This is a genomic window from Micromonospora halophytica, from assembly GCF_900090245.1.
In the GTDB taxonomy this organism is placed as follows: Bacteria; Actinomycetota; Actinomycetes; order Mycobacteriales; family Micromonosporaceae; genus Micromonospora; species Micromonospora halophytica.
Map to the genome: position 1 here is coordinate 1 of NZ_FMDN01000009.1, position 57,671 is coordinate 57,671.

General features: G+C 73.7%; 50 protein-coding genes (1 of these 50 running past the window's edge). 20 read left to right on the forward strand and 30 right to left on the reverse strand.

The window, feature by feature from the left end:
* From GA0070560_RS14345 to GA0070560_RS14350, 3 genes are all read left to right on the forward strand, one after another.
* Positions 1–305 (forward strand): transposase (locus GA0070560_RS14345; RefSeq protein WP_139131495.1); only part of this gene is annotated, 305 nt, incomplete at its 5' end.
* A 382-nt stretch (positions 306–687) separates the two neighbouring features.
* On the forward strand, positions 688–1,080 hold the full coding sequence (locus GA0070560_RS28715) for a hypothetical protein (protein WP_170839408.1): 393 nt from the start codon (positions 688–690) through the stop codon (positions 1,078–1,080).
* 74 nt (positions 1,081–1,154) lie between these two features.
* Positions 1,155–3,209, forward strand: a complete 2,055-nt coding sequence (locus GA0070560_RS14350) for an NACHT domain-containing protein (RefSeq protein ID WP_170839409.1) — start codon at positions 1,155–1,157, stop codon at positions 3,207–3,209.
* Between the two features lie 29 nt (positions 3,210–3,238).
* Here GA0070560_RS14350 and GA0070560_RS14355 read toward each other — a convergent pair whose 3' ends face one another.
* From GA0070560_RS14355 to GA0070560_RS14365, 3 genes are all read right to left on the reverse strand, one after another.
* Positions 3,239–3,604, reverse strand: coding sequence for a DnaJ family domain-containing protein (locus tag GA0070560_RS14355; RefSeq protein ID WP_091297059.1), 366 nt, complete (start codon positions 3,602–3,604; stop codon positions 3,239–3,241).
* Between the two features lie 99 nt (positions 3,605–3,703).
* Positions 3,704–4,528 carry a GNAT family N-acetyltransferase gene (locus GA0070560_RS14360; RefSeq protein ID WP_342670423.1) on the reverse strand — a complete coding sequence of 275 codons (825 nt, stop codon included), beginning with the start codon at positions 4,526–4,528 and terminating at the stop codon, positions 3,704–3,706.
* A gap of 217 nt (positions 4,529–4,745) precedes the next feature.
* Positions 4,746–5,297, reverse strand: a complete 552-nt coding sequence (locus GA0070560_RS14365) for a GNAT family N-acetyltransferase (protein WP_091296565.1) — start codon at positions 5,295–5,297, stop codon at positions 4,746–4,748.
* Positions 5,298–5,410: 113 nt separating this feature from the next.
* Here GA0070560_RS14365 and GA0070560_RS14370 point away from each other — a divergent pair, with 113 nt between their 5' ends.
* Complete coding sequence (locus GA0070560_RS14370) at positions 5,411–6,061, forward strand: LysE family translocator (protein ID WP_091297062.1); 651 nt, start codon at positions 5,411–5,413, stop codon at positions 6,059–6,061.
* Between the two features lie 58 nt (positions 6,062–6,119).
* Here the strand turns inward: GA0070560_RS14370 and GA0070560_RS14375 are convergent, their stop codons facing one another.
* Positions 6,120–8,120, reverse strand: a complete 2,001-nt coding sequence (locus GA0070560_RS14375; protein ID WP_091297065.1) for a beta-galactosidase — start codon at positions 8,118–8,120, stop codon at positions 6,120–6,122.
* Between the two features lie 170 nt (positions 8,121–8,290).
* On the opposite strand from GA0070560_RS14375, the gene GA0070560_RS14380 reads away from it, so the two are divergent.
* The gene (locus GA0070560_RS14380; RefSeq protein ID WP_091296568.1) at positions 8,291–10,624 is read left to right on the forward strand and encodes a TIM-barrel domain-containing protein; all 2,334 of its coding nucleotides are present in this window, start codon (positions 8,291–8,293) and stop codon (positions 10,622–10,624) included.
* Positions 10,625–10,668: 44 nt separating this feature from the next.
* Here GA0070560_RS14380 and GA0070560_RS14385 read toward each other — a convergent pair whose 3' ends face one another.
* From GA0070560_RS14385 to GA0070560_RS14395, 3 genes are read right to left on the reverse strand one after another with little or no spacing between them, the layout of a single operon-like run.
* Entirely contained in the window at positions 10,669–11,634 is a 966-nt protein-coding gene (locus GA0070560_RS14385; protein WP_245675517.1) for a carbohydrate ABC transporter permease, read from the reverse strand.
* Positions 11,631–12,665 carry an ABC transporter permease gene (locus tag GA0070560_RS14390; protein WP_091296571.1) on the reverse strand — a complete coding sequence of 345 codons (1,035 nt, stop codon included), beginning with the start codon at positions 12,663–12,665 and terminating at the stop codon, positions 11,631–11,633. The genes GA0070560_RS14385 and GA0070560_RS14390 overlap by 4 nt, the downstream gene beginning before the upstream one ends.
* Positions 12,662–14,323: an extracellular solute-binding protein gene (locus GA0070560_RS14395; protein WP_170839410.1), complete on the reverse strand. Its 1,662-nt coding sequence runs from the start codon at positions 14,321–14,323 to the stop codon at positions 12,662–12,664. The genes GA0070560_RS14390 and GA0070560_RS14395 overlap by 4 nt, the downstream gene beginning before the upstream one ends.
* Positions 14,324–14,545: 222 nt before the next feature.
* Between GA0070560_RS14395 and GA0070560_RS14400 the strand changes: the two genes are divergently transcribed.
* From GA0070560_RS14400 to GA0070560_RS14415, 4 genes are all read left to right on the forward strand, one after another.
* Positions 14,546–15,766, forward strand: coding sequence for an ROK family transcriptional regulator (locus GA0070560_RS14400; protein ID WP_245675518.1), 1,221 nt, complete (start codon positions 14,546–14,548; stop codon positions 15,764–15,766).
* Positions 15,767–16,055: 289 nt separating this feature from the next.
* Positions 16,056–18,512 (forward strand): glycoside hydrolase family 3 C-terminal domain-containing protein, encoded by a 2,457-nt coding sequence (locus GA0070560_RS14405; RefSeq protein ID WP_091296576.1) that lies wholly within the window; start codon positions 16,056–16,058, stop codon positions 18,510–18,512.
* Positions 18,509–19,570, forward strand: coding sequence for a LacI family DNA-binding transcriptional regulator (locus GA0070560_RS14410; RefSeq protein WP_091296579.1), 1,062 nt, complete (start codon positions 18,509–18,511; stop codon positions 19,568–19,570). Before GA0070560_RS14405 ends, GA0070560_RS14410 begins: the two co-directional genes overlap by 4 nt.
* A 20-nt stretch (positions 19,571–19,590) precedes the next feature.
* Positions 19,591–21,813 (forward strand): glycosyl hydrolase family 95 catalytic domain-containing protein, encoded by a 2,223-nt coding sequence (locus tag GA0070560_RS14415; RefSeq protein ID WP_091296582.1) that lies wholly within the window; start codon positions 19,591–19,593, stop codon positions 21,811–21,813.
* A gap of 5 nt (positions 21,814–21,818) precedes the next feature.
* On the opposite strand, the gene GA0070560_RS14420 is transcribed toward GA0070560_RS14415, so the two are convergent.
* The 3 genes from GA0070560_RS14420 to GA0070560_RS14430 form a co-directional block, all read right to left on the reverse strand.
* Positions 21,819–22,643, reverse strand: coding sequence for an SDR family NAD(P)-dependent oxidoreductase (locus GA0070560_RS14420; RefSeq protein WP_091296585.1), 825 nt, complete (start codon positions 22,641–22,643; stop codon positions 21,819–21,821).
* Positions 22,640–23,980, reverse strand: a complete 1,341-nt coding sequence (locus GA0070560_RS14425) for a flavin-containing monooxygenase (protein WP_091296589.1) — start codon at positions 23,978–23,980, stop codon at positions 22,640–22,642. Before GA0070560_RS14425 ends, GA0070560_RS14420 begins: the two co-directional genes overlap by 4 nt.
* 61 nt (positions 23,981–24,041) lie before the next feature.
* Positions 24,042–24,686: a TetR/AcrR family transcriptional regulator gene (locus tag GA0070560_RS14430; RefSeq protein WP_091297074.1), complete on the reverse strand. Its 645-nt coding sequence runs from the start codon at positions 24,684–24,686 to the stop codon at positions 24,042–24,044.
* A 78-nt stretch (positions 24,687–24,764) separates the two neighbouring features.
* Between GA0070560_RS14430 and GA0070560_RS14435 the strand changes: the two genes are divergently transcribed.
* A complete protein-coding gene (locus GA0070560_RS14435; RefSeq protein ID WP_091296592.1) occupies positions 24,765–26,117 on the forward strand; it encodes an MFS transporter in 1,353 nt (450 codons plus the stop codon).
* A 12-nt stretch (positions 26,118–26,129) separates the two neighbouring features.
* The gene (locus GA0070560_RS14440; protein ID WP_091296595.1) at positions 26,130–27,248 is read left to right on the forward strand and encodes a hypothetical protein; all 1,119 of its coding nucleotides are present in this window, start codon (positions 26,130–26,132) and stop codon (positions 27,246–27,248) included.
* On the opposite strand, the gene GA0070560_RS14445 is transcribed toward GA0070560_RS14440, so the two are convergent.
* On the reverse strand, positions 27,236–29,305 hold the full coding sequence (locus GA0070560_RS14445) for a molybdopterin-containing oxidoreductase family protein (RefSeq protein WP_091296598.1): 2,070 nt from the start codon (positions 29,303–29,305) through the stop codon (positions 27,236–27,238). The two genes, GA0070560_RS14440 and GA0070560_RS14445, sit on opposite strands and share 13 nt — an antisense overlap.
* Positions 29,306–29,359: 54 nt before the next feature.
* Positions 29,360–30,841: a peptide MFS transporter gene (locus GA0070560_RS14450; RefSeq protein ID WP_091297077.1), complete on the reverse strand. Its 1,482-nt coding sequence runs from the start codon at positions 30,839–30,841 to the stop codon at positions 29,360–29,362.
* Between the two features lie 222 nt (positions 30,842–31,063).
* On the opposite strand from GA0070560_RS14450, the gene GA0070560_RS14455 reads away from it, so the two are divergent.
* Positions 31,064–31,405: an RNA polymerase-binding protein RbpA gene (locus GA0070560_RS14455; RefSeq protein WP_007070998.1), complete on the forward strand. Its 342-nt coding sequence runs from the start codon at positions 31,064–31,066 to the stop codon at positions 31,403–31,405.
* 58 nt (positions 31,406–31,463) lie between these two features.
* Here the strand turns inward: GA0070560_RS14455 and GA0070560_RS14460 are convergent, their stop codons facing one another.
* The 4 genes from GA0070560_RS14460 to GA0070560_RS14475 all read right to left on the reverse strand — a co-directional run bounded on the left by GA0070560_RS14460 (position 31,464) and on the right by GA0070560_RS14475 (position 35,167).
* A complete protein-coding gene (locus GA0070560_RS14460; protein ID WP_091296600.1) occupies positions 31,464–31,982 on the reverse strand; it encodes an FxsA family protein in 519 nt (172 codons plus the stop codon).
* A gap of 81 nt (positions 31,983–32,063) precedes the next feature.
* A complete protein-coding gene (locus GA0070560_RS14465; protein ID WP_091296604.1) occupies positions 32,064–32,828 on the reverse strand; it encodes a polyprenol monophosphomannose synthase in 765 nt (254 codons plus the stop codon).
* 29 nt (positions 32,829–32,857) lie between these two features.
* Complete coding sequence (lnt, locus tag GA0070560_RS14470; RefSeq protein ID WP_170839419.1) at positions 32,858–34,393, reverse strand: apolipoprotein N-acyltransferase; 1,536 nt, start codon at positions 34,391–34,393, stop codon at positions 32,858–32,860.
* A gap of 99 nt (positions 34,394–34,492) precedes the next feature.
* Positions 34,493–35,167, reverse strand: a complete 675-nt coding sequence (locus GA0070560_RS14475) for a winged helix-turn-helix transcriptional regulator (protein WP_091296610.1) — start codon at positions 35,165–35,167, stop codon at positions 34,493–34,495.
* A 77-nt stretch (positions 35,168–35,244) separates the two neighbouring features.
* Between GA0070560_RS14475 and GA0070560_RS14480 the strand changes: the two genes are divergently transcribed.
* Both GA0070560_RS14480 and GA0070560_RS14485 read left to right on the forward strand, forming a co-directional pair.
* Positions 35,245–35,751, forward strand: a complete 507-nt coding sequence (locus tag GA0070560_RS14480) for a pyridoxamine 5'-phosphate oxidase family protein (RefSeq protein WP_091296613.1) — start codon at positions 35,245–35,247, stop codon at positions 35,749–35,751.
* A 5-nt stretch (positions 35,752–35,756) separates the two neighbouring features.
* Entirely contained in the window at positions 35,757–36,500 is a 744-nt protein-coding gene (locus GA0070560_RS14485) for an alpha/beta fold hydrolase (RefSeq protein ID WP_245675519.1), read from the forward strand.
* 339 nt (positions 36,501–36,839) lie between these two features.
* Here the strand turns inward: GA0070560_RS14485 and GA0070560_RS14490 are convergent, their stop codons facing one another.
* The 6 genes from GA0070560_RS14490 to kdd all read right to left on the reverse strand — a co-directional run bounded on the left by GA0070560_RS14490 (position 36,840) and on the right by kdd (position 43,586).
* Positions 36,840–38,174, reverse strand: a complete 1,335-nt coding sequence (locus GA0070560_RS14490; protein ID WP_091296619.1) for a glutamate mutase L — start codon at positions 38,172–38,174, stop codon at positions 36,840–36,842.
* Entirely contained in the window at positions 38,171–38,563 is a 393-nt protein-coding gene (gene kal, locus GA0070560_RS14495) for a 3-aminobutyryl-CoA ammonia lyase (protein ID WP_091296623.1), read from the reverse strand. Before kal ends, GA0070560_RS14490 begins: the two co-directional genes overlap by 4 nt.
* Positions 38,560–39,321 carry a lysine 5,6-aminomutase subunit beta gene (kamE, locus tag GA0070560_RS14500; protein ID WP_091296626.1) on the reverse strand — a complete coding sequence of 254 codons (762 nt, stop codon included), beginning with the start codon at positions 39,319–39,321 and terminating at the stop codon, positions 38,560–38,562. Before kamE ends, kal begins: the two co-directional genes overlap by 4 nt.
* Positions 39,318–40,880 (reverse strand): lysine 5,6-aminomutase subunit alpha, encoded by a 1,563-nt coding sequence (gene kamD, locus GA0070560_RS14505; RefSeq protein ID WP_091297083.1) that lies wholly within the window; start codon positions 40,878–40,880, stop codon positions 39,318–39,320. Before kamD ends, kamE begins: the two co-directional genes overlap by 4 nt.
* A 67-nt stretch (positions 40,881–40,947) precedes the next feature.
* Positions 40,948–42,519, reverse strand: coding sequence for an amidohydrolase (locus GA0070560_RS14510; RefSeq protein WP_091296629.1), 1,572 nt, complete (start codon positions 42,517–42,519; stop codon positions 40,948–40,950).
* Between the two features lie 5 nt (positions 42,520–42,524).
* Entirely contained in the window at positions 42,525–43,586 is a 1,062-nt protein-coding gene (kdd, locus tag GA0070560_RS14515; protein ID WP_091296633.1) for an L-erythro-3,5-diaminohexanoate dehydrogenase, read from the reverse strand.
* A 143-nt stretch (positions 43,587–43,729) separates the two neighbouring features.
* Between kdd and GA0070560_RS14520 the strand changes: the two genes are divergently transcribed.
* A complete protein-coding gene (locus GA0070560_RS14520) occupies positions 43,730–45,136 on the forward strand; it encodes a KamA family radical SAM protein (RefSeq protein ID WP_091296637.1) in 1,407 nt (468 codons plus the stop codon).
* Positions 45,137–45,199: 63 nt separating this feature from the next.
* On the opposite strand, the gene GA0070560_RS14525 is transcribed toward GA0070560_RS14520, so the two are convergent.
* Positions 45,200–45,391, reverse strand: coding sequence for a CsbD family protein (locus GA0070560_RS14525; protein WP_091296640.1), 192 nt, complete (start codon positions 45,389–45,391; stop codon positions 45,200–45,202).
* A gap of 506 nt (positions 45,392–45,897) precedes the next feature.
* On the opposite strand from GA0070560_RS14525, the gene GA0070560_RS14530 reads away from it, so the two are divergent.
* A complete protein-coding gene (locus GA0070560_RS14530) occupies positions 45,898–46,464 on the forward strand; it encodes a histidine phosphatase family protein (protein ID WP_091297087.1) in 567 nt (188 codons plus the stop codon).
* 5 nt (positions 46,465–46,469) lie between these two features.
* Here GA0070560_RS14530 and GA0070560_RS14535 read toward each other — a convergent pair whose 3' ends face one another.
* The 5 genes from GA0070560_RS14535 to GA0070560_RS14555 form a co-directional block, all read right to left on the reverse strand.
* Positions 46,470–46,949 (reverse strand): Lrp/AsnC family transcriptional regulator, encoded by a 480-nt coding sequence (locus tag GA0070560_RS14535; RefSeq protein WP_091296644.1) that lies wholly within the window; start codon positions 46,947–46,949, stop codon positions 46,470–46,472.
* A gap of 53 nt (positions 46,950–47,002) precedes the next feature.
* A complete protein-coding gene (locus GA0070560_RS14540) occupies positions 47,003–47,224 on the reverse strand; it encodes a DUF433 domain-containing protein (protein ID WP_091296648.1) in 222 nt (73 codons plus the stop codon).
* A gap of 9 nt (positions 47,225–47,233) precedes the next feature.
* Positions 47,234–48,376 carry an acyl-CoA dehydrogenase family protein gene (locus tag GA0070560_RS14545; protein WP_091296651.1) on the reverse strand — a complete coding sequence of 381 codons (1,143 nt, stop codon included), beginning with the start codon at positions 48,374–48,376 and terminating at the stop codon, positions 47,234–47,236.
* Positions 48,373–48,576, reverse strand: coding sequence for a hypothetical protein (locus tag GA0070560_RS14550; protein ID WP_091296654.1), 204 nt, complete (start codon positions 48,574–48,576; stop codon positions 48,373–48,375). The genes GA0070560_RS14545 and GA0070560_RS14550 overlap by 4 nt, the downstream gene beginning before the upstream one ends.
* Positions 48,577–48,647: 71 nt before the next feature.
* Complete coding sequence (locus GA0070560_RS14555; RefSeq protein WP_091297090.1) at positions 48,648–50,114, reverse strand: hypothetical protein; 1,467 nt, start codon at positions 50,112–50,114, stop codon at positions 48,648–48,650.
* A 200-nt stretch (positions 50,115–50,314) separates the two neighbouring features.
* Between GA0070560_RS14555 and GA0070560_RS14560 the strand changes: the two genes are divergently transcribed.
* A complete protein-coding gene (locus GA0070560_RS14560) occupies positions 50,315–51,142 on the forward strand; it encodes a DUF72 domain-containing protein (RefSeq protein ID WP_211565861.1) in 828 nt (275 codons plus the stop codon).
* 187 nt (positions 51,143–51,329) lie between these two features.
* Here GA0070560_RS14560 and GA0070560_RS14565 read toward each other — a convergent pair whose 3' ends face one another.
* Positions 51,330–52,430, reverse strand: a complete 1,101-nt coding sequence (locus GA0070560_RS14565) for a DUF4037 domain-containing protein (RefSeq protein ID WP_091296657.1) — start codon at positions 52,428–52,430, stop codon at positions 51,330–51,332.
* 214 nt (positions 52,431–52,644) lie between these two features.
* Between GA0070560_RS14565 and GA0070560_RS14570 the strand changes: the two genes are divergently transcribed.
* The 3 genes from GA0070560_RS14570 (at position 52,645) to GA0070560_RS14580 (ending at position 54,640) form a co-directional block, all read left to right on the forward strand.
* Positions 52,645–52,863 (forward strand): hypothetical protein, encoded by a 219-nt coding sequence (locus tag GA0070560_RS14570; protein WP_091296660.1) that lies wholly within the window; start codon positions 52,645–52,647, stop codon positions 52,861–52,863.
* A 61-nt stretch (positions 52,864–52,924) separates the two neighbouring features.
* Entirely contained in the window at positions 52,925–53,845 is a 921-nt protein-coding gene (locus tag GA0070560_RS14575) for a 5'-3' exonuclease (RefSeq protein ID WP_091296663.1), read from the forward strand.
* An 81-nt stretch (positions 53,846–53,926) separates the two neighbouring features.
* A complete protein-coding gene (locus tag GA0070560_RS14580) occupies positions 53,927–54,640 on the forward strand; it encodes an SAM-dependent methyltransferase (protein WP_245675520.1) in 714 nt (237 codons plus the stop codon).
* A gap of 171 nt (positions 54,641–54,811) precedes the next feature.
* Here GA0070560_RS14580 and GA0070560_RS14585 read toward each other — a convergent pair whose 3' ends face one another.
* Positions 54,812–57,671, reverse strand: the 3' portion of a protein-coding gene (locus tag GA0070560_RS14585) for a DEAD/DEAH box helicase (RefSeq protein WP_091296665.1). The gene runs 2 nt beyond the window's last position; 2,860 of the gene's 2,862 nt are visible here — the last part of the coding sequence; the start codon is cut by the window's right edge — 1 of its three bases falls inside, at position 57,671; its stop codon occupies positions 54,812–54,814.

Sequence of the window (57,671 nt, forward strand, 5' to 3'; positions counted from 1 at the left end):
TCGCCACCGCCCGCACCCAGCCCGACCGGGAACAGATCCACCGGCTGCTGCACCGCTTCTACGCCCGCTGCGCCGCCACTGACCTGCCCGAACTACACCGGCTCGCCACCACCATCGAGACCTGGTGGCCACAGATCCAGGCGTTCCTGACCACCGGCATCACCAACGCCGGCTCAGAAGGCACCAACCGAGTCATCAAAACCGTCGCCCGCGACGCCTACGGCTTCCGCAACCCCGAGAACCAGCGCCTACGCACCCGCACCGCCACCACCCGACGCCACCGCGGACAACTCAACCCCGCTTAACTTCGATGAGCCGAGAAAGACCAGCGCGGCGGCCCCGCCGAGTGCCACGATCCGGGACAGGCTCCTCATGTGATTCCCCTTGTCAGTGGGAGTGACGGTGAAACCACGGTAGTGCCGCCTGTCTATAGTGGTCGTAGATCAGATTCGATGGCTTGAGGATGGCGGAGTGGAACCACCGCGCTGACTGCGGCCGGCTCAGGCATCGCTTGCGCGGGGCGGTTTCTGGCCCAGCGGCAATGCGCGCCGTACGATTGAGAAGATAGACGATGGTCGAATACTTGTGCCTGCAGGAGTTGCGGCGCCGGAGCCAACGGCTAAAGGACGACAAGCGGCGGTTTGCCACCATGGACGAAACTTCGGACGGTGTGGAAAGGACGGTCCGGTGACAGGGGTGGAGTTGATCGCGGCGGCATTGGCCGCCGCCACAACGGCGGGGATCACCAGTGGTGTGCAGGACGCGTACGCCGGATTGAAGGCTCTGCTCGTCAAACGACTGGCCGGGCGTACCGCGGCGCTGGAGGCGCTGGAGGCGGGGGAAGCCGAGCCGGGAGTGTGGCAGACGCGCCTCGGTGAGGACTTGGCCGCCTGCGGCGCCGCGTCCGACGCGCAGATCCTCGACGCAGCCCGGGCGGTGCTGGCCCGGTCCGGCCCGACCGGGACCTACACGACCTACACCGTGGAGAACAACCACGGTGGGGCGGTCGGGCAGTTCAACGGCCCGGTGACGTTCGTGCACGCACCGCCGGCCCCCCCAGCTACGCCGGGGACGGTCTAGGGTCATCCGTCCCCGGCACCGCCAGCACCGACCCCCAGGTAACGGCCAGCAATATCCAGAACAACTACTTCAGTGTGCACTTTCCCGACCCGGTGGAGACCGCCGCGCAGAAGCTGGGGAGGGTGGTGCTGGCGCAGTGGAGGCACGAGGCCGCTGTACGCGGTCTGCAGGACCCGGTGCCGATCCCCGTTCGGTGGCGCACGGCACCCAGCGAGAAGCTCGGTGACCATCTTCACCTGACGGGGGATCCAGTCGACGGAAGCGCCGCGGATCTCGGTTCCTTCGCCAGCGCATTCCTGCGACTGCGGCAGCGGCGACTGGTCATACTCGGTGGAGCGGGCAGCGGCAAGACGACCCTGGCTGTGTTGCTGGTGATCGAGTTGCTGCAACGGATGCGGGTAGGGCACCCGGTCCCGGTCCTGCTGTCGCTCGCCTCCTGGCGGCCCCGGGTCGAGCACCTCATCACCTGGTTGGAGCGGCAGCTGCTGCGCGAGTATCCCTACCTGTGCGTCGAGACGGTCCGCGTCCTCATCCAGGATCGGCGCGTTCTGCCGGTCCTCGATGGCCTGGACGAACTGCCCGCCGCCGAGCGGCCGGCAGCGATGCGGGCGCTCAATTCCGTCCTCGCGGCCGGTGGCCCGCTGGTGCTGACGTGCCGGACCGATGACTACGCCGAGGCGATCAATTCCGCTTCCGTGCTGCGCTCGGCCGCCGTGGTCCAGGCCGAGCCTCTGGCCGCCGAGGCGGTCTCGGAGTATCTGCTCGAGTGCGCAACGCCGCTCCACCAGGACCGCTGGCAACCGCTCACAGACGCCCTGACCCGGGATCCGTCCAGCCCTGTGGCCAAGGTCCTGTCGGTTCCGCTGCTGCTGTGGCTGTGCCGCGTCGTCTACGAACGCGCGACCCCGGACAGGCTTCCCGGTGAGCTCGCCGATCCGCGCAGCTTCCCGACGGCCGAGATGATCGAACGTCACCTACTGCAGGCGCTGGTCCCGTCGGTCTATCCAGGCGGTCCGCAGCCACCTGCCCAACCCGATCGAAACGCGCCGCGCGGGTGGTCCAGCCTGGACGGGGACCGGGGCCACGAACGGGTTTCCCGCTGGTTCGGCTACCTCGCCCAGCACCTCGGGCAGCGTCGCAAGCCTGACCTCGCGTGGTGGGAACTGGGCACCGCCATGCGCCCACTGCCGCGCATGATCGTGGTCGGACTTGCCTCCGGGGCGTGCCTCGGGCTCACGGTCTGGCTCGTGGACTTCCTCCTCTACATGCTCACCTACGCCGACCCCTCGCGTGGACTCATGCCCAGGCTCACCGGAGGACTCGTCTTCGGATTCGTGGACGGGCTGGTCAACGGCATCCCGGCCGCGCTGGCTTTCATGCTCATCCACGGGTGGGCGATCAGGGGCACGGCGCTTGAGCCGTCACGCGTACGGATCCGCATCCGGGGCAGGACGGGACAGTCGGATGTCAGGTCCCTCTCTGAGATCCTCGCGCGGGCCAGGATAGGGCTCATGGCCGGATTCGCGGCCGGGGCCGGGATCGGGTTCCTGTTCGGGCTGGGCAACGCGCTGCAGTTCAGAAATGCCGTCGGGCTCGTGGCCGGGCTGACGACCTCGGTCGTGTTCGGGGTCGCGTTCGCGCTCGGAGGCGGGCTCGCCGGAGGGCTCATGGCCTGGACTGAAGCTCCTGTCGACATCGAGGCCGCCTCCGACCCCCGAGGTCTGCTGGACCTCAACCGTAGGACGGTGTTCTTTCAGTGGCTCACGATCGGGCCCTTGTTCGGGCTCGTGACGGGACTCGGGGTCGGGGTGATCGTCAAGCTCCTGAACGGATCCCTGTGGGGCGTCACGCTCGTGTGGACTTTCCCAGGAGGGCTCAGGTTCGGGTTTCTCACCGCGCTCGGAGGCGGGCTCGGAGCCGTGCTCAGCCTGACAGCCTGGGGGCAGTGGGTGGTCCTCGCGCGCATCTGGCTACCACTGACCCGGCGGCTGCCCTGGCGGGTGATGACCTTTCTCGAGGACGCCCACCAGCAGCGCGGCGTACTGCGCCAGGCCGGCGCGTTCTACCAGTTCCGCCACAGCCGACTCCAAGATCACTTCGCCCGTCCGCCGGAACATCGCGACCAGTAGCCAGTCCGGCGAGTGGGCCTTGCGATCGATCACGCCACCCGCTCAACCCGGCGCAAGATCATCCTCGATGCCTGCATGCTACCTCTCGGGTGCCGACGTCGATGGGCACTCCTCACGGCTGGCGCCAGAACAACCACCGGCTGCGTCGGCGTCCAGCGGGCGCGGTGGGCGCCGGGGATCTGTTCGACCTTGCGGCGCAGTTGCAGCGGCGTGGGCAGGAGCAGATCGGTGGGGAGCGCCTCGCGCTCCAGGAAGCTCATGATCCACCACGACTCGTCGTAGGGCAGGCCCCGGCCGGGGATCGGCTTGCCCGCCCCGGGCAGGTTGTCGAACTCGCCGCGCTGCTGCGCGGAGCGAATCTGCGCCTCTACCGCCGCTTCCCATCTGTCGACCATGCCCCACACCTCCCCCATCCACCGTAGCCGCCACGCTTCGGCGCCGTGGACGACGCGGCCGTTCCCGGTGGGCCCGAGCGCCGCGACGTACACCGGACCTCAGGAGGCGTTGCGGTACAGGTCCCGTCGCTCGGGTAACTGCTCGAGGCCGGCCGACCGGTAGGTGGCGACGGCGCCGACGTTGGAGCTCGGGGTGCACACGACGACGCTGGACGAACCCAGCTGCTGCAGTGCCCGCGCCGCGGCGAACGTGACCGCCCGGCCGTAACCGTGACCGCGGTGTGCCCGGTGCACCCCCATCGGCTCGATCAGCCCCAGTCTGCCCTCACCCGCCGACCACACCGTCACCGCCGCCACCGCCTCGCCCCGCTCGTTGCGAACGACCAGACACCGCGCGTCGACATACGGCGCACCTGCCGCCATCGCGCGCCAGCGCTCGTCGGTGAACGTCGACCCGTCGAACGACGCCCGCAGGACCGCGGCCCATTCGTGCGCCTGTTCCGGCCCGATCACCTCGACCCGAACACCCGGGTCCGACACCGGCCCGCCGAGGTCACACCGAAGTGGCGTCCACGGCTCGCCACTTGCCCAGCCGTCCTTGAGCAACAGGTCCTGAACCAGCGCACCCGTCGGCGCCTCGACATACGCCCTGCCCTCGAACAGCACACCACGCTCAGGCGCCGACACGTCCTCGACCACCTGCCGCGCCAACTCCTCGTCCCGCAACGCCTGCGGCGCGAACGCCAGCCGTAGCAACTCCGCGCCATCCAGCAGCCCGACGGCCAGAACCTTCCCTGCCCGACTCCAGGTCCGTGTAGCCGCCGCCGTCCGCTGCGCACCGAACCGCCAGAACCACCCCACATCCCCCGGATGCAACTGCACGGGCCCTGCGTCGTACTGCCACTGCCGCAACACCCGCACCACGTCACCGAGTCCGTCGACGCCCGGGGCACCCATCTCAATCGGCATCCTCCGAGCACACACCACCCCGCCGATCCTCCGCACCCGGGTTTCCCACCGGCAGTCGTCGCCGGCCTCGTCGTGATCGTGTGCGCACTGTGGCAACGGCCTACCCGAACACGCTCGCGCACGGATGGTGCGTGTTTCCTGACGGCACCCCGCGCCGTCGCGGTGAGGGCGGTCAGTAGGCACGCCGGCGTACGTGCCGGTGCCCGTCGAGCGGGAACGGCGGCCGGGCCGGCAGCACCTCGACGAAGTCGTACCCGGTCTTCTCCGCCACCCGGCAGGAGGCCGGGTTGTCGATCTGGTGCAGCAGTTCCAGGCAGGTCAGCCCGGCCGCGGCGAACCGGGTGAAGGCCCACCTGGTGACCGTCTCCAGCGCGCGCGGCGCCACGCCACGTCCCCGGGCGTCGGCGGCCGTCCAGTAGCCCACCTCCGCCGCCGGCCGGCCGGGGACGACCTCCTTGAGCAGGACGGTGCCGACCAGCCGCTCCGTGTCGTCGGCGGCCTCGCACACGGCGAAGCTGAACCGGCGATCGGCGGCCCAGCCCTGCCGGCTGCGGGCCACCCACCGGCGGGCCTGCGCCGGTGTGGTCAGCGGCTGGCGGGTACGCGCCCGCAGCGTCGGATCCCGGTGCGCCAGCAGCAGCGCGTCGACGTCGTCGTCGCGCCACGGGCGTAGGACGAGTGCGGGGGCGCTCGCGGTGGCCGGCGCGCGCAGCGTCATGGACATGTGTGCAGTGTGGCCCGTCACGGTCCATGCCGGCAGCCCCGAATTGGCCGCTGCGCCCCGGTCGCGACGGCCGTAGGGTCGAGTGCCGGGAGCGACGGATGCGGGGGGCGTCGATGGTCACGGTGGGCGCGGTGGTGGGGATCGGGCTGGTGGCGTTGGGGCTGGTGCTCACGCCCGGGCCGAACATGGTCTACCTGGTGTCCCGGTCGGTGACCCAGGGGCGGCGCGCCGGTCTGGTGTCCCTGCTCGGGGTCGCCGCCGGGTTCCTGGTCTACCTGGCCGCCGCCGTGGCCGGCATCGCCACCGTGTTCGTGCTGGTCCCGCCGCTGTACACGGCGGTGAAGCTGGCCGGCGCGGCGTACCTGGGGTGGCTGGCCTGGCGGACTCTGCGCCCGGGTGGGCGATCGGCGTTCGCCCCGGCGCCGCTGCCGCCGGACCGGCCCCGGCGGCTGTTCACCATGGGCCTGGTGACCAACCTGCTCAACCCCAAGATCGCCATCCTGTACGTGTCGCTGCTGCCGCAGTTCGTCGACCCGGCGCGCGGGCACGTGGCCGCGCAGAGCCTGCTGCTCGGCCTGACCCAGATCACGATCGCCCTGACGGTCAACGCGCTGATCGTGCTCACCGCCGGGTCGGTGTCGACGTTCCTCATCCGCCGGCCGGGATGGGCGCGGGCGCAGCGCTACGTCATGGGCACCGTGCTGGCCGCACTGGCGGTGCGGATCGCCGCCGACCGCTCCCGCGCCGCCGTCGCTACGCCCTGAGCCCGGTCGGCGGGGTGCCGCCGGGCCGCTCGTGACGTGCCGGCAGGGCTGCGAGTGGTCAGTCGGGAGTCTCGCGGATCACGGCGACGCCGCCGGCCGGCACCACCACCTCGCCGTCGACCGGCGTGTCGGTGAGCAGGTCCATCCCGTCGGCCGGGATCCGCTGCGGCCGGTCGGTGTGGTTGACCAGAAACAGCCAGCTCGCCTCGCCGGCGCGTCGGCGTACCGCCTCCACCCCGGGCGGCGCGGCCGGGCAGACCGGTCCGACGCCGGCCGCGTGCGCCGCCTCGACCATCAACCGGCGGTACGTCTCGTCGTCCGGGCGGGTGGAGACGTACCAGGCGGCGCCGGCGCCGTAGCGGTGCCGGGTCACCGCCGGCAGCCCGTCCAGCACCCCGCCGACGTACGCGGTGACCGTCTCCGCGCCGGCCGGGCGCACCGTCTCGGACCACACCCGCCCGGTGCCACCGCGCGACAGCAGCACCTGCTCCCCCTCGGCGAGGGGATGGAACTCCTCCACCCGCAGGCCGAGCAGGTCGCGCAGGGCACCCGGGTAGCCGCCGAGCCGGACCCGGGCGTGTTCGTCGGCGACGCCGCTGAGCCAGGTGACCAGCGCGTGCCCGCCGCGGCGCACGTGCTCGCGTACCCAGTCGGCGGTGGCGTCGCAGGTGAGGTAGAGCGCCGGGAGCACCAGCAGCCGGTACGCCTCGACCGGGTCGCCGGGGACGACGACGTCGCAGGCGTACCCGGATCGCCAGAGCGCCCGGTGCGCGGCGGACACCTCGGCGTGGTGGTCGAGTGACGCCGATGGCAGGCCGGGGTGCTGCAACGCCCAGCCGCTGGCGGCGTCCCACGCGATCGCGACGGAAGCCTCGACCGCGCCGGCGTCGGTCTCGGCGATCCGGTCGAGGATCGCGCCGAGTCGTACCGCCTCGCGGTACACCCGGCTGTCCGGGCCGGCGTGCGGGACGAGGGCGGAGTGGAAGCGTTCGGCCCCGCCGGCCGGGGCGCGCCACTGGAAGAACATCGCCCCGCGTGAGCCGCGGGCGATGTGCGACAGGCTGTGCCGGGCCATCCGCCCGGGCTCCTTGGTGTGCATCCGACCGGGGGTGTAGATGTGGTTCGGGGCGCTCTCCATCAGCAGCCAGGCCGGTGTCGTGCCGTCGCCGGCGCCGTGCCGGGCCCAGCCCCGGGCGAGGTCGGCGGCGAACGCGCTCTGTTCCTCCGCGCCGCCGTCGACGGCCGACGGGTAGTGGTCGATGGCGACGAGGTCCACCTCCCGGGCCCAGCGGGCGTGGTCGACCGGCACCCAGTCGCCCAGCACGTAGTTGGTGGTGACCGGCACCCGGGGGTTGGCCGCGCGCAGCAGGTCGCGCTGTTCGACGTACGCGGCGAGCAGGGTGTCGGACCAGAACCGACGGAAGTCGAGCAGCTGGCCGGGGTTGGCCAGGTACTGGGTGGCGCGCGGGGTGCTGATCTGTGCCCAGTCGGAGTAGTGCTGGCTCCAGAAGCTGGTCACCCAGGCGGTGTTGAGCGCGCCGAGGTCGCCGTGGCGTTGCGCCAGCCAGGTGCGGAAGGCCGCTGCGGTGTGTTCGCAGTGGCAGGTGGTGCCGTACTCGTTGTGCACGTGCCACATGGCCAGCGCGGGGTGCGTGGCGTACCGGTCGGCCAGCACCTCGGTGATGCGGCGGGCGGCGGTGCGGTACGCGGGCGCGGCGGCGCAGTAGGTGTCCCGGCTGCCGTGGTGCAGCCGTACCCCGTCGGCGGTGACCGGCAGCGCGCCGGGGTGGGCCAGGGAGAACCAGGGCGGGGGCGACGCGGTGGGGGTGGCCAGCGCGACCCGGATGCCACCGTCGTGCAACAGGTCGAGGACCTGGTCCAGCCAGTCGAAGGTGTACCGGCCGGGGGCCGGTTCCAGCCGGGACCAGGCGAACACGCCGACGGTGACCAGGTTGACCCGGGCCTGGCGCATCAGCGCGACGTCCTCGCGCCACACCTGTGGCGACCACTGCTCCGGGTTCCAGTCGCCGCCGTAGCAGAGCCGGCCGTCACCCCACATGACCCACACCCCGTCCACTTTGTTGAGTAGGCGTCCAAATTATGAACAACGTTTGCCCATGTCAATGGCGAGCGAGGTGGCAGCCGTCGCCGGAGGTCGTTGACAGTTTGTTGGGAAGCCAAAGAAACTGGCGGGACCGCCGGACGCACCTCCCCCGTAGAGGAGACCCCATGCCCTACCGCCCGCCACTGGTCCCGTACGAGACCTTCGTGGCCGACCCGCCCGACCTGCCCGTGCGGGCCCCCGGCGAGCACGGGACGGCCGTCGTCACCCGGGCCGAGGTCGGCGGGACCGACCCGCACGGCGTCACCCTCACCGCCGTCACCTCCGCCGGGGACACGCTGGTCGCACGGGTGGAGGCCGCCGGCGACGGGGTGATCCGGGTACGCCTCGCCGACGACCTCGCCGCCCGCAGCCGCTCCGCCCGGGCCCTGCCGCTGGTCCACCCGGCCGCCCATCCCGCCGAGGTGACCGTCACCGGGGGCCTGGTGAGCGTCGACGCGGGCGCCGTGGTCGCCGAGATCCGCCTCGACCCGTGGCGGCTGCGCTTTCGCACCGCCGACGGTCGGCTCCTCGTCGAACAGGACCCGGGCACCCAGGACATCAGCGGCCGGCGGCGGACCCTGCCGTTCGGCCGCTCCAGCGCCGACGGCGCTCCCGTCGCCTGGCACGAGAGCTTCGTCGCGCCCGGCGACGAACGCTTCGTCGGCTTCGGCGAGAAGTTCACCCCGTTGGACAAGCGCGGCCAGCGGGCCCTGATGTGGAACTTCGACGCCTTCGGCGGCGAGTCCGACCGCTCGCACAAGAACGTGCCGCTCTACCTCTCCGACCGCGGCTACGGCGTGCTGGTCGACAGCGGCCTGCCGGTGCAGTTCGACGTCTGCCAGTCCACCCACAGCAGCGTGCAGATCCTCGTCCCCGACGACCTGCTCGACTACTACGTGCTCGCCGGCCCCACCCCGGCCGAGGTGCTGGACCGCTTCGACGCCCTGACCAGCCGGCCGTACCTGCCGCCGAAGTGGGCGTTCGGCGCGTGGATCTCCTCGGGCTTCTTCCCGGACAGCCAGCAGCGGGTGCTGGAGCGGGCCCGGCTGATCCGCGAGCGTGGCATCCCCTGCGACGTGCTGCACCTGGACTGCTACTGGCAGGTCGCCGGCCGCTGGTCGGAGCTGCGCTGGAACGACGAGGCGTTCCCCGACCCGACCGGGATGCTCAAGACCCTCGCCGACCAGGGCTTCCGGGTGTGCCTGTGGATGAACCCGTACCTGATGACCGGCAGCCCGCTGTACGCCGAGGCGGCCGAGGCCGGCTACTTCCTGCGCCGCGCCGACGGTTCCACCTACGTCGCCGACGTCTGGCACGGCAGCTACCCGGCCTGCGCCATCGTGGACCTCACCAACCCGGCGGCGGTGCGCTGGTTCAGCGGGCTGCTGCGGCCGTTGCTCGAACAGGGCGCGGCGGTGTTCAAGACCGACTTCGCCGAGGGGGTGCCCGCCGACGCCGTCGCCCACAACGGGATGACCGGGGTCGAGCTGCACAACGTGTACGCGCTGATGTTCAACGACGTGGTCGCCGACGTCACCGAGGAAGTCACCGGACACCGTACGGTCTGGGCCCGCTCGTCGTACCTGGGTGGGCAGCGGCACAGCGCCCAGTGGAGCGGGGACGTCAACGCCACCTGGCCCGCGCTGGCCAGCACCCTGCGCGGCGGGCTGTCGCACGGGCTGTCCGGGGTGCCGTTCTGGAGCCACGACACCGGCGGCTTCCACGGCACCCCGGAGCCGGAGCTCTACGTCCGCTGGACCCAGTTCGGGGCGCTCTCGCCGCTGGTCCGGCTGCACGGCACCACCAGCCGGCTGCCCTGGGACTTCCCCGCCGAGACCGAGCGGGACGCGGTGGCCGCGCTGCGGCTGCGCTACCGGCTGCTGCCGTACCTCTACTCGGCGGCGGTGCACGCGGCCCGCACCGGCGCGCCGATGATGCGGGCGCTGCTGGTCGACACCCCGGACGACCCGACCGCGTGGACCAGCGACCTGCAGTACCGCCTCGGCGCCGATCTGCTCGTCGCCCCGGTCACCGACCCGTCCGGGCAGCGCCGCCTCTACCTGCCGACCGGCGACGACTGGGTGGACGCGGCCACCGGCGAGCGGCACCCCGGCGGGCGGCACCTGCGGGTCACCGTGCCGCTGCGCCGGCTGCCACTGTACGTCCGACACGGCGCGCTGATCCCCGTGGTCGCGCCGGCCGACCGGACCTGGGACGGGCCGTTCCACGACGTGACCCTGCTCAGCTGGGGCGGGGTGGACGCCCGAACGGTGATCCACGACGTCGACGGCGACACCGTGGTCGAGGCCGTGCGCGACGGCGACACCCTGCACGTGCGTACCGACGGGCCGCTGCGGGTCGGGCGGGTGAGCGTGGTCGGCGACGACGCTGTGCGCCGGGTGCTGCTCGACGGCGAGGCGGTGATACCGGCGGTGTTCGAGGCGTGGTTCGCGGCGTGAGCGACGACGGCGCCCGACCCGGTGACCGGGTCGGGCGCCGTACCTCAGCCCTTCACCGCTCCGGTGATCACACCCTTGGTGAAGTGCCGCTGCACGAACGGGTAGACGATCAGCGCCGGGACGACGGTCACCACCACCACGGCCATCTTCACGGCCAGCGTCGGCGGGTACGCGGTGACCCCGGGCAGGCTGACCGCGGCCCCCGAGACGTTCGGCGACTGCCCGGCCAGGATGTAGCTCTGCAGCACCCGCTGGATCGGGAACTTGTCGTTGTCGTCGATGTAGAGCACCGAGTTGAAGTAGGCGTTCCAGTAGCCGACCGCGTAGAACAGGCCGACCACCGCGATCACCGCCTTCGACAGCGGCAGCATGATCCGGGTCAGGATGCGGAACTCGCCGGCCCCGTCGATGCGGGCGCTGTCGAGCAGCTCACCGGGGACGTTCATGAAGAACGCCCGGATGACCACGAGGTTGAACACGCTGATCGCGCTGGGCAGGATCAGCGACCAGATGCTGTCCTTGAGCCCCAGCCCGGTCACCACCAGGTAGCTGGGCACCAGGCCGGGGAAGATCAGGAACGTCAGCAGGAAGAAGAAGAGCAGGCCGCGGTGGCCCACCGACCCCGGCCGGGACAGCCCGTACGCGGCCAGCACGGTGAGCGCCAGGCTCACCGTGGTGCCGAGCACCGTGACCAGGGTGCTGATCCAGACCGCCCGGGTGATCTGCCCGCCGTTGAAGATGGTGAGGTACGCCGACGGGTCGATCTCGCGGGGCACCATCACCATTCCGCCGGCCGCGTCGATGGTCTCCCGCGAGGCGAGGCTGGTCACCAGCACCGCCCACAGGGGCACGAGCACGGCCGCCACGAGCAGCACGAGCACGACGCCCTTGCCGAACAGCCCGAGCGGCGTGGGCGGCTCCTCCCACGGGGGCCGCCGGTTGCGCGACCGTCGCGGTGGTACGCCGCCGGTCGCCGACGCCACGGTGGCGTCCTTGAGCTTCACGGTCATGACCGGGAGTACACCCCCTGCTCGCCGAGTCGGTGTGCCACCTTGTTGGCGGCGACGATGAGGATCAGGCCCACCACCGCCTTGAACAGGCCGGCCGCCGCGCCCAGGCCCCACTGCTGGGTGGCGATGGCCTGGTAGTAGACGAAGGTGTCGAGCACCTCGGCCGCGTCCCGGCCGACCGCCTCCCGTTGCAGGATGAACTGCTCGAAGCCGACCGACAGCGCGTCACCCAACCGCATGATCAACAGCAGGACGATCACCGGCCGCAGTCCGGGCAGCGTGATGTGCCACAGTCGCCGCCACCGTCCGGCGCCGTCGGCGGCCGCCGCCTCGTACAGGTTCGGATCGATCGCGGCCAGCGCGGCCAGGAAGACGATCGCGCCCCAGCCGAGGTCCTTCCACACCGCCTCGGCCGTGACCAGCACGATGAAGGTGTCCGGGTTGGTCATCACGTTCCACGGCTGCAGGCCGGCCTCGCGCATCTCCTGGGCCAGCAGGCCGGCTCCGCCGAGCATCTGGACGAAGAAGGTGACCACCAGCACCCAGCTGAAGAAGTGCGGCAGGTAGACCACGCTCTGCACGAAGCCGCGCACCCGCCCGGAGACCAGGCTGTTGAGCAGGATCGCCAGCATGATCGGCAGCGGGAAGAAGAAGACCAGCTGGAACGCGGTGATGGTGAGGGTGTTGCGCACCGCGTCCCAGAACAGCGGGTCGGAGAAGAGGACCTCGAAGTTGCCGAAGCCGATCCACTCGCTGTAGAGGAACGCCTCGATCGGGTCGTCGCCGACGAACGGGTTGTAGTCCTGGAAGGCGATGACGTTGCCGAGGGTCGGCAGGTAGTGGAAGACCAGCAGCAGCGCGGCGGCCGGCGCGGTCATCGCCAGCAGCGGCCAGTCCCGACGCAGCCGCGCACGCAGGCTCTGCCTCCTGGGCCGGCGGCGCCCGGGCGGGCGGAGGTCCCGCCCGGGCGGGGGCGCCTGGCCGGCCGCTTCCGGCGCGTCCACCGTGCCGGGGGCGCCCGGGCCGCTCATCGGCCGTTGTCGGCGAGCGCCTTTGCGAAGAACGCGCGCCCCTCCTCGCCGCCGGTGGCGAGGAACTCCTTCGTCACCTGGTCGAGGTCGCTGATCGGGCGGCGGCCCCGCAGGATGTCGCGGATCTTGTCGTCGGTCGGTTGCAGGACCTTCGACCAGTTGGCCGGCAGCTCCAGCTTGATCCCGGCGAAGAGGTCCTTCTCCATCAGGGTGATGTTCTTCCGGTAGTAGCCCAGGTAGTCCTGGACGTAGTTCGGGGTGTCGCCGCTGGTGACCTTCACCGCGGGGCGGCAGAAGTTGTACTGGCCGCCCAGTTCCTTGCGGCCCAGGTCACTGGGGACCGGGCTGCCGTCACCGCCGCGGGTGAAGTGCCGGCCCTCCGCGCCGTACTCGCGCAGCTCGAACTCGCGGCTGCCGAACGGGGCGGCGCACCAGTTGAGCACCCGCAGCAGCTCGTCGACCCGGTCCGTGCCGGCGCCCTTCTTGAGGAAGGTGAAGAAGACCGGCTTCTCGCTGCCCCAGATGACCGGCTGGCCGCCGTGCACCCCGAACACCGGCAGCGGCTGCATGTTGAAGCTGGGCAGCACCTTGGACTGCTCGCCCTGCAGACCCTGCCAGGCGCCGAGCCCGTCCTGGAACATCAGGATCTTGCCGGCCTTGAACAGCTGTTTCTCGTCGGCGCCCTTGCTGGCCACCGTGTCGGGGTGGACCAGACCGTCCTTGAAGAGCTTCGCGGTGAACTCCAGGGCGGCCTTGAAGGCGGGGTTCTCGAACTTGTGCTCCAGGCCGCCGCCGGGCTTCTTGCGCCAGGTCTGCTGGCAGCCGTAGAACTGCTGGACCATGTCGAAGATGCTGCCGAAGGCCCAGACCCCCTTGGCCGGGTCGGTGACCTTCCTGCCCAGCTCGTAGAGCTCCTCGGGCGAGGTCGGGGCGGCCAGGCCGGCCCTGTCGAGCAGGTCCTTGCGGTGGAACAGGGCCCAGGCGAACGGCCCGTCGGTCGGGTACGGCACCGCGTAGAGCCGGCCGCCCCAGACCGAGTACTCCCAGGCGCCGGTGGGCAGCGCGGCGAGGTAGGGATACTTCGCGGCGGCGTCGCCCTTGAGGTGCTCGGTGAGGTCCTCGAAGAGCGCCTTGGTCGCGTCGGAGAACCGGGCGACCTTGTCGACCTCCCAGTTGGGGACCATGAGCAGGTCGGGCACGTCGCGGGCGCCGAGCATCGCGTTGAGCTTGTCGGCGTACGTGGTGCCGTCCTGCAGGCTGGGGTTGACCTCCACGCCGAGCTTGGCGTTGACCGCCGCGAGGTAGGAGTTGCTGCCCAACGTCGGCGGGGTCGGCCCCCACCAGGGGCTCATGGTGCGGATCGGCCCGCCGCCCTTGCCGGGTTGTTCGGTGACCGCGTCGACGAGTTGTCGTGGGTAGCTGAGGTAGCCCTGGGGGATGGGCCCCTCGCCGGGGATGTCGGCCTTGAGCAGCTCGGCGGGCCTGTGCGTCGGCAGGACCTCACGGATGGCGTCGCCCTTGGTGGCGGTGCCCTTGCTGCCCGCCTCCTTGCTGCAACCGGCGAGGGTGGAACCGCCCACGGTGGCGGCGGCGCCGAGTCCGATCATCCGCAGCAGGGTCCGGCGGTCGGTGGATGCGCCCGGCAGGGACGGCTTCACGGCGCACTCCCTTCATCGTGTGTGTCGGGTTTCCGAGCGTCGGAGGCTCGGCTAGAGTTAGTTGGGGTTCTAGCCGAACAAACTAATCGACGGTGATCCGTCCCACAAGACAGTGGTGACCATGCCGCGACCGGGTGGACAGGCCCGGACACGGCGATGCGCGATGATGGACGCGCGGCACCTCGGGGACCGCGCACCGGCGGCGCAGGAAGCGGGCAGATCGTGATCAGCATCCACACCGAACCGCAGCCGAGCGACCTCGGCGACGTGCGGGTGACCAACCGGGCGGTGGTCCTGCGGCATGTCCGCCGGCACGCGCCCTGCTCGCGCGCCGACATCGCCGCGCACACCGGCCTCAACAAGGCCACCGTCTCCAGCCTGGTGACCGAGCTGATCGACCGCCGGCTGCTGCGCGAGACCGGGCTGACCGAGAACCGGGTCGGCCGGCCGGCCACCATGCTCGTCCTCGACGGCGAGCCGTACGCCGCGCTGGGCATGGAGATCGGCGCCGACGAACTGGTGGTGGTCGCCGTCGACCTGGGCGGCAACCGCCTGCTGACCTGGCGGCGCGCCTTCGCCGCCCCGTCGGCCTCCCCCACCGAGACGATCCGCGCGCTCGCCGGCCTGGCCCGTCGGGCGGTCGGCCGGGTCACCGGCCAGGGACGCACCGTGCTCGGCCTCACCGTCGGCGTGCCCGGCCTGGTCGACACCACCGGAGCGGTGCCGCTGGCAGCCGCGCTGGGCTGGCAGGACGTCGCGATCACCAGCGAACTGCGCACCGCGCTGCGCGACCCCGGCTTCACCGTGGCCGTCGACACCGACGCCAACCTCGCCGTCCTCGCCGAACAGCGCCACGGCGCGTACGCCGGCACGGCCGACCTGGTCCACCTCACCGGCGGTGTCGCGGTCGGCGCCGGGGTGCTCGCCGGTGGCCGGCTGCTGCGCGGCAGCCGCGGCTTCGCCGGCGAGATCGGGCACGTGCCGCTGGATCCCGCCGGTCCGCGGTGCAGCTGCGGGCGACGCGGCTGCCTGGCGACGCTGACCAGCCTGCCCGCGGTGATCCGCCGCCTGCTGCCCGACGCCGAGAACGACGGCCCGGTGCTCGACTGGCTGCCGGAGGTGGAGCGCGTCCTGACCCTGGCCCGGCAGGAGGATCCCGCCGTCGTCGGCGGACTGGCCGAGATCGGCCGGCACCTCGGGCACGGGGTGTCCGTGCTGGCCAACCTGCTCAACCCGGAGGCGGTGGTGGTGGGCGGCCACTTCGCGACCCTGGGGCCCTGGCTGCTGCCGGCCGCCCGGGCCGAGCTGGCCGCCCGCACGCTCGCCCCCGACGCCGGTGGCTGCCACCTCGACGCCAGCACGCTCGGGCCGACGGCCACCGCCCTCGGCGGCGCCACCGCCGCGCTCGCCTCCGTCGAGGCGGGACGCCTGCCCGTGCCCTGATCCCACGTACCCGTCCCTCCGCGACGGCCGTCGCTCGCCCGGCAGGGACGCGGCGGCCTCTTGACCGGACCGGTCCCGTGGTGCCAACCTCGAACGGCCGTCTCGTCGTTCGGGCACCCGGGGCGGCATGTTCCACGCAGTCGTCGAAGCGCTTCACCGCTTCCGGGCCGGCGACCGCCACCACCCTCCTGCACCGCGATGCGGCACGCTTCCACGACGCTCGTCGAAGCGCTTCGACCGACGAGTGTCGCGCCCGTGCCGGGTCAGCCCCACGGAAGGTACGACCACCATGACCGACAGCCCCGCCCCGTCCCCCCGAGCCCGGATCGACGACCTGCTGGCCCGACTCACCCTGCCGGAGAAGATCGGACTGCTGCACCAGTGGCAGGCCCCGGTCCCCCGCCTCGGCCTGCCCGCGTTCCGCACCGGCACCGAGGCGCTGCACGGGGTGGCCTGGCTCGGCGAGGCCACCGTCTTCCCCCAGGCGGTCGGGCTGGCCAGCAGCTGGAACCCGGACCTGGTCCGGGCGGTCGGCGCGGCCGTCGGCGACGAGGTGCGCATCAAGCACCAGGCCGACCCGCAGCGGGTCGGCCTGAACGTGTGGGCGCCGGTGGTGAACCCGCTGCGCGACCCCCGGTGGGGACGCAACGAGGAGGGCTGGTCGGAGGACCCGTGGCTGACCGGCCGGCTGGCCACCGCGTACGCCCGGGGGCTGCGTGGCGACCACCCCCACCGGCTGCGTACCGCGCCCACCGTCAAGCACTTCCTCGGCTACAACAACGAGACCGACCGGGCCACCACCTCCAGCGACCTGCCGCCCCGGGTGCTGCGCGAGTACGAACTGCCGGCGTACCGGGCCCCGCTGGAGGCCGGCGCGGCGGTAGCCATGATGGCCTCCTACAACCTCGTCGACGGGGTGCCGGCACACCTGAGCCCGCTGATCGAGACCGAACTGCGCGAATGGGCCGACGACGAGGTGATGGTGGTCGGCGACGCCGGGGCGGCCGGCAACATCGCCGGTGTGCAGGCGTACCTGCCCGACCACGTCGAGGGCTTCGCCGCCGCCCTGCGCGCCGGCATCGACAACTTCACCGAGGACGACGCCGACCCGGCGCCCACCGTCGAGCGGATCACCGAGGCGCTGCGCCGGGGCCTGCTCACCGAGTCCGACGTGGACCGCGCGGTACGCCGGATCCTCAGTGTCCGGATCCGCCTGGGCGACCTCGACCCGCCGCACGCCGACCCGTTCGCCGGCGTCTCCCCCGACGTGCTCGACTGCCCGGCGCACCGGGAACTGGCCCGCGAGGCCGCCCGCCAGTCGATCGTGCTGCTGCGCAACGACGGGCTGCTGCCGCTGACGCCCGCGCCGCAGCTACGGATCGCGGTGCTGGGGCCGCTGGCCGACGCGGTGTACGAGGACTGGTACAGCGGCACCCCGCCGTACGCGATCACCGCGTACCAGGGGCTGGCCCGGCGGCTGCCGACGGTCACCACCCACGACGGCGCCGACCGGATCGCGCTGCGGGTCGGGGAACGCTACGTGCACTGCCCGGACACGCCCGAAGGCGGCCCGCTCACCCTCGGCGCCGAGGCCACCGGGTTCGACGTGTTCGACTGGGGCCGCGACATCCTGGCCCTGCGGGCGGTCGGCAACGGCCGGCACGTCGGCGCCGACGACGACGGCGCGCTCGCCAACGACCGTCCCGGCCCGGGCGAATGGGTGGTCCGGGAGACGTTCCGCTTCCGTCCCGGGCCCGACGGCACGACCCTGCTGCACCACCTGGCCACCGACCGGTACGTCACCGTCGACGCCGACGGGCGGCTGCGCGCCGACGCGCCGGGCCCGCAGGCCGCCACCGGCTTCACCGTCGAACTTCTCACCGACGGCGCCGCCGAGGCCGCCGCGTTGGCCGCCGCGGCGGACGTGGCGGTGGTGATGCTGGGCAACCACCCGATGGTCAACGGACGGGAGACCGAGGACCGCCTCGACCTGGCCCTGCCGGCCGCTCAGGAGGCGCTGCTGCGCGTCGTGCACGCCGCGAACCCGCGCACCGTGCTGGTGGTGACCAGCAGCTACCCGTACGCGATCGGCGCCGCGCAGGAGGGCCTGCCGGCGGTGCTGTGGTCGGCGCACGGCGGGCAGGAGCACGGCGCGGCGCTGGCGGCGGTCCTGCTCGGCGAGGCCGAGCCGGGCGGCCGGCTCACCCAGACCTGGTACGCCGACGCGGCCGAACTGCCCGACCTGCTCGACTACGACATCATCGGCGCCGACGCCACCTACCTGTACCACCGGGGTGACCCGCTGTACCCGTTCGGGCACGGGCTCAGCTACACCCGGTTCGACTACGCTGGGCTCCGGTTGAGCGCGACGGCGGTGACCGCCGGCGAGGAGGTCGAGGTGCGCTGCGAGGTCACCAACACCGGCGACCGCGCCGGCGAGGAGGTCGTGCAGCTCTACACCCGGCAACGCCGCTCCCGGGTCAAGCAGCCCCTGCGGCAACTGCGCGACTTCACCCGGATCAGCCTCGCCCCCGGCGAGCGGCGCACGGTCACCCTGCGGCTGCGCACCGACGAGCTGCGCTGGTGGGACGAGACCCGTGGCGGGTACGTGGTGGAGGACGCCACGCACACCCTGATGGTCGGCCGGTCCGCCCGCGACGTGCGGCTGCTCGGCGCGCTGACCGTGCGGGGCGAGCAGCCCGCCGACGGCCACCGGGCCCCGGCGGTCGCGGGACGGCGACCGTGACCGGGTCGCCGGGGCGCCCGTCGCCCGGCCAGGTCACCATCGCCGACGTGGCCCGGCACGCCGGGGTGGCGGCGAGCACCGTGTCGTACGTGCTCAGCGGCAAGCGGGCCATCTCCGAGCTGACCCGCGCCCGGGTGCTGGCCAGCATCCGGCTGCTCGGCTACCACCCGAACGCCGGGGCGCGCGCCCTGGCCAGCCGTCGGGCCAACGTGATCGCGCTGGTGCTGCCGCTGCGCTCAGGCATGCAGGTGCCGGTGGTGATGCAGTTCGCCACGGCGGTGGTCACCACCGCCCGCCGCTACGACCACGACGTCCTGCTGGTCACCTCCGACGAGGGGCCGGCCGGGCTGCGCCGCATCGCCGCCAGCGCCCTGGTCGACGGCGTGCTGCTGATGGACGTGGAACTCGACGACGCGCGGGTACCGCTGCTGCGGGAACTGGCCCTGCCCAGCGTGCTGATCGGTTTCCCCGCCGAGGCCACCGGGCTGACCTGTGTGGACCTGGACTTCCACCGGGCCGGCGCGGCGTGCGTGGCGCACCTGGCCGGGCTGGGCCACCGTCGGGTCGCCCTGCTCGGCGCGCCCGCGGCGGTGTACGAGCGCGGCACCGGCTTCGCGCACCGCACCCGCTCCGGCGTGGTGGAGGCCGCCGAGCTGCAGGGCGTGCAGGTGGTGACCCTGCCCTGCGAGGAGGGCGCCGCCGACGTGCGGCGGACCCTGACCGCGCTGCTGGCCGAACACCCGGACGTCTCCGCCTTGATCGTGCAGAACGAGGCCGCGGTCGGGCCGGTGCTGGCCACCCTGCCGACGTTGGGCCGGCAGGTGCCGCGGGACGTGTCGGTGGTGGCCATCTGCCCGGACCCGTTCGCCGAGCAGAGCGGCCCGATGCTCACCAGTGTGCCGGTGCCCGCCGAGGAGATCGGCCGGCAGGCGGTGGCGCTGCTGATGAGCAAGCTGCGCGACGAGCAGGTGCCGGAGGCGACGCTGCTGCAGCCGCGGCTGACCGTGCGCGACAGCACCGCCGCCACCCCGGCGGTGCACGCCGCCGGCGGCCACTGACCGGCGCGGAAGGACCGTCGATGACGGACAGCCTGCCCGCGTCGGCCCACCGCATCTGGGATCCCGCACCCGCCGCGAGCTGGGAGGACGCGTTCCTCGCCGGCAACGGCGAGTACGGGATCATGGTGTGCGGCGATCCGCACGCGGAACGCATCATCGTCAACCACCACCGGTTCGTGCTGCCCAACGGCACCCACGACGCCCGAGCGCCCGAGCTGGCCGAGCAGTTGCCCCGGATCCGGAAGCTGGTGCTCGCCGGTCGGCGGACGGAGGCGGCCCGCCTGCTCACCGGCGGCCGGGAGCTGCAGTGGACGCAGTCGTACCATCCGGGCTTCGCGCTGACCGTCGACGCGGCGGATCCGGTCCCGGCGCGCGACTACCGGCGGCGCACCGAGTTCGACACCGGGCAGGTTGTCGTCGAGTGGGCGGGCGGGCGACGCCGCTCGTTCGTCTCCCGCGCCGACGCGATGATCGTCACCGAGCTGGACATGGGCGACTGCACGGTCGGGGTCACCGGCGAGCTGCCCGGCCGCCCCGCCGACGTGCGCTACACGTACGCCGCGTACCGCCGGGGTGATCTGGTCCTGCTGCGGGTGCGGGGGCACTACCCGCAGGTCGGCGGCGCGTACGGCTTCGAGGGGCTGACCCTGCTGCGCGGCGACGTCACGCTCGACGGCGACCGGGTGGCGGTACGCGGACCGGCGCTGCTGACCACGGTGCTCGACCGGGTGGGCGACCCGCGCTGGCGCACCGGGGAGTTGGCGGATCGGCTGTCGGCCGTCGACGGCGACTACGACACCCTGCTGGCCCGCCACCTGCCACGGCACGAGGTGCCGTACCGGCGGGTCAGCCTGGACCTGGGGGTGCCCGCGGCGCAGCGGGAGCTGCCGGTCGGTGAGCTGCTCGCCCGGCAGCGGGCCACCCCGCACACGCCGTTGCCGGCGCTGCTGGAGCGGCTCTTCCACGCCGGCCGGTACCTGCTGCTCAGCGCCAGCGGGGAGCTGCCGCCCCGGTTGACCGGGCTGTGGCTCGGCTCGTGGGACGCCGCGTGGGCGGGCGACTTCACCACCGACGCCAACGTCAACCTGCAACTGGCCGGCGCGAACGTCGGCGCGCTGCCGGAGGTCACCGCCGCGCACGCCCGGCTGGTGGCGGGTCAGCTCGACGACTGGCGGCGCAACGCCCGGGCCGTGTACGGGGCGCGGGGGCTGCTCGCGCCCAGCCGCACCGACGGCGAGCACGGGCACCTGTTCCACGTGCACCCCGACTGGCCGTTCACGGCGTGGCTGGCCGGCGCGGACTGGCTGCTGTTCCCACTGTACGAGCACCACCTGGTGACCGGTGAGCCGCTCGGCGAGGTGGCCGGCTGGCTGGCCGAGGCGGCCGACTTCTTCACCGACGTCCTCACCGTCACCGACGACACCGGCACGGTGGTGCTCGTGCCGTCGTACTCGCCGGAGACGGGTCCACCGGACGCCGACGGGCGGCCCGCCCCGGTGGCCGTGAACGCCACGATGGACGTCGCCGCCGCCCGGCACGCCCTGCGGGTGGCCGCCGAGGTGACCGGTGCGCACCGGTGGGACGAGCTGCGCGGCCGGCTGCCGGCGTACCGCATCGACGAGCGGGGAGCCCTCGCCGAGTGGGCCTGGCCGGGCCCGCCCGCCGACGAGGAACACCGGCATGTCAGTCACCTCTACCCGGTGTGGCCGCTGGGCGAGATCGACCCCGACGACACGCCGGACCTGGCCGCCGCCGCCCATCGGGCGCTCACGCTGCGCGGCGACGAGAACCTGTCGGCGCACGGCAGCCTGCACCGGGCCCTGGGAGCCGCCCGGCTGCGCGACGGTGCCCTGGTCGGGGTGAACCTGTGCAAGATCCTCGGCAACGACATGTTCTTCCGGTCGTTGATGAGCTCCCACAACCCCGGGCTGGTCACCTACAACGCCGACGCCGCGCACGCCCTGCCGGCGGTGCTGATCGAGTCGTTGGCACAGGCCAGGCCGGGTGTGGTGCGGCTGCTGCCGGCGGTGCCGCCGGGGTTGGAACGCGGCACGTTGCGCGGGGTGACGCTGCCGGGGCGGATCACCGTGCAGGAGCTGTCCTGGCAGCCGGGCCGTCTCACGGCGCGGCTGGTGTCGGCGCTGACCCGGAGCGTCGAGGTGCGCACCCCGTACGACACGGCGACGCTGCGGCTGCCCGCCGGGGTGCCGGTGCGGGTCGCGCACACGTCGGACGGCGGGTGAGCCGGCTACCGTCCCGGGTCGCGGTGCCGCCGCACCATGCCGGCCGCCAGCGACGCGCCGTCGAGGTCACCGGCCGCGATCCGGGCCGCGACGGTACGCCGTACGAGCCGGTCGGCCAGCGCCGGCGCGTGCCGGGCCAGGGCCATCTCCAGACGTCCCCGCCGGGTGGTGGCGACGTCGCGCAGCGCCCGCCGGGCGGTGGCCGCCCGCAGGATCGCCGCGACGACCCCGTCGACGGGCTCCAGCCGGGACACCCCCTGCAGTGACAGCCCGGCCCGGGCGGTGCTGTCGTGGATCGGGGAGGCGACCATGCTGGGGTAGACGACGCTGACCCCGACGTGGGTGCCGACCTCCAGGCGCAGCGCGTCGGCGTACGCGACGAGGGCCCGCTTGCTCACCCCGTACGCGGCGGCCAGCGGCAGCGGCAGCACGGCCATCCGGCTGGCCACGAAGATCACCCGCCCGCGGGCGGCGACCAGGTCGGGCAGGGCGGCGGCGGTGGTCCGCCAGGCGGCGAGCAGGTTCACCTCCAGCTGCGCCCGCACCGCTTCGTCCGGGGGCAGCTCCGCCGGGGCGGGCCCGCCGACCCCGGCGTTGTTGACCAGCAGGTCCAGTCCGCCGAGGCGCTCGACGGCGGCGCGTACCGCCGGTGGCACGGCAGCCGGGTCGGTCAGGTCGCAGCCGATCACCGGAGTCCGGGCGGTGGTGTCCGGGTGCCGGTCCAGGCCGACGACCTCGGCCCCGGCGGTGTGCAGCGCGGCGCACAGGTGCCGGCCGAAGGTCCCCTGGGCGCCGGTGACGAGCACCCGGCGGCCCCGCAGGCCGGTCACGGACGCACCTGCGCGCCGGTGAAGAGCACGCCCTCGCCCCGGGCGGCGCGGCGGACGCCTTCGGTCAGTTCCCGGCCCAGCAGCGCCAGGTACGCGTCGAAGTCGACCCGCATGGCGGGGCGGCGGTCGCCCCAGCGGTCGACGGCAGCGCGCAGTTCGGCGCGGATGTCGGCGTGCTGGCGTGCCGGGTCGGGCAGCGCGTACGTGCCGGCCAGGTGCGCGGCGACCAGCCGGGCCTGCGCCTCGACCAGCGGGAAGGCGGCGCCGGTGGACTGCATCAGCCCGACGAACGCCAGCCCGGGCACATCGGGGTGGAAGACGTGCCGGTACAGCGGCAGGGTGTCCGCGCCGTCGCCGAGCAGCGCCGGGTCGAGGAACGGCACCTCCACCCGGTAGCCGGTGCACCAGATCACCAGGTCGATCTCGTCGCTGCGCCCGTCGGTGAAGGTGACGGTGTCGCCGTCGAAGCCGGTGACGCCGGGGCGGACCTCGATCTCGCCGTGGGTGAGCCGGGACAGCAGCCCGTCGGAGAGGGTGGGATGGTCCTGCAGGAAGCCGTGGGTGGGGGCGGGCAGGCCGTAGCGCTGTGGTGGGCCGACGGTGGCGGCGAGCATCCGCTGGCTGATCCGCTGGCGCAGCCGCCACGGCAGCCGGCGGGCCAGGGCCCCGTTGAGGGTGTCCGACGGACGCCCGAGCAGGTACTTCGGCACCACCCAGACGCCTCGGCGCAGCGACAGCAGGGTGCGGGCGGCGGCGTACGAGGCGTCCACCGCGATGTCCATGGCGGAGTTGCCGCCGCCGACGACGAGGACCCGCCGGCCGGCGAGCTGCTCCGGACCCCGGTAGGCGTGACTGTGCATCTGTCGCACGGTGCCGGTGGGCACCTCGGGGGTCTTCGGGACCCGGTTGTGCCCGTTGGCGACGACGACGGCGTCGACGGTGATGCGTACCGGGCCGTCGGGGGTGTCGGCGTGCACGTGCCACCGGCCGCCGGTCTCGGGGACCACCCGGTCGACGACGTGCCGCAGCCGGATCGACCCGTGCAGGTCGAAGCGGTCGGCGTAGTCGCCGAGCCAGCCGGCGACGCGGGTGTGGTCGGGGTAGTCGGGCCAGTGCGCCGGCATCGGATGGTCGGCGAACTGGGTACGGGCCTTGCTGGTGTTCAGGTGCAGCGTGCGGTACGCCGGCGACCCGGCCGCGCCGAAGACCCACAGGCCGCCGACGCGGTCGCCGGCCTCGAGGCAGACCGCGGGCACGCGTGCGTCGGCGAGCGCCTTGAGGGTGGCCAGTCCGGCGGCGCCCGCCCCGATGACCGCCACGACCGGCTGCCCGCTCATCGCCACTCCCCTCCGCCATAATCCAACGACTGTCGGATAATGGCCGGGGCGCAGCGGCACGTCAAGAGCCCGCCGCTGCGTACAGCCCGTCGAGGAAGCGGTGCACGAAGGCGCGGAACTCGCGGCGTTCCCGCGCCGGGGAGCCGTCCGAGGCGGCCAGGGCCACCACGTGCCCGTGCACCGCCCACACCAGGCTGCGCACCGAGACGTGCGGGGTCGGCTCGACCAGCGCGCCACTGGCCGCGGCGGCGGTGAGCAGGTCGGTGACCAGGCGGTACAGCGGCGCGGCGTAGCGCTGGTCCAGCTCGGCGTGCCGGTGCGGCTCCAGCCAGCGGCGCAGCCACAGCGCGGTGGTCTCCGGCCGGTCCTCCAGGAAGTCCACGAAGACGTCCACCAGGTCGTGCAGGGCCCGCAGCGCCGCCGCCGGCCCGGCGTCCAGGGCCGCCCGGGCGTGTTCGGCCGCCGCCTCCAGGGCCTGCCGTTCCGCGGCGAAGACCCGGGCGAAGCAGGCGTCGTAGAGCTGTGCCTTCGTACCCGTGTGGTGCGAGACCGTGGCCACGTCGACGCCGGCGGCGGCGGCGACCTCCCGCAGCCCGACGGCGTCGAAGCCCCGCTGCGCGAACAGCGCGGTCGCGGCGGCGAGCACCGCCTCGCGGGTGTCGCGGCTCTGGTCGCGGCGGGGCCGGCCCGGTCGGCGGCGGGGCATGGTCATGGCGACCATTCTGCCCCTACAATCCAGCATCCGTTGGATTGGCGGGCGACGCGCCCGGGACAGGAGGCGGCGATGAGCGGGCCCGACCAGCAGACGGCCGCCCTGCCCCGCGGACCATTGCTCGGGTTCGCCGCCGGCTCGCTCGGCATGGGCGTCTGGGTGACCGTGCCCGGCCTGCTGCTGCTGTACTTCCTCACCGACGTGCTGGCCGTCACCCCGTGGCTGGCCGGCCTGGCGCTGCTGCTGCCCAAGGTCGCCGACGTGCTGCTGCACCCGTGGATCGGGCACCGCTGCGACGTCGAGCAGGCCCGCCGGGGCGACCGGCGGCGGCTGCTGCTGCTCGGCTGCGTGCTGCCGGTCGCCTTCGCCGCGCTGTTCGCCGTGCCCGGCGGGCTGACCGGCGCCCCGGCGGCGGCGTGGGTGGCGGTGGCCTTCGTCGCCGGCAACCTGCTCTTCGCCGCCTACCAGGTCCCCTACCTCGCCACCCCCGCCGACCTGCGGATCGGTTATGACGAGCGGACCCGGCTGATGGCCTTCCGGATGGTGGTGCTGACCCTCGGCATCCTCGTCTCCGGACTGCTGGCGCCGCTACTGACCGGCGGCGACACCGCCACCCGCGGCGGCTACCAGCGGATGGGGGTGCTGCTGGCCGTCGGCATGCTCGCCGCGATGCTGGTCGGTGTGGCCGGCATCGCCCGGCTGCGCCGCAGCGCCGCAGCGCCGGCCGCCGGGCACACCGGTGGCTGGCGGGCGTTGGCGGCGGCCCTGCGGGACCGGCAGTTCCGCTGGCTGGTCGCCGCCTACCTGGCGATGTCCACCACCACCCACCTGGTGCTGGCCGGGGTGCCCTACTACGCCGAGTACGAGCTGGGCCGCCCGGGGCTGACCACCGTGCTGGTGGCCGCGTTCGTCGCCCCGGCCCTGCTGGTCACTCCCGGCTGGCTGGTGGTGGCCCGCCGGTTCGGCAAGCAGCGGGCCCTGCTCGCCGCGCAGGGCGCGTTCGCCGTCGGCGCACTGGTCCTCGCGGTGGGGCGCCCGGCCGGGCTGCCGGTGCTCATCGCCGCGGTGGCGGTGCTCGGCGTCGCGTTCGCCGGCATGCAACTGCTGCCGTTCTCGATGGTCCCGGACGTGATCCGCGCCGGCACCGGCGCCGCCGGCACCTACACCGGGGTGTGGACGGCCACCGAGGCCACCGGCGCGGCGCTGGGCCCGTGGGCGTACGCACTGTGCCTGGCCGCCGGCGGGTTCGTCGCGTCCGCCGCCGGCGAGAGCGTCGTCCAACCGGACTCGGCGCTGGCCGCGATCCGCTGGGGCTTCGGGTTGCTGCCCGCCGCGGCGATGCTGGTGGCGCTGCTGCTGCAACGCCGCTACACCCTCGACGGCGCGGCCCGCGCCGCGGACCGGCCGGTCGGTGCCGCGCACTAGACTTTCGCCTCGATGGACGCCCAGCCCGCCCCCGCCGAGACCCGCCCCTGCGCACACTGTGGACGCGACGTGCCACAGCGGGCCGGCGCGGGCCGGCCGTTCCGGTACTGCCGGGACAACGACGGCGCCTGCCAGCGGGCGTCGCGCAACTCCCGGATGCGTCACCGCAACGCCCCCGGCCTGCCCGGTCAGGTCGCGCGCACCTGGGAGGCGGTGGACCGGCTCGACCAGATCGTGGAGACGCTGACCGAGGCGCTGCACGCCGAGCTGTCCCCCGTCGGGGTCGAACGGCAGCTCGCCCAGCTCCGCGCGGAGACCGCCGCGCAGGTCGCCCAGGCGCACACCGAACGCGACGAGGCCCGCGCCGACGCCGAGGCCGCGAGCGCCGACGCGGCCCGTGCCCGACAGGAGGCCCGCCTCGCCGTCTCCGACCGCGACGCCGCGAAGGCGCAGGCCCAGCAGGCCGACGCCCGGGCCGACGCCGCCGAACAACGCGTGCTGCGGGCCGAGACCGACGCCGACACCGCCCGCCGTGACGCCAGCGCCGCGCAGGCGTTGCGGGTGCAGGCCGAACGCGACCGGGACGCCGCCCGCCACGAGCTGCGGGGCCTGCGCGCGGAGCGGGACAGTGAGCGGCAGCGCGCCGCCGACCTGACCGTCGCCCGCGACGCCGCGGCCGCCGACGCGCAGCGGGCCACCGCCGCGGCCGCCGAGGCCCTCGCCCGCGCGCAGCAGGCGGGCGCCGACGCGGCGGCGGCGCGGGCCGACGCCGACCGGCACGCCGGCGAGGCCCGGCAGGCCCGCGCGGCCGCCGAGGCGGCGACCCACGACCGTGACGCCGCGCGCGCGGACGCCGCGCGGATCCGCGAGGAGGCCGCCGCGACGGCGGCGCGGGCGCGGGAGGAGGTGGCCGCCGCGCTCGGGCAGCGCGAGGCGATCACCGCGGAGCTGGCCGCGTCGCGGCAGGCCGGCGCCGCCGCGCAGGCCCGCCTGGCCGAGTTGGAGGTACGCCTGCGCGCGGCCGAGGCCGACGCCGACGCCGCCCAGCATCGCGCCGCGCAGCTCGCCGACCAGGTCAGCGACCTCGCGGCGGCGCTGGCCCGGCTCGGGACGCCGGCTCAGGCCGGCTGAGCCGGGGCGGCCCGCACCTCGACGCGGGTGTCGTGGAAGGTCGGCCCGCCACCGAGGTCGGTGTCGCGTACGGCGGTGACCGCGTTGACGGTGCTGCCGCCGGGGCTCAGCCGCGCCCAGTACGCCTTGTAGGTGAACGCCAGCCCGGGGCGGGTGGCGTCGTCGACGGCGACGGTGGCGAGGAACTCGCCCCGGTCGTTGTGCACCCGGGCGGTGTCGCCGTCGGCGAGGCCCCGGGCGGCGGCGTCGTCGGGGTGCAGGTGGATGCGCGGCGGGCCGGTGCGTTCGAGGTGCCAGGGCTGCGACGCGAAGGTCGAGTTCATCAGGTACCGGCCGGCCGGGGAGATCAGCGCCAGGGGGAACCGGCGGGCCAGCTCGGTGTCGCCGGCCTCGGCGGGCGGGGTGTAGCCGACGAGCGGGTCGACGCCCTGGGCGGTGAGCTGCGGGTCGTACAGCCGGGCCCGTCCGTCGCGGGTGGGGAAGTCGCCCTTGGCGTACGGGGCGGTGCCGACCTCGACGCCGGTGGCCCGCGCGTACGTGGCCTCCGCCAGTTCCTCGTAGCTGACGCCGCTGCCGTCGAGCAGTTGCCGGGCCAGGTCGGTGTCGCTGTCGCGCAGCCGGGGATGCTCCAGTCCGAGGGCGGCGGCGATCCGCCGGAAGATCTCGGTGTTGGGCAGCGCCTGGCCGGGCGCGACGGTCGCCGGCAGGTTGAGGGTGGCGTAGTGGTGGCCGTAGGAGGTGTGCAGGTCGAGGTGCTCGGGCTGCATGGTGGCCGGCAGCACCACGTCGGCCCAGTCGCAGGTGTCGGTCCAGCGCTGTTCCAGCACCACGGTGAACAGGTCCGCGCAGCCCAGCCCCTGCCGCAGCCGGTTCTGGTCGGGGACGGTGGCGGCGGGGTTGGCGTCGAAGACCACCAGCGAGGTGACCGGCGGGTCGGCCTCGCCGGTCAGCGCGGCGGCGAGCCGGCTCATGTTGATCGACCGGGCCGGCGGGGCGGGCATGTCCGCCGGGCGGGCCACCCGGTCGGTGTCGATGCGGTGGTGTCCGCTGGTGGTGACCAGGACGCCGCCGCCCGGGTGCCGGAAGTCGCCGGTGACCAGCGGGATGGCCGCGATGGCGCGGACCGCCTGCCCGGCGCCGGCGTGCCGTTGCAGGCCGAGGCCGACGCGGATGGCGGTGGGGCGGGTGGTGGCGATCCGTTCGCCGAGGCGACGCAGCACGTCGACGTCGAGGCCGCACACGGCGGCGGCCCGGTCGAGCGGCCACTCGTCGAGGCGGGCCTGCAGCCGGTCCCAGCCGGTGGTGTGCGCGGCGAGCCACTCGGTGTCGGCGGCGCCGAGGTCGCGGATGTGGCGCATCAGCCCGAGGGCGAGGGCGGCGTCGGTGCCGGGCAGCGGGGCGACGTGTTCGTCGCTGCGGGCGGCGGTGTCGGTGCGCAGCGGGTCGACGGTCACCACGTACGCGCCGCGGCGGCGGGCCTCGGCCACGAACGGCCAGTGGTGCAGGTTGGTCGACAGCAGGTTCGCCCCCCACAGCACGATCAGCTTCGCCTCGACGACCGACTCGGGCTCGAAGCCGACGGATCTGCCGTAGATCGAGGCGAGGGCGGCGCGGGCGGCGGCGGTGCAGATGGTGGTGCGCAGCCGGGACGCTCCGAGGTGGGCGAAGAGCCGCGGTCCCATCGTCCAGCCCTGCACCAGGCCCATGGTGCCGGCGAAGTAGTACGGCAGAACCGACTCGGGTCCGTGCCGGTCGATGCCGGCGCGCAGCCCGTCGGCGACCCGGGCCACGGCCTCGTCCCAGCTCGCCGGCCGGTACGACACCGGGCCGACCCCCTTCGGGCCGACCCGCAGCAGCGGGGTGGTGAGCCGGTCGGGGCCGTTGACCGCGTCGAGGTAGCGGTTGACCTTGCCGCACAGCGCGCCCCGGGTGAACGGGTGCCCGGGGTCGCCGCGCAGCGCCACGGCCCGCCCGTCGGTGACGGTGAGCTGCCAGGCGCAGGTGTCCGGGCAGTCCAGTGGGCAGGCGCCGGGGTGCACGGTGGTGGTGGGGGCCATGCCGCGGATGCTATCGCCGTCGGGTGCTGACGCACCTCCCCCGCAGGTGGCAGCTCAGTGGATGCCGGCCATCAGCCGGGAGACGTGCCGGCCGGCCATCATCGCCCCGAGGCCCAGCACCACCGAGGCCAGCCCGAAGGTGAGGAAGTACGTCGGTTCGGGCCAGGTCTCGGCCAGCCGGGCCACCTGGCCACCGATGGCGTCGCCGACGGCGGTGGCGAGGAACCACAGGCCCATCATCTGGCTGGCGTACTTGACCGGGGCGAGCTTGGTGGTGGCGGACAGGCCGACGGGGCTCAGCGACAGCTCACCGGCGACCTGGATGGCGTACACGGCGATCAGCCACCACGGGGAGACCAGGTCCCCGCCGACGGCGGCCTGCGCGGCGGCGGCCATCAGCACGAACGACAGGCCGTTGAGGACGAGACCGACGGCGAACTTCACCGGGGTGGAGACCCGGTGGCCCAGGCGCAGCCACAGCCAGGCGGCCAGCGGCGCCCCGATGATGATCAGGATCGGGTTGACCGACTGCAACCACGAGGCGGGGAAGGTGAAGCCGAGCACGTCGCGGTCGGTGTTGTCGGCGGCGAAGATGTTCAGCACCGACCCGGCCTGGTCGTAGATCAGCCAGAACGACGCGGCGAAGACGAACAGCCACAGGTACGCCTTCATCCGCAGGCGTTCGGTGCCGCTGATCTCCCGGTCGGTGAGGATCCGGGCGAAGTAGCCGACGGTGATCACGACGGTGGCGACGGTGAGCAGGTTGACCACGCTGTTGACGGTGAACAGTCCGGCGACGGCGAGCCCGGCCAGGACGAGCGCCAGCGCCAGCGTGCCGAGGCCGATGCGCCTCAGCGCGCGGCGGCGGTCGGCGCCGAGCAGCGGATCGGCGGGGCGGGCGCCGGCGTCGCCGAGGTGGCGTCGGCCGAGGACGTACTGCAGCACGCCGAAGGTCATGCCGATCGCGGCGGCCCCGAACCCCAGATGCCAGTTGATCTTCTCGCCGAGGAAGCCGCAGACCAACGGGGCGATGAACGCGCCCAGGTTGATGCCCATGTAGAAGATGGAGAACCCGGCGTCGCGGCGTGGGGAGTCCCGGTCGTACAGGTCGCCGACCATGGTCGAGATGTTGGGCTTGAGCAGGCCGGTGCCGAGCACGATCAGGGCCATCCCGGCGAAGACGCTCCACCGGGTGGGGATCGCCATCACGTAGTGCCCGACGGCGATGACCACCCCGCCGGCCAGCACGCTGCGGCGGGCGCCGAGCAGCCGGTCGGCGATCCATCCGCCGGGCAGTGCCATCAGGTAGACCATGGCGTTGTAGGTGCCGTAGACGGCGCTGGCGGTGGACTCGCGCAGGCCGAGGCCGTCATCGGCGATTGCTGCGGTCAGGTACAGCACCAGGATGGCCCGCATGCCGTAGAAGCTGAACCGCTCCCACATCTCGGTGAGGAACAGGGTCGACAGCGCCCGCGGGTGACCGAGGAAGGTCTTCTGGCCGGGCCGTCGGGCGTCGACCGGCGCGTCACTGCTCATCGTCACCTCCGGCACATCTGGGGCGGCTAACATCCCCGATGAGCGCCGAAACACGCATACCGTTCGACCCGGCCGGGGACGACCCCGCCGGGTACCGGTCCTGGGCGGCTACCCTTGCAGGGGCCACCGGGCCGGTCACCCACCCCGGGGCGGGAATGCCCCGGCGGCGACGGGCCGTTAGAGACCGAGAAGACCAGCACCACGAACGAGGGGAAGTCGATCATGGGCGAGCGTATGCTGCGCGGAAGCCGTCTGGGCGCGGTCAGCTACGAATCCGACCGCAACACGGAGCTCGCGCCGCGTCAGACCCGCGAGTACCTGTGCGCCAAGGGCCACCAGTTCGAGGTGCCGTTCGCCGTCGACGCCGAGGTCCCCACGACCTGGGAGTGCAAGTTCGACGGCAGTGTCGCCCGCCTGGTCGACGGCACCGAGCCGGAGCAGAAGAAGGCCAAGCCGCCGCGTACCCACTGGGACATGCTGCTGGAGCGCCGCTCCATCGCCGAGCTGGAGGACATCCTCGCCGAGCGGCTGCAGGAGGTCCGCACCCGCCGCGGCCGCGCCTGAGCGAGCACGACGAAGCCCCCGGGAGCCCGTCCTCCCGGGGGCTTCGTCGTGCTCACGCTCAGCCCTGCCGCGGCTCCACGATCTCGCCCTCGATGGCCTGAGCGCCGTCGAGGACCACCGGCTCGTCCGCCGCGGCCGGCGGCTGCGGGTCACCCCGGCGCACCCGCACCGTACGCGGCCCGAACAGGTCACCGGCGACCATCGACGACACCCGCCGCTCGGTGGCCCGTTGCACCCCGGCGCGGGCCAGCCGGCGCACCGGCGGCACCAGCAGCAGCAACCCCACCGCCCCGCTGACCAGGCCCGGGGCGGCCAGCAGCAGCGCACCCAACAACCCCACCAGCCCGTCGGTCACCTGCCGCCCCGGCGGCTGCCGGGACTCCACCGACGCCCGGAACCCCCGCCACGCCCGCATCCCCTCGCGGCGCAGCAGCACCAGCCCCAGCAGCGACGCCGCGAACGCCAGCAGCACCGCCGAGCCGAACCCGATCGCCCGGCCCACCCCGACGAACACCACCAACTCCAGCACCACCGCCAGCAGCAGGGCCAGCGGCACGAACCTCAGGTATCGGCGCATCTCACCTCATCCGCGTCGTACGGCACCCGCTCACCGGACCCGGGGCGGAAACCCGCCCCTCCAGCATGACACGCCCGGCACTCACGGCCACCGGTCATGTCCGGCCCGACCCCGCCGCACCCCACGGTCACGCAACCCCCACGTGGTGATCCGCCACAACGCCTCCGCGACGATCAGCGGGCTCATCTTGCTCGCGCCGCGTTCCCGCTCGGCGAACGTGATCGGCACCTCCACGATCCGCACCCCCGCCCGGTGCGCCAGCCGCGACAGCTCCACCTGGAACGCGTAGCCCTGCGAGCAGACCGACTCCAGCGCCATCGCCCGCAACGCCGCCGTGCGGTACACCCGGTACCCGCCGGTGGCGTCGGTGACCGGCATGCCCAGCGCCAGCCGCGCGTACAGGTTGCCGCACCGCGACAGCAGCAGCCGCCGCAGCGGCCAGTTCACCACCTTCGCCCCACCGGTCCACCGCGACCCGATGACCACGTCGGCGTCACGGGCGGCGGCCAGCAGCGTCGGCAGGTCCTCCGGGGCGTGCGAGCCGTCGGCGTCCATCTCCACGACCGCGTCGTAGCCCCGCTCACGCGCCCACGCGAACCCGGCCAGGTACGCCGCGCCGAGCCCGTTCTTGCCGGGGCGGTGCAGCACGTGCACGTGCCCGTCGGTCGCGGCCATCGCGTCGGCGAGCGCGCCGGTGCCGTCGGGGCTGTTGTCGTCGGCGACGAGGATGTCCACCGCCGGAGCGACGGCGCGGACCCGCCGCACGATGTCGGTGACGTTGTCGGCCTCGTTGTAGGTGGGGATGACCACCAGCACCCGCCCCACCCCGTCGATCGGCACGCTCACCGCACCCCTTTCGCGTCTGCCCCGGCGGACTACCCGCCGGCGCGTGCGCGGCGACGCGTCGCAGCCGCGGCCAGCAGCAGCGCCACCGCCAGCCCGGTCAGGGCCACCTCCGGCCACACCCCGGCCCGGGTGGCCGGCGTACGCCCGTCGGCGAGAGCCACCTGCAGCAGCACCACCGCGCGGGTGTTGAACCCGGTAGCGCCGCTTACCCGCCCGTCGGGGGTCACGAACCCGGACACTCCCACCGTGGAGGCCATCAACGCCCCGCGCCCGTGCTCGACGGCCCGCAGCCGCACCATGGCCAACTGCTGGCGGGCCTCGGCCACGTCGAAGGTGGCGTTGTTGGTCTGCACCACCAGCAGTTGCGCCCCGCCGTCGACGGTGTCACGCACCAGCCCGTCGTAGGCGACCTCGAAGCAGATCACGTCGCCGAGCACCGCCGGGCCCGAACGCACCACCCCGGGGGTGTCCCCGGCGACGAAGTCGTTGCGGACCAGGTCGACCTGATCGGTGACCATCCGGGCGATGCTGCGCAGCGGCACGTACTCGGCGAACGGCACCGGGTGGCGTTTGGTGTACAGCTGCGACAGGTCCGCCCCGCTGCCCGGACGCCACAGGATTCCCGCGTTGCGCACCTGCCCCCGCCCGGGACCGAGCAGCACCGCCCCGACCAGGATCGGCGCGTCGATCGCGTCAGCGGCCCGGGAGATCCGCGCACCGGCGGAGGCGTTGCGCAGCGGGTCGATGTCGGAGGAGTTCTCCGGCCACACCACCAGGTCCGGGCGGGGCTGCTCCCCGGCGTCGACCCGGGCGGCCAGCTCCAGGGTGGCGTCGACGTGGTTGTTCAGCACCGCCTGCCGCTGGGCGTTGAAGTCCAGACCCAGCCGGGGCACGTTGCCCTGCACGATCGCCACCGTCACCGTCCGGCCGGTGCCGGTGGCGCCGGTGGGCAGCAGCAGCGCCACGCCGGTGACGGCGAGCGCGACGGCGGTCGACGCCGCGACCGGCGCCCACGCCCCCGGCGTACGGCCCGGCCAGCGCCGCCACAACGCGGCGGCCAGCAGCCCACCGACCAGCGCCGCGGCGAACGTCACCAGCGGCGCGCCACCGAGCCAGGCCAGCCGCAGCAACGGGGAGGTGTCCTGACTGAACGCCAACCGGCCCCACGGGAACCCGCCGAACGGGGTACGCGAACGCAGCGCCTCCTGCGCCACCCACAGCAGCGCGGTCAGCAGCGGCCACGCCCACCGCCGCCGGTCGGCCAGCGGCGACACCCACGCCGTCGCCGCGCCGAGCAGCGCCAGGTAGCCGGCCTGCAGCAACGACAGCAGCACCCACGGCAGGTAGCCGGTGTGCAGGTTGGTCCACTCCAGCATCGGCGCGAACAACGCCACCCCGGTGAGGAAGCCCAGGCCGGCGCCGGCGCGCAACCGCCGCCGGTGCGCCGCGACGGCCAGCAGCGCCACCCCGAGCGGCGCCAGCGGCCACAGCCCGTACGGGGGGAACGCCAGCAGCATCGTCAGCCCGGCCACCACCGCCGCCGGCACGGCCCACCGCAGCGGCATCGCGCGCGGGGCGTCGTCGCGGCGTACCACCTCGGTGGTACGCGTCTCATCCCGGTCGAGCGTCGTCACCGGCACCTCACCACGATCACGGGCCGAAGGCTACCCGGCCGTCGGGCCCGTACCTACGGTGCCGGCGGGATCGGGCCGGCGGAAGCTGCCCAGCAGACGCGCGGCGGTGTCCCGGTCGCCGGTGACGGTGGCCGCGCCGGCCGCGACGGCGTCGGCGAGGCCCCGCCGACCGAACACCACGTCGCGCAGCGTCGCCGGGTCGGTGTCGACGCCGGCATCGGCTCGCTCGGCGGTGCCCCGCGTGATGCGCAGGTCCTCCCCGGCGATCTCGACGGTGAACGAGTCCACCCCCAGCCGCAACTGCACGACACCCCGCAGGCCGGCGGCCAGCCCCGGCACGTACGTGGTGCGCAGGGCGAGCATCAGCGCGTCGACGCTGAGCCCGGCGACGCTGGTCAGCGGCGCCCGCGCCCCCCACCGGCCCAACGCGAGCAGCACCGGTTCGAGTTGACGCCCCCAGTCGGTCAACTCGTACACGCCAGCACTGACCGGCGGGCCGAGGACGTGGCGGGTCAGCACACCGGCCGCCTGCAGGTCCCGCAGCCGCTGCGAGAGCACGTTCTGGCTCATGCCGGGCAGACCGCGGCTGAGCTCGGCGAAGCGTTTCGGCCCGAGCAGCAACTCCCGGACCACCAGCAGCGACCACCGTTCCCCGACGGCGGCCAACGCGCGGGCGACGCCGCACGGGTCGTCGTAGGGGCGCACGGGCACCAGAGTAGCCGAAAATGGTTGTACACCCGCAGTGATCACTCCTAAGTTGGGAGTGACCGAGAGGAGGGTTGATGACGACCGTGACCGACCTGCCGCAGGGCGACCCACGCCTGCTCGACACCGACCTGGCCCGCGAGCTGCTCACCTCCACCGAGCTGGCCCGCCTCGCCTACGTCGCCCCGGACGGCACCCCCCGGGTGATGCCGATGATGTTCCACTGGACCGGCGAGGAGGTGGTGTTCAGCACCTTCGGCGGCGCCCGCAAGATCGCCCACCTGCGGGCCCGCCCACCCGTCGCCGTCACCATCGACACCGCCGCCGCCCCACCCCGGGTACTGCTGCTACGCGGCCCGGTCACCGTAACCGACGTGCGCGGGGTCGTCGCCGAGTACGCCGCCGCCCACGAGCGCTACCACGGCCCCGAACAGGCCGCCGCGACACTCGCCGAGATCAACCACCCGGACCTGCTGATGGCGCGCATCGGGCTGCGCCCCACCTGGGTCGGGCTGCTCGACTTCGTCACCCGCTTCCCCGGCGGCGGCACCGCCGAGGACATCGTCAGGCGGGCCCGACAGTGACCTACGTGCTGATCCCCGGCGCCGGTGGCGATCCCCGCTACTGGGACCTGCTCGTCGACGAACTGCACACGCGCGGCCACCGCGCGGTGGCAGTGCCGCTGCCGGCCGCCGACCCCGACGCCGCCCTGCCCGAGTACGCCGCCACCGTCCGCGCCGTCGTCGACACCCACCCCGAGGTGGTGCTGGTGGCGCAGTCGCTGGGCGCGTTCACCGCCCCACTGGTCGCCGACCACCCGGCGGTACGGCTGCTGGTGCTCGTCAACCCGATGATCCCGGCGCCGGGTGAGACACCCGGCGACTGGTGGGCGGCCACCAGCCACGCCCAGGCCCGCGCCGCGTACGCCGCCGCGCAGGGCCGCGCCCCGAACGCCGACGTCGACCCGGCGGTCGACTTCTTCCACGACGTGCCCGCCGACGTGGCCGCCCGGATGCACGACGGACCGCAGGAGTCCGACGCGGTGTTCGTCCGCCCCAACCCGCTGCGCGACTGGCCACACGTGCCGACCCGGGTGATCTCCGGCCGTGACGACCGGTTCTTCCCGGCCGACTTCCAGCGCCGCCTGGCCGCCGACCGCCTCGGCGTGCACCCGGACGAACTACCCGGCGGGCATCTGCTGGCGTTGAGCCGACCCCACCTGCTGGCCGAGAAGCTGCAGAGCTTCACCGCCGGCCAGAAACGGAAATCGGGGCGCGGCATACGCCGCGCCCCGATGCTCCCAGGCCCTTCCCGGCCGGTGGGGCGAGAATGAGCGACGCCGACCTTCGGACCGACCCGACGGTGGACTGGCTGCCCCCGCCTGGCCGTTGTCTACTGGCCGTGCCCCTCACCCTGCCCGTACACCGGTAACCGCGGCCGGTTCGCGCCGCCCCGCCGACCCCCGCCCGCTGGACCTGGCCGCCGCGACTCGCAAGGTCGCTCGGCCAGCGGACGAAGGGACGAAGCGAACAACAGCCGCTTCCCGTAGTAGGACTCAAAGACGGTACGGCGCGGACCCCCGCCGCTGTCAACCCACCCCGGCCTGTCGTGTGTTGCGCCACGGCGTGTCGCGTCGGCGCGTCTCGATACGTGGCCGTCCCGCAGCGGCCGGTCACGCCTCAAGGTGCCGACACAACAACGCCCGCGCCGCCCCCGGATGCTCGGCAGCCAACAATCCCCCGGCGGCCAGCACATAGTCCACGTCCACCACCGCCCGGGCGGCGCGCGGCACCGGCCACCCACCGGCATGGTCCGCGAGCACGCCCGCCAGGACCCCGGCCGCGTCAGCCGACGGCGCGTGCCGCAGCACCCCACCGGAGCCGACCACCAGCCGCACGTCACGCAGGTCCCGCCCCGCACGTTCCCCCGTCGCCGCGCCCCGGGCATGCCGGCGCAGCGCCACCGTCGCGGCCAGCCCGGCGATCCGCGCGTCGACCGCCCGACCGGCGTCGTCACCCGGCAGGAAACCCGGATCCGCCGCCCGCACCGCCGCCTCCGGCGCCAACACGTCCTGCTCCCCCACCGCGAGCAGACGTTCCTCAGCCGCGGCACGCACCACCCCGGGGGCGCTCCACCGCATCCCCAGGTCCCCCTCCACGGTGCGCGCCCGCCACAACGTCCCGGCCACCTCCCGGCCCGGGCCGCTGTCCCGCTCGTCGGGGGTCAGCACCGAATACACGTCGGTGGTGGCACCACCCACGTCCAGCACCACCAGGTCCCCACCGACGGCATCGGCGAGGACCTCCACCCCGGTCAGCACCGCGTCCGGCGTCGCCGCCCGCACCAGCCGGGCGAACCGGCCACCCCGGGACAGCTTCTTACCGCCGATGACGTGACGCAGGAACACCTCCCGGATCGCCGCCCGCGCCGACACCGGCGCGAGCACCCCGATACGGGGCAGCACATTGTCCGCCACCGTCACCGGCACCCCCGCCGACGCCAGCAACGCCCGCACCTCGTCGCGCACCTCGACATTGCCGGCCAGCACCGTCGGCACCCGCCAGCGGGCCCGCGCCAACCGCGTCGCGTTGTGCCGCAACGTGTCGGCGTCCCCACCATCGGTGCCACCGACCAGCAGCACCACGTCCGGGCGGGCCGCCCGCAACGCCGTCAGGTCGGCCCCGCCCAACCGGCCGGCGGCCACGTGCACCACGTTCGCCCCCGCCGACAACCCGACCCGCCGCCCCGCCTGCGCGGTCACCAGCGGCTCGAAGCCGACGACCGCCAGCCGCAGGCCCCCGCCGGCCGACGAACACACGTACCACGGCACGTCGGACACCCCGAGCCCGTCGGTGGCCGCCGCCACCGCGGCGTGCAGACCGTGCAGCACGTCCGTGCCCACCGTCGTCGGCGCCGACGCCCCCGCCACCAGGACGCCGCCGTCGAGGTCCACCACCGCCACCTTCGTGTACGTCGACCCGACGTCGGCGCAGACCGCCAGACTCACGCCGACGCGGGAACGACCACGGTGCCGGTCGCGGTGACCGCCACGATCGGCTCGTCGAGCACCTCGGCCGCCGACTCGCCCTTGTCCGGGCGGCCCCGGCACACCACCCGCGCCACGAAGTCGATGGTGCGGCTGCGCGTACCCACCCGCGTCACCGTCGCCGTCACCTCCAGCACGTCGCCCGCCTTCAACGGCGCCCGGAACTGCACATCCGAGTAAGAGGCGAACAACCCCTCGTCACCGTCAGTGCGGATACACACCTCCGTGGCCACATCCCCGAACAACCCCAACGCGTACGCCCCGTCGACCAGGTTCCCCGCGTAATGGGCGTGCGAGTACGGCACATACCGCCGGTGCGTCACCGTCAAGCCCAGCCGTACGTCACTCATGCTCTCGCCTTCTTGTCCGTGATCAACGCGTGCACCAGATACGACGCCACCTCACCCGGAGTGGTGCCCCGGCCGAAGATCCGATCCACGCCCAGCTCACCGGTCATCGTCTCGTCGAACCGCGGCCCACCCACGATCAGCAGCGGCCGCTTCCCCGCCGGCATCGCCTCCCGGAACGCCGCCGACATCTCCCGCGTGTTGTGCAGATGCGCGTCGCGCTGCGTCACCACCTGCGACACCAGCACCGCGTCGGCCTTCTCCCGCCGCGCCGCCTCCACCAACTCCGGCACGCTCACCTGCGCACCCAGGTTGGTCACCTTCAACTCCCGGTAGTACTCAAGGCCCTTCTCCCCCGCGATGCCCTTGACGTTCAGGATCGCGTCGATGCCCACGGTGTGCGCGTCCGTGCCGATGCACGCCCCCACCACCGACAGCTTGCGCCGCAGCCTCTGCTTCACCACCGTGTTCACCTCCTTGGCGCTCAGCAGAGGGAAGTCCCGCTCCACCACCTGCACCGCCGCCAGGTCCACCAGATGGTTCACCCGCCCGTACACCACGAAGAAGGTGAACCCGTCACCCATCTGCCTGGCGTGCACCAACATCGCCGGGTCAATGCCCATCCGGTTCGCCAACTGCACCGCCGCACCCTCGGCCCGCTTGTCGTGCGGCACCGGCAACGTGAACGACACCTGCACCATGCCGTCACCGGTGGTGTCCCCGTACGGCCGGACGATCTTCTTCTCCGCCGCGGCCGTCACGCCCGGTCCCCTTCCAGGATCTCGGTGGCCGGGTTGTAGTAGTCACCCTCGTGCCGCGCCACCCCGGCCAGGCCCTTACCCCGGTCCGCCGGCCGCTTCATGATCCCGAACGTGCCCTCGGCGATCGCCGTCAACAACGACTGATCCCCGATCCGCTCCAACAACTCCACCGCCTCACCGAGCACCCGGTTCGCACGCTGCTGGATGAACCCGCCCGGCGCCGGCACGAAGTCCTCATGCAACCCACCGGCAGCGCCCAACACGTACCGCACGTTCTGCAGGGCGATGTCCCGATCCGACAACCACGGCGTCACCACCGCCTCCGTCATCATCCCCACCAGCAGAATCCCCTGCCCGGTCATCGCCCCGACCAGGTTGAAGAACCCGTCGAGCAGATTGCCGCGGAACACGTCACCGGTCATGTGCTTCGTCGGCGGCATCCACTTCAACGGCGCGTCCGGGAACAACTCCCGCGCCAGCAACGCGTGCGCCAACTCCAACCGCAACGACTCCGGCACATCCGGGTTGATCTCGAACGCATGCCCCAGACCCAACTGCCAGTCCGCCAACCCCGCCTCATGCGCGAAGTACTCGTTGAGCAACTGCGACACCGTCACCGTGTGCGCCTCGTCCACCGCATCCGCAGTGGTCAGGTAGTTGTCCTCACCGGTGTTGATGATGATCCCCGCCCGCGCGTGCACCTGCCGCGAGAACCGCTGGTCCACAAACGTACGAATCGGATTGATGTCGCGGAACAGGATCCCGTACATCGAGTCGTTGAGCATCATGTCCAGACGCTCCAACCCCGCCAGCGTCGCCATCTCCGGCATACACAGACCCGACGCGTAGTTCGTCAGCCGCACATACCGGCCCAGCTCCTTCGACGACTCGTCCAGCGCCGCCCGCATCAACCGGAAGTTCTCCTGCGTCGCGTACGTCCCGGCGAACCCCTCCCGGGTCGCCCCCTCCGGCACATAGTCCAGCAGCGACTGACCCGTCGACCGGATCACCGCGATCACATCCGCCCCCGCCCGCGCCGCCGCCTGCGCCTGCGGAATGTCCTCGTAGATGTCCCCGGTCGCCACAATCAGATAGATCCACGGCCGCTGCGCCGGATCCCCGTACCGCCTCACCAGCCGATCCCGCTCGGCCCGCCGCCGATCGATCAACCGGACACCCGCGCCGACCGCCCGACGCGCGGCCCTACGCGCGGCCGTCGCGGCCCTGCCCGACGGCACCTGGAAACGCACCGACCCCGCCGCAGCCTTCTGCGCCAACAACGTCACATCGGCGATCTGCTCACGGGCCAACGCATCGAACACCGGCACCGCCACCCCGTGCCCCAACCCGACATCGGCCACCACCGCGTCGACCAGCCGGTTCACCCACGGAATACCGTCCGGATCCGCGCCGCTCACCCCCGCCAACCGCAGCACCGCCCGCTCCACCGACACCGTCGTGTGGCTCCGCGCCAGATCCACCACCGGCTGCCCGGCCCGACGCGCCAACTCCCGCGCCCGCGCCACCAGCACCGGATCCAGGTCGAGCTTGCCCGTCACGCCGTCACCCCGGCCCCACTCGCCCACAGCACCACCCGCACCCGTGCCGCCTCGATGCTTCGCTCGCTCACGCAGACCCTTCCTCAAAAATGACCTCACCGCGCAGCACCGTGCGCCGGCACACCGGCAACGGCGTCGGATCCTGCGGACCCCGCACCTCCGGGTCCTCCGCCTGCAACACCGGCAGACCCCGCTCCACCCCCGCCGGCGCCGACCACACCGCGAACGTCGCCGGCGCCCCCAACGCCAGCACACCCTCGTTGTCCAGGTGCACCGCCCGCCAACCACCCCGGGTGTGCGCGGCGAACGCCGCCCGCACACTCATCCGCTGCACCGGATTGTGATGCGCCACCGCCGCCCGCACCGAACCCCACGGATCCAACGGCGTCACCGGCGAATCCGACCCGAACGCCAACGCCACCCCGACCGCGTGCATCGCCCCCATCGGATTCGACTCCAACGACCGGTCCAACCCCAACCGCGACTCGTACATCCGCCCCGCGCCACCCCACAACCGGTCGAACGCCGGCTGCACCGACGCCACGATCCCGAACTCCACGAACCCGGCGATCAACCGCCTGCTCATGATCTCCGCGTGCTCCACCCGGTGCCGCGCCGCCCGCAGCCGATCCACACCCAGCTTCTCCGCCGCCTGCCCGAACCCGTCCAGCACCGTCGAGATCGCGGCGTCACCGATGGCGTGGAAACCGCCCTGCAAACCGTGCGCCGCGCAGTCCAGCAGATGGTCCCGCACCTGCTCGGCGCTCACGTACCCGTGCCCGCACGCCCCCGGCTCCCCGTCCAGGTACGCCGCCGACACGTGCGCGGTACGGGACCCCAGCGCCCCGTCGGCGAACAGGTCCCCGCCGGCGCCGACCGCCCCGAGCTCCCGGGCCCGCGCCGCACCCAGCAGCTCACCCCAGTACCCGTATACCTCCGGCACCCCGGCCCCGGAGATGCCCAGCAGCCCGGTGAAGTCCTCCTCGTCGGAGATCTCCGGCCCACCGCACTCGTGCACCGCGGCAATTCCCAGTGACGCCGCGTGCTCCAGCGCCCGCCGCTGCGCCGCGACCCGCTGCGGGCGGGTCACCGACGCGAACGCCGCCGCCCGCACCACATGATGCGCATCCCGACGCAGCCACCCCGACACGTCGAACCCCGCCGCAGCAGCCGCCTCCGGACACGCCGCCAACAACGCCCGCGACACCAACGCCGAATGGATCGACGCCTGCGACAGGTACACCCGACGCCCACCAGCCGCCCGACCCACCTCGTCGGCGTCCGGCAGCCGCCCGTCCACCCAGCCCGACTCGTCCCAGCCGTGCCCCAGCACCACCGCATCCGACGGCAGCCCCGCCGCGAACACCGACACCGCGTCCAACAGCTCACCCGCCGACCGCACCGACGACAGATCCAGCCCCGACAGGGCCAGACCAGTGTCGGTGGCATGCACATGCGCGTCCACGAACGCCGGCGTCACCAGCGCCCCGTCCAACTCCACCACCCGGTCCGCCACCGGCGCATCCGCATCGGCACCCAACCAGGCGATCCGACCGTCACGCACCAGCAGCGCCGTCGCGCTCGGCTCCGCAGGACAGTGCAGCACTCCACCGCGATACAACGTCGAGGGGTTCGTCATGGCACTCAGTCTGCCGCCAACCGGGCCTCGAAGAGCGCACGGACCCCAGGCTCGGAACGCAGCAGACCCAACGCCACCTCGGCGTGCCCCGGCACGTACCCGTTGCCCACCAGCATCGTCACGTCCGCCGCCAGGCCCTCCGCGCCCAACGCCGCCGCCGCGAAGCTCGTCGCCATCGAGAAGAAGATCACCGTACCGCCGTCCGCCGTGGCCAGCACCGCCCCGTGCTCACAACCCGGCACATCCACGCAGACCACCGTCACGTCCGCCGGCACCCCCAACGCCGACGTCACCGCCGTCGACAACGCCACCGGATCCCGCGCGTCGGCCAACGCCACCACATCCGCCAACCCAGCCCCGAGCAGCGCCTCCCGCTCCGCCTCCACCGGCACCACCCCGACGCTACGACCCGCCCCCGCCCGCCGCGCCGCCGCCAACGACAGCGACCCGCTCTTGCCGGCCCCACCGATCACCGCCACTGTCACCGGCGTCGGATCACCCGCCCGCTGCCGCCGCGCCACATGCTCGGCGACCACCCGCGCGGTCAGCGCCGGCGCCCCACACACGTCCAGCACCGCCAGCGACAGCTCCGGGTGCAGGTCCGACGGCAGCACCGCGGCGATGGACCGGGCGAACAGGATCGCGTACCCGTCGCACGGCACCTGCTCGCTGCGCCCGTCCCAGCGGGCCAGCCCGTCGAGGATCGTCAGCGGCGTCAAGGTCAGCGACACCAGCGTCGCCACCCGGTCACCGACCGTCAACTGCAACGGCGATCGCCGGCCGACCTCCTCCACCGTGCCGATCAGCATGCCGCCCGAGCCGGTCACCGGGTTCTGCATCTTGCCCCGGGTGGAGACGATGTCGAGGACCTCGGCCCGAACCTTCTCCCCGTCGCCGCCGTGCTTCTCCGACAACTGCCGGAAGCTCGCCGCGTCCAGGTTCAACCGCTGCACCCGGATGCGCACCTCGTTCGGCGCGATCCGCGGGTCGGCGTCCAACCGCCACGCCGCCTGCGGCAGCACCCCCGCCGGTTCCACAACGCGGTGCAGACCCACCGGTGACGTCACGCCGACCTCCCCTGTCCAGCCGCTCGAAGCCCTGGCCAGGACTCGCGTCGCGGGAAAACTTCCGGCAGACTAATTTCTTCACCGGATATTTTCCAGTAGCCTACGGGCCGCTGATCATCTGCACCACGCACCGAGGAGGGGCCGTGACCCAGACCCAACCGGTTGAGACCATCCCTCAACCCCGTCACGCCCCGGTCGCGGCGCCGACCGCCGGGCAGCCGTACGAATACCGCCGCAGCCCCCTGGTCGAACCCGACTGGACCCGCTTCCCCGGCTGGCGCCACATCACCCGCGAGCAGTGGGAGAACGCCCAGTGGCAACGCGTCAACTGCGTCAAGAACCTCAAGCAGCTGCGCACCGTACTCGGTGACCTCGTCGACGAGACCTTCTACGCCGACCTCGAGGCCGACCAGAAGGCCCTGGCCACCATGTCCATGCTGGTGCCGCCGCAGATGCTCAACACCATGGTCCCGTTCGCCCCGATGAGCACCGAGGCGTTCCTCGCCGACCCGGTACGGCGCTACATGATCCCCGTCGCCTCCGACCGGCGCACCGACTGGCCGTCGCACCCGTACGCCAGCCGCGACAGCCTGCACGAGCACGACATGTGGGTCGCCGAAGGCCTCACCCACCGCTACCCCACCAAGGTCCTCGCCGAGCTGCTCTCCACCTGCCCCCAGTACTGCGGGCACTGCACCCGCATGGACCTGGTCGGCAACTCCACCCCCGCCGTCGACAAGCTCAAGCTCACCCTCAAGCCCGTCGACCGCTACGACGCCCACATCGCGTACCTCAAGGCCCACCCCGGCGTCCGCGACGTCGTCGTCTCCGGCGGCGACGTGGCCAACGTGCCGTGGAAGAACCTCGAGTCGTACCTGATGCGGCTGCTGGAGATCGAGACCATCCGCGACATCCGGCTCGCCACCAAGGCGCTCATGGGCCTGCCGCAGCACTGGCTCCAGCCCGACGTCGTCGAGGGCCTGGAGCGGGTCGCCCGCACCGCCGCCCGGCGCGGCGTCAACCTCGCCATCCACACCCACGTCAACCACGCCCAGTCGATCACCCCACTGGTCGCCCGGGCCGCCCAGACCGCCCTCGACGTCGGCGTACGCGACGTGCGCAACCAGGGCGTGCTCATGCGCGGCGTCAACGCCACCGCCCCCGACCTGCTCGACCTCTGCTTCGCGCTGCAGGGTGAGGCGGGCATCCTGCCGTACTACTTCTACATGTGCGACATGATCCCCAACGCCGAGCACTGGCGGGTCCCGGTCTGGCACGCCCAGCAGCTCCAGCACGACATCATGGGCTACCTGCCCGGCTACGCCACCCCGCGGATCGTCTGCGACGTCCCGTTCGTCGGCAAGCGCTGGGTGCACATGCTCACCGAGTACGACCGCGAGCGCGGCATCTCGTACTGGACCAAGAACTACCGCACCTCGATCGAGTCGGCCGACCTGGAGGCGCTGAACAAGCGCTACGCCTACTACGACCCGATCGACACCCTGCCCGAGTCCGGCCAGACCTGGTGGAGGGCCCACCACAACGACTGACCTCTCGACGTACGACGAGCGGCCTGCGGGGTATCCCCGCAGGCCGCTCGTCACGTCCGACGGTCAGCGCATCGCGTCCCGTACGTCCTTGCCGGCCTCCTTGACGTGCTCGCCGGCCTGCCGGGCGCGCGCGCCGCTGCGCTCCTCGGCGCCCTCGGCGCGCAGCCGCTCGTTGTCGGTGGCGCTGCCGATCCGCTCCTTCGCCACGCCGGTCAGCTCCTGCGCCTTGCTCTTCGCCTTGTCGGTGAAGCTCATGTCGCCTCCTGCCGTTGCTCCGGCGGTCCACGGGGCCGTCCGCCCCGCTGCCGTTGCGTCCCCGACCCGTCGGCGCCGAAACCGGCGGTTCCTGGTGACGTGCTGAGCCTGTGTGCGGTCTTGCACACCGTAGGGCATCCTAGGACACTAGGGGAAGCGCATCCTGGCGGGCAGGAAGCTGCCGCCGGCGTGTGCGGGTCCCGACCCGCTGGCGCCGACCGGTGGGGCGATGGATCGGCGAGGAGACGCCGGTTGGGGCGCGCGGGCGGGTGGCAGGTGGCTTCGGTGGCAGCTGCTGTCGCCCGGGCGGCAACACGTGCACCCGAAGCGCGGTCCGCCACGCCCGTCCCCTACCACCGCGCGCCGGGTCTGCACTGCCCCGCGCCGTCGCGCCCCGTCCCGGTGAGGTCGTGACCGCCGGACGGGCCACATCCTGCTGGGCGTCCTAGGACAATAGGTAGGAGGTGGGTGCCGAGGCGGTCGCCCGGGACTGGTTGACTGGGGGCATGAGCGAGATCCTCCTGGTTCGGCACGGCGAGACCACCTGGAGCGCCAGCCACCGGCACACCTCGTACACCGACCTGGAGCTGACCCCCGACGGCGAGCGGCAGGCCCGCGCGCTCGGTGCGGTGCTCGTCGGGCGGCGCTTCGCCCGGGTGCTGGCCAGCCCTCGCAAACGGGCCCTGCGCACCGCACAGCTCGCCGGCCTCACCGTGGACCGCACCGACGAGGACCTGGCCGAGTGGAACTACGGCCGGTACGAGGGGCGCAGCACCGCAGACATCCACGACGAACACCCGCACTGGAACATCTGGACCGACGGCTGCCCCGACGGCGAGGCCCCCGAGCAGGTCGGCGAGCGGGTCGACCGACTGCTCACCCGGATCACGCCCCTGCTGGACCTGGGCAGCGTCGCGCTGGTCGGGCACGCACACTGCCTGCGGGTCGTCGGGGCCCGCTGGATCGGCCTGCCGCCGTCGGCCGGGGGGAAACTGCGACTGGACACCGCCACCGTGAGCGTGCTCGGCCACGAGCACGGGCGGCGGGTGATCCTGCGCTGGAACGGCCGCTGAACGGCTCAGCCGCCGTCGCGGGGACGCCGGGCCGACTCCCCCAACAGGATCTTCGGCGGGCGCGCCTCGTACGGGGTGGAGAGCACCACCGTGGTGCGGGTGGTGACGTTCGCCGACGTACGGATCTCCTGGAGCACCCGTTCCAGGTCCGCCGGGCCGGCCACCCGCACCAGCAGCAGGTAGAAGTCCTCCCCCGCCACCGAGTAGCAGGAGTCGATCTCCGGCAGGTGGGCCAGCCGCTCGGGGGCGTCGTCCGGCTGGGAGGGGTCGAACGGGCGGATCGCCACGAACGCGGTCAGCGGCAGGTCCAGCGCCTCGAAGGAGACCTTCGCGGCGTACCCGTGGATGACCCCGCGCTGCTCCAGCCGGCGGACCCGCTGGTGCACCGCGGACACCGACAACCCCACCCTCTCGGCCAGATCCGTGTACGACAGCCGGCCGTCAGCGGTCAGCGCGGCGACGATGGCACGGTCGATCTCCTCCACGGCGTGCAACCTACCCGGTGCGACGCTCCCATGGTGGACGGGCCCGCCGGCGGTCACGCTCCGCGTGCCGTCCGGTCGCGCACCGCGTCCGCCGCGAAGTGCAGCACCTCCGTCATGTCCTCCTCGTCGAGGAAGGGCAGATCGGTGAGGATGTCCGTGACGGACATGCCGTCGGCCATCATCGCCAGGATGGTGGCGACCGGGACCCGGGACTGCCGCACGCAGGGCGCGCCGCCCATCACCTCGGGGTCGACGGTGATCCGTGGGAAGGCCATCGGGCCAGGTCAGCCCTTGGCCAGCGCGCGGGAGATGACCAGCCGCTGGATCTGGTTGGTGCCCTCGACGATCTGGAGCACCTTCGCCTCCCGCATGTACCGCTCGACCGGGTGGTCGGCGACGTAGCCGGCCCCGCCGAGCACCTGCACGGCGTCGGTGGTCACCCGCATCGCCATGTCGGTGGCGAAGAGCTTCGCCTTCGCCGCCTCGATGGAGTAAGGCCGGCCGGCGTCGCGCAGCCGGGCCGCGGAGAGCATCAACGCCCGGGCCGCGGATATCGCGGTGGCGTGGTCGGCGAGGTTGAAGCCGAGGCCCTGGAAATCGATGATCGGACGGCCGAACTGCTGCCGCTGCGTGGCGTAGCCGACGGCGTAGTCCAGCGCCGCCTGGGCCAGCCCGACCGCGCAGGCGGCGATGCCGAGGCGGCCGGAGTCCAGCGCCGACATGGCGATGGTGAAGCCCACCCCCTCGCCGCCGATCAGCCGGTCGGCCGGCACCCGGGCACCGTCGAAGGCGATCTGCGCCACCGGGGAGGCGTGCAGGCCCATGGTGCGCTCCGCGGCCTGCGGCAGGATGCCGGGGGTGGCGCGGTCGGCGAGCAGGCAGGAGATGCCCTTCGGGCCGGGCCCGCCGGTGCGGCAGAAGATGTTGTAGAAGTCGGCGACCCGGGCGTGGGTGATCCACGCCTTGGTGCCGGTGACCACATAGGCGTCGCCGTCGCGGACGGCCTTCGTGGTCAGCGACGCGGCGTCCGAACCACCCTGCGGCTCGGAGAGGCAGTACGCGCCGAGCAGCTCGCCGCCGATCATGTCGGGCAGCAGCTTGCGCTGGGCGTCGCTGCCGAACTGCGCCACCGGGTAGCAGGAGAGGGTGTGCACGCTGACCGCCTCGGCCACGGCGAGCCAGCGGCTGGCCAGGATCTCCAGCACCTGGAGGTATACCTCGTACGGCTGGGCGGCGCCGCCGTGCTCCTCGGCGTACGGCAGGCCGAGCAGGCCGGCCCGGCCGAGGGTGCGCAGCACCTCGCGGGGGAACTCGGCGCGCTCCTCGAAGCCGGCCGCCTTCGGGGCCAGCTCACGATCGGCGAGTTCGGTGGCGAGGTCGAGCAGGTCGTGGGCCTCGTCGGTGGGGAGGATCCGGTCGACAGTCATGGCGCGATGAGCTCCGTCGGGGTGGTGGTGAGCCGCTGCCCGCGAGCCGTGGTGCGGCCGGCGGGGTCCTCGGTGCGGGTGCCGGACCGGCCGGACAGGTCGATGCCGTGGCCGGTGCCCGACGCGGGCGCGACCGGACGCCCGGCGGTGGCCGGGGCCACGACCGGTCGGGCGGCGGTGCGCGGCGCGTCGGTTCCCACCCCGCCAGCTTAACGGTCGTTCGGGAACGGACCTACCCCGGATCGTCCCGCCGGACGCGGGGCGGGGCGGCTCAGGCGCGGGCCCCACCGAGGCCGAGCAGCACCGCCAGGCCCAGGGCGCTGCGCGGGGCGTACGGCACCCGCCACAGGCCGCCGTGCGCGGCGGCGTACGCCTCATCCTGCCACGGGTGCGCCAGCGCCGGCCCGCCGCCGGTACGCAGGTCGTGCACCAGCACCGCGGCCATCAGGGTGTTGCTGGTCGCCGGCTCGAAGATCTCGATGCCGAACCGGTGGGCACCGGCGTACGCGGCGGCGAGGGCCCGATTGCGCACCACCGACCGGGTGCGCGTCGGCGGGGCCACCGTGAACGACACGGTCGACCCGGCGTCGCGGGCCACCGTGGCCCGCCAACGCTGCAACCGCTTGGCGAGCGCGTAGTTCGGCCCCTGCTGCGGCACCAGACTGTCGTTGATCCCCGGGTCGGCCTCCGGCGGGTAGTTACGGTGCAGCAGCCGGCCGCCGGAGAGCACCCGCAGCGCCCGGCGCGCGGGCCCGCGCGCCGCGTAGGCCCGGTCGGCGTGCCGCACCGCGTCGGCGGGCACGGCGAAGACGTCGGTGGGGGTGGCGAGGAACGCCAGGGCCACGTCCTCGCGGTGCCGTTGCAGGTGGCCGGTGAGCGCGTCGACGGCCGTGGCGACCCGCACGTTGGTCGCCCCGTCGGCGTACACGTAGTTGCCGAGCACCAGCCGGCCCTCGACGCCGCGCAACCAGTCGGCGACCTGCGGGAGGCGGTGCAGCAGGTCCGCGCCCGCGGCGGCGGCCAGGGCCGCGTCGCCGTCGGTGTCGGCGCCGGGCCGCACCGGCAGCAGGAGCCGGCCGCCGTGCCGGCGGGTGGTCTGCAGCACCCGCCGCCAGATCTCCGGCCGCGGCAGGTCGACCGCGACCACGTCGGCGCCCCAGCGCAGCAGGGACGGCAGCGGGCCCATCTCCGCGCCCGCGCCGAGCACCACGACCCGCTGGTCGCGCAGGTCGAGCCAGTCCGGGTGGGCGTGCACGGCGCGGACCGCCTCGGCGCAGGACGGCTCCACCACCCCGGCGGTGACCCAGGCGTCGAGTTGACGGAGCAGGTCGTCGCCGCGCAGCCGCCGGCCCCGGTACGGCAGCGACAGCTCCCGCTCGACCGGGCCCTCGCCGGTGACGGTCGCGGTGCACAGCGGCTCGTGGCCGGCGGGATCGGCGAAGACCTCGTCCAGCCCGGTCTCCCGGCCGTCGTCGCCGAGGACCCTCATCCGGGAGTGCAGCGAGGCGAGGCCGTCGCGGGCGATGGTGAGCGCGGCGTCACGGGAGGGCAGCCCCGCCTCGACGAGCCGGCGGAAGTGGCCGAGGTAGCCGTGCCGCCAGTTCGTCTCGTGCTCGGCCGAGCGTGCGCCGACCGGGTCCACGGCGCGCAGCGCGTCGGCGACGACCGCCCGGCCGAGCGCGCTCGTGCTGCGTCCCTCCCCGGTACGGGGGAAGACCACCCCACGCGGACCCTCCACGGCCACCGCCCCTTTCACTCCGCGGCCGGAGGAGTCCGACCGCGGGTGCCACTCTGCCGTATGCCGCGACGGCCCGCATCGCGGACCGCCGCCTCACCCGCGCCGGGCGCGGCCGGATACCGTCTGCGGCAGCCCGGGTGACGCCGGGCGCGGGCGAGCGGCGGGAGGCCGGACTCATGCGTCTGCACGTGGGGTGCGCGATGTGGACCCACAAGGCCTGGCAGGGCCGCCTGCTGGCCCACCCGCTGCCGGCGCACGAGCGGCTGCGCCACTACGCCGCCTGGTGCACCGCGGTCGAGGGCAACACGACGTTCTACGCCACCCCGGCCCGGCAGGCCGCGGCGTCGTGGGCGGAGCAGACCGACCCCGACTTCCGGTTCGTGCTCAAACTGCCCAGGGTCGTCACGCACGAGCGCCGGCTCACCGACGTCGACGAGGCGCTGCGCGTCTTCCTGGACGCGATCGAGCCGCTCGGCCCCCGCGCCGACGCCCTCTGGATCCAACTGCCGGGATCGTTCGCTCCCGCCGACGTCCCCGCCCTCGCCGGGTTCCTGCGCCGGCTGTCCACCTCCCACCGGTACGCCGTGGAGGTCCGCCACCTCGCGTTCTTCGCCGACCCCCGCGCGACGCGGCTGCTCGAAGGGGTGCTCGCCGACGCGGACGCCGAGTGGATCCCGTTCGACACCACGGCGTTCTTCGGCAGCCGACCGACCAGCGACGCCGAGCGCGACGCCTGGGTCAAGAAGCCGCGCATGCCGCGCCGGTCGGTCGCGCTGACCGACCGACCGGTCGTGCGGTACCTCGGCCGCGACGACCCCGCGCGGACGGTCGAGGGCTGGCAGCCCTGGGTCGACGTCGTCGCCGGATGGCTGCGCGAGGGCCGCTCGCCGACGATGTTCGTACACACCCCGGACAACGCCGACGCGCCGGTGCTGGCCCGCCGCTTCCACGACGAGGTGCGGGCCCGGGTGCCGGAGCTGGCGCCGCTGCCGGAGCCGATGCCGGTCGAGCCCGCCACCCTGTTCTGACCGCCGACGGCTTCCGGCCGTCGCGACCGGCGACTCACCGGACGCGGTCACGCACCAGGTCGAGCATCTCGTCGACCGCGCCGGCCGGATCGGTGACCGGGAACTGCACCGCCCGGACCACCGCGTCGGGGTCGACGTGGTCTTCGCCGGCTGCCTGACCTCACCGGACTGGACGCGGACGAGCCGGTCAGGCGGGCGACGCCGGTGGGCTGACCGCCGTCGTGGGCAGCACGGCCGCCGCCACCCGGCGGGCCCGGTCCGGGTGGGTCAGTACGTCCACGTTGTGGACGTACTGGTCGACCGCGCCCACCGGCGGGCGTGCCCGCAACGCCGGGTCGGTGATCCCGGCGCGCAGCGCGGCGGCGAACCGCCCGGCGTCGAGCACCAGGAAGGGCCGGTCGTGGAAGGGCCGCACCCGGGCGTCGACCGGCGCGGCCAGCCCGGTGTCGTTGGTCCAGCCCGCGACGGTCTCCAGGGCCCGGGCCAGCCCCTCCTGCCGGTCCGGCCAGCCACCGGGGCCGAGGGCGGCCGACAGCGCCGCGACCAGTGGCGCCGCGCCGGGCAGCCGGGCGACCAGGGTGCCCAGCCACTTGTCGTACGGAGGCCAGCGGCGGTGCAGCAGCAGCCCGAGGCGCATCAGGTCATGGGCGACGCCAGCGACCACCACCCGGCTGCCCAGCTCGTCGCCGACCTCGGCGCACCGCCCGGGCAGGTGCTCGGCCTGGCCCACCCGGGTCCAGGCGGCGGCCAGCACATGCCGCCAGACGTCGTCCGGGTACCAGGCCAGCCGGGCCCGGGCGAGGGTGAGCGCCCCGGCCAGCCCGTCGTGGAAGACCGCGCCGCCGGTCAGCTCGGCCAGTCGCTGGGTCGGCACCGACAGCCAGTCGTCGACGTCGAGCCCGGCGGCCGGGTCGACACCGAGCCGGCCACGCAGCCAACCCGACAGCTCGTGCACGCTCACCCCGTGCCGGTCGCCGTCCGGGTCCACGACGCCGAGGCGGACGCCGGGGCCGCCGGCGAACCGGGTCGGCCAGCCGAGGAACCCGGCCGGCAGCTCGTCCAGCGCGGCGCGCACCGGCCCGACATCAGCGGCGTCGGCGACGAAGAGCTGCACGCGCGGCCCCCAGTCGTGGTCGGTGGAACGCGCGGTGTCCAGGCCGAGCAGCTCCGACCCACCGTCGAGCAGCCCTGCGGCGTACCGCAGGCACGGCAGGCGGCGAGCCAGCAGCGGGGCGACGACCTCGTCGTGGAAGCGGCGGCTCAGGGTGAGTCCGGGCAGGAACGGCATGCCGGTCAGTCTTCCCGGGCGGCCGGGGGCGGCGACACCTCGTTCCACGGGCTCCGCATTTGCCGGGTACGACGCTCACGGCAGATCGGGTTCCGCCGGCCCGCCGCCGACCGGCTCGGCCACGCTGCCGCCGCGCCCGTGACGTCGCGGTTGTCGGCCCGCCGGCCGACGGGCGCGGATAGCCTGGTCACAGCGGCGACGAGAGGCGGACGCGGTGGCACAGGACCGGGCGGCGGCACGCCGGCGACGACTGCTCTGGGCGGGCATCCTCGCCGTGGCGGGACTGGCCCTGCTCCTGCTCGGCCTGACCGTCGCCGACGGCGCGCTGGCCTGGCTGGAGGTGGTGCTGGCGATCGCCCTGCTGGTGACCAGCTACGCGGTGCAGCGCGTCGCCCGCCGCGAGGCGCTGTACGCCGACCGCGAGCGCCGCTGACCGCAGCACAGGCCGCCGGGCATCCCCCACGTCGTCACCCGCCTGTGCCAGGCTGTCGGGCGTGGCACACCGACCCCCGATCCTGCTGATCGACGCTCCGAGTCTCTACTTCCGGGCCTACTTCGGCGTACCCGAGTCGGCGGCGCGGGCCGAGGACGGCCAGCCGGTCAACGCCGTACGGGGCTTCCTCGACATGCTCGCCCAACTGATCCGCACCCGCCGGCCGGACCGGATGGTCTGCGCGCTGGATTACGACTGGCGGCCGGCGTGGCGGGTGCAGCTGCTGCCGTCGTACAAGGCGCACCGCGTCGCGCCGGAGGGCGGCGAGGAGGTGCCGGACACCCTGTCGCCCCAGGTGCCGGTGATCCTGGAGGTGCTCGACGCGATCGGCATCCGCGCGATCGGCGCCACCGGATACGAGGCCGACGACGTGCTCGGCACCCTCTCGGTGACCCAGCCGGCCCCGGTGGAGGTGGTCTCCGGCGACCGGGACCTGTTTCAGCTCGTCGACGACGCCCGCCCGGTGCGGCTGCTCTACGTCGGCCGTGGAGTGGCGAAGCTGGAGGACTGCGACGACGCGGCGGTGCGCGCCCGCTACGGCGTCCCCGCCGACCGGTACGCCGACTTCGCCGCACTGCGCGGCGACCCGAGCGACGGGCTGCCCGGGGTGCCCGGGGTGGGCGAGAAGACCGCCGCCCGGCTCATCGAGCGCTACGGCGGCCTCGACGGCATCCTCGCCGCGTTGGACACGCCCGGTTCGGGTTTCGCGCCGGGGCTGCGCACCCGGCTCGACGCCGCCCGGGACTACCTGGCCGTCGCGCCGAAGGTGGTGCGGGTCGCCACCGACGTGCCCCTGCCCGAGCTGACCACCGCGCTGCCGACGGCCCCGGCGGACCCGGACCGGCTGCTCGCGCTGGCGCAACGGTGGAACCTGGCCGGCTCCTGCCGGCGGCTGGTGGACGCCCTCGCCGACCGGGCCTGAGCCGTGGTGCTCGGTCGCCGTGAACAGGGTGGTGCGGCGTTCGCGGGCGGCGATCCGCACGAGCGCGTCAGGCCCGACGCGGTGACGACCGACTGGCAGGCCTGGCACCGTGACTACGCCGATCCCGATTCCCCGCTCTCCCGGAGGCTCGAGCTGGTCCGCCAGGAGATCGGGCGGTGGCTCGACGAGCGTCCGGGCCGGGCCCTGACAGCGGTGAGCGCCTGCGCCGGGCAGGGCCACGACCTGATCGGGGTGCTGGCCGGGCGGGACGACGCGGCCCGCGTGCGGGCCACCCTGGTGGAGTACGATCCCGGCAACGTCGCCGCCGCCCGCGCGGCCGCCGCCGGCCTGGACACCGTGACGGTGCTGCGGGCCGACGCCGGGAAGCTCGCCTCCTACGTCGGCGCGGTCCCCGCCGACCTGGTGCTCATGGTCGGCGTCTTCGGCAACGTTCCCGACTTCGACGTGCGCCGGACCGTGCACGCCCTTCCCCAGCTCTGCGCGCCCGACGCCACCGTGGTCTGGACGCGCAGCCGCAGGGCACCCGACCGCACCCCGGCGCTCCGGCGGTGGCTGCGGGAGGCCGGCTTCCAGGAGCGGGCCTTCCACGCCCCGCACGACGTGCTCTTCTCCGTCGGCGTCCACCGGCTGACCGGGTCACCGCGTCCGCTGGACCCGGCCGGCGAGCTGTTCCGCTTCCACCCGGGTGGACCGGCGCAGACCAGCCCGAGGGCCGAGCCCAGCACGGACAGCGCACCACTCGACACGGGTGTGCTCCACCCGTACTCAAAGTGACTGATCTCCGCCACGGCGGCGTGTCCCCCCAGTCATTACCGGCGCGCGCAGCAGCATGATCACGGGTGCCCCCGGCAGCCGCGACAGCACCCCCGGGCACTTCGGGGGGTGCTGTCGCGGGGCCAGCGCGATGCGTCGATTCGGCGGACGACGGTGACCGGGAGTGACGGGTCAGGCCGAGGCGTGGTACGCCAGCACGCCCCGGTTGACCGCGGCGATGGCCTGCCGGGCGGTGGCGCGCAGCTCCGTCGACGCGCCCCCGGAGTCGGCGAGCTGGCCGAGCAGGTCGACAACCTGCCGCGCCCAACGGACGAAGTCGCCGGCGGGCATCTCGCCGTCGATCTGGTGGCCGCTGGCGAGCACCTTCGCGAGGGCCTCGCCCCGCGCCCAGCGGTAGATCGGCCAGGCGAAGCCGAAGTCCGGCTCCCGGGTCACGGCCAGGCCACGGTTCGCCTCGTCGGACTCGATCTCACTCCAGAGCTTGAGTGTCTCCTCGACCGCGTCGGCGACCGGACCGCGCGGCAGCGACGCGCGCTCGTCGAGATCCCGCCGGGCCTCGAAGACCACCACGGAGACCGCGGCAGCCAGCTCGGCCGGGGAGAGTCCGTCCCAGACGCCCCGGCGCAGACACTCGGCGACCAGCAGGTCCGCCTCGGTCCAGATCCGGCCGAGCATCCGGCCGGCGTCGGTCACCCCGCCGTCGGCGGAGAGGTACCCGCGCGCGGTGAGCAGCGCCACGATCCGGTCGAACGTACGGGCGAGGGAGCCGGTACGGCCGGCCACGCGCTGGCGCAGCTCCTCGGTGTCCTTCTCCAGCCGGCGACGCCGCTCGGCCCAGCGGGCGTGCTCCTCCCGGTCGGCGCAGGCGTGGCAGGGGTGCCGGCGCAGCTCGGTGCGGAGCTGGCTGAGCCGGTGGTCCTCACCGGCCGCCTGCCGGGACCGGCCACCGCGACGGCCGCCGTGCCGGTCCAGGCCGGTGCCGCTGACCTCGGCAGCCAGGTCCCGCCGGGCCGCCGGGGAACGGTGGTTGAAGTGCTTCGGCACCCGGATGCGGGCCAGCACCTCGGCGGGGCTGGTGAAGTCGCCGGGGCTGACCCGGCCGGCCCAGCGGTCCTGGGTGAGCACCAGCGGGCGGGGCTCGCCGAAGCCGCCGGTGGCCGGGTCGAGGACGACCGCGAGCCCGGCCCGACGGCCCGACGGCACCCGGATCACGTCGCCGACGCGCAGCCGCTCCAGCGAGGCCACCGCCGCCGCCTTGCGCTGCGACTGGCCCTGCCGGGCCAGGGCGCGCTCCCGGTCGGCGATGGCCACCCGCAGCGCGAAGTATTCGTCGAAGTCGCCGTGGTGGCAGGCCGCCTCCGCGCCGTACGCCTCGATGGTCTCGGTGTTGCGCTGCACCTGCCGGGCCAGGCCGACCACCGACCGGTCCGCCTGGAACTGGGCGAACGAGGACTCCAGCAGCGCCCGGGCGGGCTCCACGCCGACCGTGCCGACCAGGTTGACCGCCATGTTGTACGACGGCCGGAAGCTGGAACGCAGCGGATAGGTGCGGGTGGAGGCGAGGCCGGCGACGTGCCGGGGATCGGTCTCCGGCGACCAGACCACGACGGCGTGCCCCTCGACGTCGATGCCCCGCCGCCCGGCCCGGCCGGTGAGCTGGGTGTACTCGCCCGGGGTGAGGTCGACGTGCGCCTCCCCGTTGAACTTGACGAGGCGTTCCAGCACCACGCAGCGGGCCGGCATGTTGATGCCCAGCGCCAGGGTCTCGGTGGCGAAGACCGCCTTGACCAGGCCGCGGACGAAGAGCTCCTCGACGACCTCCTTGAACACCGGGAGCATGCCGGCGTGGTGGGCGGCCAGGCCGCGCTCCAGCCCGTCGAGCCACTCCCAGTAGCCGAGCACGGTCAGGTCCTCGCCGGGAATGGCGGTGACCCGGGACTCGACGACCCGGCGGATCTCGGCGCGCTCCTCCGGCGAGGTGAGCCGCAGCCCGGCGGCGAGGCACTGCTGCACGGCGGTGGCGCAGCCGGCCCGGCTGAAGATGAACAGGATCGCCGGGAGCAGCCCCTCCCGGTCGAGCCGGTCGACGATGTCCGGACGCATCGGGCCACGCCAGCGGGGACCGCGTCGCCCGGCGCCGGGGCCGGCGCTGCGGCCCTCGCCCAGCTCCAGCCGGCGCATCGTGTCGCGGGTGTAACGCAGCAGCTCGGGGTGCACGTCGTGCTTGCGGGCGGCGTCGGCGTCGTGGAACAGGTCGAACATCCGCTTGCCGACCAGCATGTGCTGCCACAGCGGCACGGGCCGGTGCTCGCTGACCACCACCGCGGTCTCGCCCCGGACGGTCACCAGCCAGTCGGCGAACTCCTCGGCGTTGGAGACGGTGGCCGACAGGGAGACCAGCGTGACCGAGGCGGGCAGGTGGATGATCACCTCTTCCCAGACCCCGCCGCGGAACCGGTCGGCGAGGTAGTGCACCTCGTCCATCACCACGTAGGCCAGGCCCTCCAGGGTGCTGGAGCCGGCGTAGAGCATGTTGCGCAGCACCTCGGTGGTCATCACCACCACGGGCGCGTCGCCGTTGATCGCGTTGTCGCCGGTGAGCAGGCCGACCTGCTGGGCACCGTACCGGTCGACCAGGTCGTGGTACTTCTGGTTGGACAGCGCCTTGATCGGCGTGGTGTAGAAGCACTTGCGGCGGGTGCCGGCACCCGGGGACGGCGCGACCTCACCACCGGCCGCCGGGACCACCTCGTCGCCCGCGCCCGGGGCGACCTCGCGCGCCGGTGACCGGCCGGCCGGCGGCCCGCCGCGCAGAGCCAGGTGCACCGCGAACTCGCCGACGACGGTCTTGCCCGCGCCGGTAGGGGCGCAGACCAGCACGCCGCTGCCGCGTTCCAGGGACTGGCACGCCTCGCGCTGGAAGTCGTCGAGGTCGAACCCCAGGTCGCGGGCGAACTCGTCCAGGGCCGGGAACTGGGAGGCCTGCGCGGCCCGGCGGCGCGCCGCGGCGTACCGCTCGGCGGGGCTCGAC

Excerpts from the sequence above, each read along its gene's own strand:
- GA0070560_RS14375 (WP_091297065.1), bottom strand. The coding sequence starts at position 8,120 with ATGTGGGGTGACGGCCGGCTCTGCTACGGCGGCGACTGGAACCCGGAG.
- GA0070560_RS14450 (WP_091297077.1), bottom strand. The coding sequence starts at position 30,841 with ATGAGCAGTGACGCGCCGGTCGACGCCCGACGGCCCGGCCAGAAGACC.
- GA0070560_RS14540 (WP_091296648.1), bottom strand. The coding sequence starts at position 47,224 with ATGGCCTTCCCACGGATCACCGTCGACCCCGAGGTGATGGGCGGCGCG.
- GA0070560_RS14370 (WP_091297062.1), top strand. The coding sequence starts at position 5,411 with ATGGTCACGGTGGGCGCGGTGGTGGGGATCGGGCTGGTGGCGTTGGGG.
- GA0070560_RS14405 (WP_091296576.1), top strand. The coding sequence starts at position 16,056 with ATGACCGACAGCCCCGCCCCGTCCCCCCGAGCCCGGATCGACGACCTG.
- GA0070560_RS14390 (WP_091296571.1), bottom strand. The coding sequence starts at position 12,665 with ATGAGCGGCCCGGGCGCCCCCGGCACGGTGGACGCGCCGGAAGCGGCC.
- GA0070560_RS14430 (WP_091297074.1), bottom strand. The coding sequence starts at position 24,686 with ATGCCCCGCCGCCGACCGGGCCGGCCCCGCCGCGACCAGAGCCGCGAC.
- GA0070560_RS14565 (WP_091296657.1), bottom strand. The coding sequence starts at position 52,430 with ATGCCGTTCCTGCCCGGACTCACCCTGAGCCGCCGCTTCCACGACGAG.
- GA0070560_RS14530 (WP_091297087.1), top strand. The coding sequence starts at position 45,898 with ATGAGCGAGATCCTCCTGGTTCGGCACGGCGAGACCACCTGGAGCGCC.
- GA0070560_RS14560 (WP_211565861.1), top strand. The coding sequence starts at position 50,315 with ATGTGGACCCACAAGGCCTGGCAGGGCCGCCTGCTGGCCCACCCGCTG.
- GA0070560_RS14415 (WP_091296582.1), top strand. The coding sequence starts at position 19,591 with ATGACGGACAGCCTGCCCGCGTCGGCCCACCGCATCTGGGATCCCGCA.
- kal (WP_091296623.1), bottom strand. The coding sequence starts at position 38,563 with ATGAGTGACGTACGGCTGGGCTTGACGGTGACGCACCGGCGGTATGTG.
- GA0070560_RS14385 (WP_245675517.1), bottom strand. The coding sequence starts at position 11,634 with ATGACCGTGAAGCTCAAGGACGCCACCGTGGCGTCGGCGACCGGCGGC.
- GA0070560_RS14455 (WP_007070998.1), top strand. The coding sequence starts at position 31,064 with ATGGGCGAGCGTATGCTGCGCGGAAGCCGTCTGGGCGCGGTCAGCTAC.
- GA0070560_RS14445 (WP_091296598.1), bottom strand. The coding sequence starts at position 29,305 with ATGGCCCCCACCACCACCGTGCACCCCGGCGCCTGCCCACTGGACTGC.
- GA0070560_RS14435 (WP_091296592.1), top strand. The coding sequence starts at position 24,765 with ATGAGCGGGCCCGACCAGCAGACGGCCGCCCTGCCCCGCGGACCATTG.
- GA0070560_RS14545 (WP_091296651.1), bottom strand. The coding sequence starts at position 48,376 with ATGACTGTCGACCGGATCCTCCCCACCGACGAGGCCCACGACCTGCTC.
- GA0070560_RS14440 (WP_091296595.1), top strand. The coding sequence starts at position 26,130 with ATGGACGCCCAGCCCGCCCCCGCCGAGACCCGCCCCTGCGCACACTGT.
- lnt (WP_170839419.1), bottom strand. The coding sequence starts at position 34,393 with ATGCCGCTGCGGTGGGCCGTGCCGGCGGCGGTGGTGGCCGGGCTGACG.
- GA0070560_RS14355 (WP_091297059.1), bottom strand. The coding sequence starts at position 3,604 with ATGGTCGACAGATGGGAAGCGGCGGTAGAGGCGCAGATTCGCTCCGCG.
- GA0070560_RS14460 (WP_091296600.1), bottom strand. The coding sequence starts at position 31,982 with ATGCGCCGATACCTGAGGTTCGTGCCGCTGGCCCTGCTGCTGGCGGTG.
- GA0070560_RS14425 (WP_091296589.1), bottom strand. The coding sequence starts at position 23,980 with ATGAGCGGGCAGCCGGTCGTGGCGGTCATCGGGGCGGGCGCCGCCGGA.
- GA0070560_RS14510 (WP_091296629.1), bottom strand. The coding sequence starts at position 42,519 with ATGACGAACCCCTCGACGTTGTATCGCGGTGGAGTGCTGCACTGTCCT.
- GA0070560_RS14365 (WP_091296565.1), bottom strand. The coding sequence starts at position 5,297 with ATGTCCATGACGCTGCGCGCGCCGGCCACCGCGAGCGCCCCCGCACTC.
- GA0070560_RS14480 (WP_091296613.1), top strand. The coding sequence starts at position 35,245 with ATGACGACCGTGACCGACCTGCCGCAGGGCGACCCACGCCTGCTCGAC.
- GA0070560_RS14525 (WP_091296640.1), bottom strand. The coding sequence starts at position 45,391 with ATGAGCTTCACCGACAAGGCGAAGAGCAAGGCGCAGGAGCTGACCGGC.
- GA0070560_RS14380 (WP_091296568.1), top strand. The coding sequence starts at position 8,291 with ATGCCCTACCGCCCGCCACTGGTCCCGTACGAGACCTTCGTGGCCGAC.